The organism is Planctomycetota bacterium, assembly GCA_033763975.1.
Taxonomy (GTDB): Bacteria; Planctomycetota; Phycisphaerae; order Phycisphaerales; family UBA1924; genus RI-211.
In genome coordinates this window covers 57421-115091 of the sequence record JANRJM010000001.1, presented here as the reverse complement: position 1 = coordinate 115091, position 57671 = coordinate 57421, and the positions used below count along the sequence as shown (strand labels likewise).

Genomic DNA, 57671 nt, shown 5'->3' with positions numbered 1-57671 from the left:
CCGGCGGGTGCCCCCTCGTTCGCGTCGAGCGCCAGGTCGATCGGCCAGGGTGCGCTCGGCGGCGCGTAGGCGCCGGGCGGCTCGCCCTGCGCCCACGACAGACCGATGTCCCCGCGCCCCGTGTGTGCGGCGGTCGTGTTCATCATGGCACGATCTGCGAGAGGTGCGACACCACCAGGTCCGTACCCCCGCGTCGCTTGAGCTCCGGGATGAGCGCCGGCAGGCGGTTGCGGGGCACGGCCGCCTTCACCGCGAACCCCGCCTGCGCGTGCAGGGGCGAGATCGTGGGCTCACGCATGCACGGAAGCCCCTCGATGACGCGTCCCAGCGCCTCGGCCGACACGTTCACCTCGATCATCACACGCTGGCGGGCCTCGAGCACCGAGCGCAGCAGCATCACCAGGCGCTCGACCGCGCCGCGGCGCACCGGATCGGCCATCGCTCGCGGGCTCGCGTACACGCGCGTCGACGAGCGCATGAGTTCGTCGAACACCACCAGGTGCTGCGCCCGCAGCGTCTCGCCGGTCGCCGTGATGTCGACGATGCAGTCCGCGTCCTCGGGCGGGAAGACCTCCGTCGCGCCGTACGACAGCACGAACCGCGCCTCCAGCCCGTTGGACTCGATCCACCGGCGGGTGAGGCGCTCGTACTCCGACGCCACCACGAGCGGCGTGCGGGCGAGACGCCCGCCGACGAGCGCCCCCGCCGGCGCCGCCGCCACCATCCGCACCGCGTCGAGCCCCGTGTCGAGCACCTCGACGAGGTCCGCCCCCAGTTCTTCCACCCAGTCGGCGCCCGCGAAGCCGATGTCCCGCGACCCCGCGGCGAGCATCTCGACCACGTTCTGCGGCTTGAGGATCTTCGCGTCCACGCCCTCCAGCGACACCTGCGGGCGATACCCGCGCGCGCCCACGCGCACGTCGATCCCTGCGTCCGCAAGCAGGGCGAACACGCCCGGCTGCATCCGTCCTTTCGGGAGCGCCATGCGCAGCAGCGCGGGCGTTCCCGGTCCTTCGGTCGTGTTCGGCGGCATGGTCTGCTCCATGCCGGCATCAGCACCGGGGTCGTGCGCGCCCTACAACGCACAACGCCGGCACTTGGCCGGCGTTGATGGTCGCGTTCAGGTTGGCTTTCGCCTCAGCGCACCATCATCCGGCCACGCGGAACGCGTGATGATGATGGTGGGAATGCTGCGGCACGGGCGTCATTGCGGGCAACGATAGCCGCCGTCTGTTCCGTGTCAAGCAGTGGTCCCGCGGGCCGCCGCGCCGACCTATCGGCGCGTGTCGTCGGGCGATGGCGTGCCGTGCACCTGGCCGACGCTGCCCGTCGTGTCGGACGGCAGGTGCAGCGCCCCGGCGCGGTGCATCGCCGGAAAGGGCTCCTGCTGCCGGTCGACCTGCTTGGCGGCCATCCGGTCGGCCAGGCCCGGCATCACCTTGGCCATCGCGGTGTTGATCGACGCCATGGCCCCGACCTTTGCGTAGCGCGTCGGCTTCTGAGCCGCGTCGAGGATCGCCTCTGCGACGCGCTCCGGCCCGATCTGCGGCGTCGGCAGCTTGGGCTCGCGCGCCATGTAGTTCCGCGCGTGCACGGGGTACGGCGTGTTCACCGCCGTCGGCTGGATCAGCGTGATCGCCACCGGCGCCTCTTCCACCTCGCACACCTCGATCCGCAGCGTGTCGGTCAGCCCTTTCACGGCGTGCTTCGACGCTGCGTAGATGCCCTGCAACGGCAGCGCCGCCTCCGACACCTCGCTGCCGACGTTGATCAGCGCCCCGCCGGACCGCTTGAGGTGCGGGAGCGCCGCCAGACACCCGTTGAGCACGCCCCAGAAGTTGGTGTCGAACAGACGCCGCGCGTCCTCCTGGCTCACCTCTTCGATGCGCCCGAAGATCGAGACCCCGGCGTTGTTCACCCAGGTGTCGAATCGCCCGAAGGCGTTGATCGCCGCACGCGCCGCCGTCTCGACCTGCACGCGATCCGACACGTCGCACGGCACGGCGAGGGCCCGCCCCTTCGCCCCCCGGATGTCCTCGGCGATCGAGGTGATCGCCTGCGCGCTGCGCGCCAGGAGGACGACCGCGGCGCCCCGCTCCGCCGCGGCGTGCGCGGTCGCCAGGCCGATCCCGCTCGACGCCCCCGTGAGGACCATGACCTGCTGGTCCAGCGGCTTGAGAGTGACCTGCATGACGGTGCGCTCCGGGCGTGTAGCGGGTGCTACGGCGTGGTCGTGGAGCGAGAGAGGTCGCGGTCGCGCATCGCGTCGCGATCGCGCAACGCGTCGCGATCGCGCAGCCCGCGGTGCGGCACGCCCGCGTTCGCGCCCGCGACCGACGCCACGGCCCCGGCGAGCAGGCCGATGACCGCCCACCACGACGCCGTACGCACCGCGCGGCGGGCCTCTTCGGCGGTCACCGGCGTCGCCGTGTCGTCGCCCAGTGCGGCGGCCGAATCCATCGCGCCGGCGCGCGTGTCGACGTACCGATCCGCCCGCATGATCGCGAACGGGCTCTGGCTCACCATGCCCGTCCCCGACCAGATCACCATGAACCCGAACAGGCCCACGGTCGCCCACATCGCGATGCCCGCCAGGTGCAGCGGCATCCCGCGACGCATGTTCGCGACGTGCCCCATCACGAACCCGCCGAAGAACAGCGCGATGGTGCCCGTGATGAGCCACCACAGCGCGGCGGAGATCCCGAGCTCGCGCTCGTACGGATCGGTGCTCGCGCCGATCGCCACGCCCAGCACCGTGAAGACGAACTGCAGCCCGATGGACGCCACGACGCCCATCAGGATCGGGCCCCACGTGGATTCCCAGTAGCCGGCGCGGGCCACTCCATCCGTTCGAACGGGCACAACGGTCGTCTGCGTGGGAATGGTCGTCATGACGGAACTCCTCGGGGTGGGGGGTTTGGTCGTTGGGTCCGGCGCCGCCTCGCGGGCGCCGAACACCGGCGCTGCCACGCGAGCCGTCGCGTGATGCACCTGCAACCGTGCCCACCCGCTGTGAAGCGCCAGTGAGTTCCGCGTGATCATCGCCCGCCGGTGCGCCCCCCAGCGCGCCGCGGGCTCATGCATGTTTCAGGCGCTCCCGCATTACGCGGTCTCCCCATCCCCAGGAACACAACCATGAAGTTGGAATCCGAGCAGGACGTCTACCTCCACGCGATCCGCGACACGCTCAGCGCGGAACGCCAGCTCATCAAGGCGCTGCCCAAGCTGGCCGCCGCCGCCGGCGAATCGCTCAAGAGCGCGTTCGAATCGCACCTCGAAGAAACCCGCGAGCAGGTGACCCGCCTCGAGGCGATCCTCAAGTCGCTCGGGCAGGGCGCCGGGCGTGTGAAGTGCAAGGGCATGGAGGCCATCATCGCCGAGGGCGAAGAGACGCTGGGCAAGGAGCCCGCCGAGTCGATCCGCGACACCGTGCTCATCGCCGGCGCGCAGAAGGTCGAGCACTACGAGACGTCGGCGTACGAGTCGCTCATCCTGCTGGCGACCAAGCTCGGACGCACGGAAGACCTCGAGGCGCTCCGCGCCACGCTGGAGGAAGAACGCAACACCAGCCGCTCGCTCACGCGGCTCGCGGGCGGCACGCCCGAAGACGCGACCGGCTCGCAGGATGCATCGGACAGCACCGACACCACGGAATCCACGACATCGACACAGAACGCCCAACGCGCGGCAACGCCCGCGCGTCCCCGCGCGGCGAGCGCCGGCGGGACCAACACGCTCGCAGGCGGGGCGACTCCGGGCAGTCACGCACTCAACTCGGAAAGGAGCTCAGGCATGGGAAGGTACGACGAAGATCGCTACGACGACGACCGACGGAGCGGACGCTCGAGGTACGACGAGGACTACTCCGGCCGGCGCTCGTCACGCTCGTCCGATTACGACGATGATCGCGGCTCGTACGAAGGACGCAGCCGCGGCGGGTACAACTCCGCTCGCTCGCAGGAGCGCGACGAGTACGGGCAGTTCGCCGGCTCCTCCGGCGGCGGCGGACGGCGCTCCTCGCGCGACGATGACGACGACGACGACCGCGGCGGACGCTCCCGCTCTTCGTCGTCCTCGCGCGGCAGCAGCGGGCGGTCCTCGCGCAACGACGATGACGACGATCGGGGTGGGCGCTCCCGCTCCCGCTCGAACGGCGGCTCGTCGTCTCGCAGCAGCAGCAACAGCGGCGGCGGCGGCGGCGGCGGACGCGGGTACACCGACTCCGCCGGTCGCCACTATTCCCGTGAGTCCTGGGAGCGTGCCCAGCGCGGCCGCGCCCTCGGCGGACAGCATTCCCACGGCGGGCGCTAACCCGCCTTTGCGGCGCAGGAGGGAGCGGGGCCCGAAGTCGTCAGACTCCGGGCCCCCTTTCACGCGCTGACACCGGGCACACCACCGATGACCGATCCCGACCTCGACGTCGTCATCGTGGGTGCCGGTCCGGCCGGCCTCTCCGCCGCCCTCGTGCTCGCACGCTGCCGTCGCTCCGTCATGGTCATCGACGCCGGCGCCGGGCGCAACCACCACGCCACCTCGCTCCACAACTTCCTCACCCGCGACGGCATCGCGCCCGCCGACCTCCGCGCGCTCGGGCGTGACGAACTCGCCCGGCACGACGTCCACTTCCGCGAGGGCACGGCCATCGACGCGCACTCCACACCCCCCGGGTTCAGCGTCACCTATCGCCCGGTCCCGTCCGTCGAACCGCACGCCGAGATCAGCCTCACATGCCGCAAACTCCTGCTCGCGACCGGCGTCACAGACGTGCTCCCGCCCATCGAGGGCCTCCTGCCGCTGTACGGCCGCTCGATCCACCACTGCCCGTACTGCGACGGATGGGGCCATCGCGACCGGCGCCTCGCGGCGTACGGATCCGGCGACAAGGGCCTCGGGCTCGCCCTCGTGCTCCGCAACTGGAGCCGCGACGTGGTCGCCTGCACCGACGGCGAACTCCCCAGCGGCGACCTGCGCGAGCGGGCGGCCCGGGCGGGCGTCGTCGTGTGCGTCGAGCGCCTCGCCCGCGTGGAAGGCGTCGACGGGCGGCTCGAGCGGATCCTCTTTGCCGGTGGAGGCGCCATCGAACGCGACGCGATGTTCTTCAACACGGGCCAGGTCCAGCGCAGCACGCTCCCTTCGCTGCTCGGCTGCGCCACGACCGACGAGGGCGGAGTGGTGACCGGCGACAGGCAGCAGACCGGCGTGCCGGGGCTGTACGTCGCTGGGGATGCAGACCGAGACGTGCAGTTCGCGATTGTCGCCGCCGGTGAAGGCGCCACCGCGGGCGTCGCCATCAACAAGGCGCTCCAGGAAGACGGCATCTACGCCGCCTAGGCAGAAACTCGCCTTCGCCTCGCAGGCCGTTCATGGGCGGTTCAGCACGACTTCACGACGATCGCGCATGCGTGCCGGCGCGTGACGGTCTGCGCGGACCGAGCGACACCCGCAGGAGACCCCGATGCCCGCGACCCGACCCGACGAGCGTTTTTCCCACGACGACGACCGCCGCCCCCTCGGCCGCCACGCGCGCGTGCGGTACGCGGTCATCGGCCTGGGGCACATCGCCCAGGCCGCCGTGCTGCCGGCCTTCCGGCGGGCGCGGAACTCAGAGCTGGCGGCGCTGGTGTCGGGCGATCCTCGCAAGCTCGACGAACTGGGCGATCGGTACAAGGTCGACGCGCGGTACACCTACCGCGATCTCGAAGCGTGCCTCGCCGAGGAGGACATCGACGCCGTCTACATCGCGACGCCGAACACCGAACACGCCGAGTACGTGCACCGTGCGGCCCGCGCGGGCGTGCACGTCCTCTGCGAGAAGCCTCTGGGCATGACCGAGGGCGAATGCGTCGAGATGATCGACGCGTGTGAGCGCCACGAGGTGCTGCTCATGACCGCCTACCGCCTGCACTTCGAGCCCGCCAACCTCAAGGCGCTCGAGATCGTGCGCGAGGGCGAGATCGGCGAGCCCCGCCTGTTCCTGTCCGCCTTCTCCTACCAGATCGCCGACCCGCAGAACATCCGCCTCGACGCCGATCTCGGGGGCGGCCCGCTCTACGACATCGGCGTCTATTGCATCAACGCCGCACGCACGATCTTCGGCTGCGAGCCCGTCGAGGTCCAGGCGTGGACGCGCCGGTGCCCCGACGGCCGCTTCGACGAAGTCAGCGACACGATCACCGCGCACCTGCGCTTCCCGGGCGACCGCCTGGCGATGTTCGCGTGCAGCTTCGCCCTCGCCGAGGCCAGTTGGTACCAGGTCTACGGCACCCGGGGCGATGTCCGCGTCGAGCCCGCCTACGAGTACACCGAGGGGCTGGGCCTGCGCATCACGGTCGACGGCAAGACGCGCGAGCGCTCCTTCTCGCAGCGAGATCAGTTCGCCGCCGAGATACAGTACTTCTCCGACTGCCTCCGCTCGGGACGCGTGCCCGAGCCCTCCGGGGCCGAGGGCCTCGCGGATGTCCGCGTCGTCCGCGCACTGCAGCAGTCCATCGCGCGCGACGTCGCCCTGCGCCTGCCGCCCACGGCGCAGACGCGCCACCCCTCGCCCGACCAGCGCATCGAGCGCCCCGCGCAGCGGAAGGAGCCCGAGCTCGTCAACGCGCGCTCGGCCTCGTCGTGACCGGGCGCGAACGCCCGCGCACCACGCCCGCCGGCGTCCCGGGCTAGGTCGCGCGCGCCGGGTCCGGCGCGCTGCTGGGCGCGGGGATGATCGAGATCGCTCCGCCCCGCTCGAGCACCGCCTGCTCGATCTGCTCCATGCTGTGCAGGCCCTGCGAAGTCCGGGCCGCGTGCAGGATGTCATCGGTGTCGATGCGTTCCTGGCGCATGTTCTCCTCCAGCGGCGCGCCGCCCTGCACGAGCACGATCGGCTTGCCCTCCACGCGGGCTCGCGGACCCCGACGCACGCGCTCGCCGCACCGCGGGGAAGGACGGTTGGGGCAGCAGGCCCCCACAGTTTTCAGGGTTTACAGAACTCCCGCCGCTGTAGACTGGTCGCGTTCAACTCGGGAGGGGAGCGACAATGGACCTTCGAAGGGGCGCGTGGTAGGCGGGCGTTCGTGCGACAGTTTCCTGCGTGATGATGCTGGTGGCGCTGGCTCCGGCCGCGGCGCAGCGGTCCACGCCGCTGCAGGTGCTGCACCCGTCCGGCGCCGCGGCTGATCAGTTCGGCCAGGCCGTCGCGGTGGACGGCGACACGATGGTCGTCGGGGCGCCCAGCGACGATGTCGGCGGCAACTCCAACCAGGGGACGGCCCACGTGTATCGCTGGACCGGCTCGGGATGGACGCTCGAAGCCACACTGACGGCCGCGGACGGACTGACGAGCGATAACTTCGGCACTTCGGTCGCGGTCTCGGGCGACACCGTGATCGTCGGGGCGAGCGGCGACAACATCGGCGCCAACAGCGATCAGGGCTCGGCGTACATATTCACCCGCGCGGGCACCACGTGGACCCAGCAGGCCCGCATTACCGCCACGGGCGGCGCCACGTTCGACAACTTCGGCAACTCCGTCGCGATCTCGGGCGACACCGTGGTCGTCGCGGCCTTTGGCGACGACGTCGGGGCCAACCCCAATCAAGGCTCGGCGTACGTCTTCACCCGCGCGGGCACGACCTGGACCCAGCAGGCCCAGTTGACCGCCACGGGCGGAGCCGCGGACGATCAGTTCGGCATTTCCGTGGCGCTCTCGGGCGACACCGCGATCGTCGGGGCGTGGCTCGACGACGTCGGCACCAACCAAGATCAGGGCTCGGCCTATGTCTTCACCCGCTCGGGCACGTCCTGGACCCAGCAGGCGCAGCTCGTCGCGTCGGACGGCGGGGTGATCGACAGCTTTGGCATCTCCGTTGCGATCTCGGGCGACTCCGCGATCGTTGGGGCGTGGTTCGACGATGTCGGCGCCAACACCAACCAGGGCTCCGCCTATGTATTCACGCGCTCCGGGACGGCGTGGACCCAGCAGGCCCGGCTCGAGGCCTCGGATGGCGAGACCGTCGACAACTTCGGCATCTCCGTCGCGCTCTCCGGCGACACCGCGGTGATCGGCGCATATCTGGACCGTGTCGGCGCCAACAACAGCCAGGGATCGTCATATGTCTTTGCGCGCTCAGGCACGACGTGGACCCAGCAGGCACAGCTCGTCGCACCGGACGGTGCCGCGAGCGATAACTTCGGCATATCGGTAGCGGTCTCGGGCGACACCGCCGCCGTGGGGTCCTACGGCGACGACGTCGGCGGTGCCGTCAACCGAGGCTCGGCGTGGGTCTTCTCCCGCATCGGCTCTACCTGGCTCGGGCCCGATCTCACGCTGCTCAGCGCCGCCGCCGGGGCCGACACGTTCGGTGTGTCTATCGCCATCTCAGACAACACGGCGATCATCGGGGCGGCCCTTGACGATGTCGGCGCGAACATCAATCAGGGCTCGGCCTATGTCTTTACCCGCGCGGGCACCGCATGGACCCAGCAGGCCCAACTCACCGCTTCGGACGGCGCCGCGGACGACGAGTTCGGCACCTCCGTCACCATCTCGGGCGACACCGCGATCGTCGGCGCGTACCTCAAAAACGTCGGCGCCAATGTCGATCAGGGCGCGGCCTACGTCTTCACACGCTCGGGTACCGTCTGGACGCAGCAGGCATTGCTGACAGGCTCGGGCGGCGCTCACACCGACTACTTCGGCTACGCCGTCGCGCTCTCGGGTGATACCGCCATCGTGGGCGCCACCGGCGATGACGTCGGCGCCAACGTCGATCAGGGCTCGGCCTACATCTTCATCCGCTCGGGTGCGACCTGGACTCAGCAGACCCAGTTCGCGGCATCGGACGGCGCGGCGAGCGACTTCTTCGGGTTCTCTGTCGCGATCACCGGCGACACTGCCATCGTCGGGGCGTACCTCAACGATGTCGGCGCCAACATCAATCAGGGCTCGGCCTAAGTCTTCACGCGCGCGCCCGGGGGCACGGCCTGGAGCCAGCAGGCGCAGCTCACCGCTTCGGACGGCGCGAACAACGACGGCTTCGGATACTCAGTCTCGGTGTCGGGCGACACCGCGGTGGCCGGGGCGTACATCGACGATATCGGCTCGGCCACCGATCAGGGCTCGGCCTACGTCTTCTCGCGGTCGGGGAGCACCTGGACGCAGCAGGCCAAGCTCACGGCCAACGACGGTGCGGCGAGCGACTTCTTCGGCACCGCCGTGGCCCTCTCGGGCGACACCGTGATCGTCGGGGCCGACCGCGACGACATCGGCGCAAACTCCAATCAGGGATCGGCGTACGTGTTCACCCGCTCGGGCACGGCCTGGAGCCAGCAGGCCAAGCTCATCGCCTCGGACGGCAGCACGAGCGACAGGTTGGGGTCCGCGGTCGCTCTCGCGGGCGACATTGCCCTCGTGGGTGCGGCCAGCGACGACATCGGCGCCAACAGCGACCAGGGCTCGGTCCGGACCTTCGACGTCGCCGCCAACGACTTCCCGCTCGCCCACAACGACGTGACCGACATCTCCTTCACCTCGCTCGCCGCCGCCCTGCTGCCCGCAACCAGCGGCCAGCAGATCACCGCCACCGAGGCCGCCTGGCGCACCGCGGGCAACCTCGACACCGCAGGCCGCTCGCTCATCCTCCGGTCCTCCGGCGATCTTCGCACGTCCTCGACCTCAACGCTCACCCTCGGCGGATCGTCGTCCCTCAACACCGACAGCGGGAACGTCGTTGAGATCAACGGCCAGCTGCGGGCCCAGGACTTCGTGGATGTCTACGCCGCCGACTTCACCCTCGGCTCCCGCGGCATCCTCACCGCGCGCACCAACTCCTCGCTCACCATCAACGCGCCCGCCGCGAACCTCGACGGCCAGACCCGCGCCGAGCAGGGCGCCGCCCTCACGTTCGCCGGCTCGGCCTTGGCCATCGGCCCGACCACGCTCGCGTTCGGCTCAACGCTCACCGCCGGCGGCGTGTTCGAGAACATCGACGCGCTCTCCATCACCGACGCCACCGTCGCCGCGCCGCTGCTCTTCAACCGCTCGACGTTCAACGTCTTCGGCGGGTGCGCGATCTTCGGCTCGTTCACCAACAACGCCGGCGCCGTCACCACCATCCGGGGCGAGACGCTCTACGTCTTCGGCTCGCTCACCAACAACGGCACGATCATCGGCACCATCTGCTCGAACTGCCGCAACGGCGACCCCGACCTCGACGTCACCGGCACGCTCGCGCTTGGCCCCGCGGCCAGCCTGCTGCTGCCCTTCGATCAGTCCGTCGTCTCCGTCGGCGGCGACTTCGACTGCGCCATCAACAGCAACTCGCGGTATGACATGCACCTGGCAACCTTGCAACTCGAAGGCGCCGCCGCCGAGCAGACGCTCGAAGTGATGTCCGCCGACATCGGACCGGTCGCCGCCGGGCTCGACCGCACGCTCGCCGGGCACTACCCCGTCGGCACGCTGCGCATCGGCCCGGCGCCGTCCACGGCGCGGCTGGTCGACACGCACGACAACGACCTCGCCGGCCAGGGTTCGTGCGAGGCACTCTATGTTGATCACATCATCATCGACGCCGGCAGCCGCCTGATCAACACCACCTGCCGGGTCTATTACAACACGGCCAGCGTGCAGGGCACCGTCGACGTCCCCGCCAACCTGATCCAGATCGGCGTGCCGCCGACCTGCGACCCCGACTTCAACCAGGACGGCAACGTCGACCAGGACGACATCGAGTGCCTCGCGCAGGTCGTCGCGGGCGATCCCTCGTGCTCGCCCAACGATCCGGACTTCAACCGCGACGGCAACGTCGACCAGGACGACATCGACGTGCTGGCGCAGGTCGTCGCCGGCGCGCCGTGCCCGTAAGCCTGTCCGCGTCCGCGATCTTTCCTGAGCATGCCGCCTGCCGTCTCGCCCCGCCCCGATGGCGCGCCGCGCCCCGGTCACCGGCGGGCCGGCATGCCCCACCGCGCGCCGGGGCAGCGAGCGAGCCATGGCGCCGCCGTCAGTCTCGCTCCGCGGGCGTGCCGCCGGGGCCCGGGCGCGCACTTGCCACGCCGGATCCTGCTGCGATCGTTCGACGCGCAAGCCATACAAAACTCGAAAATGGGCGCGGAGGGATTCGAACCCCCGTAGGCTTTCGCCAACAGATTTACAGTCTGCCCCGTTTGGCCACTCCGGCACACGCCCAGGGTCTTCGCCCCCTCTCGGAGGCAAGGGCAAATGTAGAGCCCGAGTGAGGCATGGGCAACTGCCGCCGATTCCGGACGTTTTGGGGTTCACCCGCCCGGCCGCTCTCGTTGCCGGCCCCCGTCGCCTCAACAACCCTCACCCCGACCGCCCGGGCGTCCGATCTCCGCGGCCCGCGCGCGCCGGCACGACGGTCCCCATCACGGCCCCGGCCCGGCGCGTGCCTCGGCGTCCGGGCGCCACGCCGAACCGCGGCGTCACGCCCCGTGCCGCGAGAAACGCGAACAGACGCGGCGCATCCGCCGGAGATTCGCGCGCGAGCACGTGTGCGCCGCTCGCGAGCGCGTGGTCCGACACCAGCACGCCCGCCCCGCCGCACCTCGCCCGCTCCGCCACGCGCAGCGCCAGGTCTCGCTCGGCCCGTGTCAGCCCTTGCAGTCGCGCCAGTGCGCGGAACGCACGCTCCGGCGTGTCCCGCTCCAGGCGCAGCGCGATCCACCGATGCACGATTGCCACGAGCACGACCACGCACCCGGCCGCGATGACCCACTGCGGCCACTCGCTCGGAGGCGACGGCGCGGGCGGGTCCGACACGACCAGTTCCACCGCCCGCGGCGGCGGCACGATGCCCGGCACGATGCCCGTGACCGTCTTCATCACGAGGCTCCCACTGCTTCGTCTGCGGATGCGATGCGCACCGGGTTTGCCCGGTCGAACGGACGCCGCTCGCCGAGCAATCCCAGGCGGCACGCCGCCGCGTACGCCCGTGCGCGCACGCGCGCGTCCTCGTCGCCAGACGCAATCTCCACCAGGCGCGGCGCCAACTCGCGCCAGCGGCGGGCCGGGCGCACCTCGGGGCGCACCCGCCCCGCGGCCCACGCCCCCGCCAGCCGGTCGTGCGCGTGCGCGCTGCCCAGCAGGCCGCCCAGATCGATCATCGCGCTGTCCGCCGACCACGCACCCAGCCAATCGCACAGCGCCGCTCGGACAATCGTCGCGCGGACGCGGTGGTGCGGGTCGTGCTTCATCTCAACGAGCGCGTCCGGCTGGTCCACGCCCCGCCGGCACCGCCGCGCGAGCGCGTCCGATGCGTTGGCGCGCCGACGCGGATCGTCCGACGCCAACGCCTCTCGGAGCACCCGCCCCGAAGACTCGTCGTCCAGTTCGCCCAGCGCCATGAGCGCCGACGCCGAGCCCCGCGCCATCGCGCCGTTCCCCGCCAGTGCCCGCAGGGCGGGCGCACAGTCGTTCGCCAGTTCGAGCCAGCGCGCCATCTGCACGCCCTCGCACGCGGCGGCGTCGTCCGCGCCCGTCAGCGCCGCGAGCAGGCCGGCCATCAACCCCGCCGGGTCGCGCTGCAGCAGTCGCCGCGCGCACAGACGACCCCACGCCGACGCGGCCCCCGCGCCGCGTGATTCCCACGCGGGCTCCTCCGCCGCAAGCCGCCTCACCCGTGCGTGCGGAGAACGCGCGAACGACCCCGCGCGCCGGATCGTTCCCGCGTTCGCCCGGGGCGCATCGGCCCACCCGGTCGAAAGGCGAAGCACCGCGCCGCCCGCGACGCGTTCGTCGGGATCGAAGCAGAAATCAACGCCCAGCCGGCGCGGGGCCGCCAGCATCGCCCCGTGACGCACGCTCGGGTCCGGGTCTGCCAGAAGCGGCGCCAGGGCGCCGAGCACCGTGGGCGCGTCGGCGTCCACGCTCGCCAGCCATCGCACCAGCCCGCGCCGGGCCGGCGCCGCCATGTCACGCAGCGCCGCCACGGCGGGGAGGCGCGTGCGCGTCGGGAGTTGCACCCGTCCGCCCCGAACCCTGGCGCGCAGCGCGATCTTCTTCAGCCGTGCCGCACGCCGCGGATGCAGGGTGAGGTGCGCCGACGCCAGCAGCGCCTCGGTCTCGTGCGAAGGCCCCTCGCCCGCGAGCCGGCGCACGCACGCCGGCGCCAACGCGTCCACGGTCAGCCACTCCAGCGCCCGCAGCGCGCACACCGGCAGACGCGACGACGCCAGCATGGTGCGCAGGGCCGACGCGGTCTCGGCGTCCTGGCGGTTGAAGACCCCGGCCAAGGCAGCCCGGCCGTCGGTGAGCGTCCCGCGCTCATCGACCCCGAATCGCCACGCCCGCCGATCGAGCAGCGCCGCCAGCGCGAGCAGCACGCCGCGCCGACGATGCTCGGGAAACCGCGCCACGGCCTGCGCGACCGCGAGCTCGAGCCCTTCCACCGGCCCCGTGAACACCTCGCACGGGGTGACGCCCAAGAGTTCGCGTCGCGCTTCTGCCACTTCGTCACCGCGGCTCGACCGCATCGGCTCGAACAGTGCGCGCTCGACGTCCGGCCCCCCACGTACCCCCGCGGCCCGCAGCGCCAGCCCCAGCAGCCCGCGCTCCGCGGCCCGACGCACCTCGCTCGACGGGTCGGTCAGCAACTCGACGCACGCGGGCGCGAGCGTGGTGTCCGCGGCGTCGAGCACAAGCGAAGCGGCACCGAGGCGCGCGGTCGGATGTTGATGAGTTGTCGCTTCCGGCAAAACACCGGCCCACCGCCCCGAAGCCGCCGCCAGCGCGGCGATGCGGAGAAGTTCCGGCAAAGTTGCCCAGCTTTTCACCAGCACCGCCGACGCCAGGCTGGCCCGATGGTCGGGCGTGTCGAATCCGAGCCATCGCGCGAAGTTCTCAGCGTGTCGCCGAACCGCCGATACCCGGGCCGCGAAAGGACTTGCGGCGGCGACCTCAACGAGCCAAGGCCCAAGAGCCTCGGCCTCGGCAGGGGACGCGACGAGCAACGCCTCGCCGACCGCCGCCAGCCGAAGTCGGAAGCGAAGCCTGTCGAGAGCGTCTGCACGTTCCGAGAATGTGCTGTTCGGTCTTGACACGGGCCGGGCGCCTCTAGAAACTTCGGACCACTTTGGATGAGCGGCCGCTCATTCAAAATGCATGTTGACCTCAGAATAGCACAACCGGTAGTGGTGCGTGCTTCGCTGGGCGTCAACGAATAGAGAGATCGGATGGGGTGCTCCTTGTAGGAGAACTCTTCCGCGAGGGCCGAGTAAAAACCGGCCACTTCAGTGGTGCGAGGGAGATCGTGGGGTACGCGGCTCGACAACGACGTGCGGGGGGTGTCGGGAGAACATCCCGCCGGCACGGTCGGGCACGGCCCCGGAGAACCCGAGGATCCGCATGAACATCCCGCCAAAGTCGAACGTGCTCCAGGGCTATCAGGTGGTCCTGTACAGCCGCGCGCTTCACCCCGAGCTCTTCCAGTTGAAGGGACGCAAAGTTGTCCGCGACGAGGATTACGAGTTGGAGGCCTGGGTGCTCCCCGGGCAGCACGCCCTGCGATTCGAGCACCGCGCACTCTGCGTCAGCGAACTCGTGACCGATTCGGAGCGGGGCGTCCCGCAGCAGGGCATCGTCTCCGCGTTCCTGTGCGCGGGCGAACGCGACTTCGAGCACCAGTTCCCTCAGGACAAGGTCAACTACATGACCACCGTCCAGACCGAGTCGCTCTCCGAGAGCCTCTACTCGGCCACCTTCAACGAGATGCTCGACTACTCGCGTCAGCACCAGTCCCTCTCGCACCGCTGGCGCGACGAGGCCGGGGCCTGCCTGAGCGTCATCGACATCCAGCGGATGAGCCGCGAGGTGCACGTGCAGTCCTACCACCTCATCGCCTCGGCCGGGCTCGTGCTGCGGACGCAGACGATTTTCGAGGTCAAGTGATCCCTGGCGGGCGGGATGGGCACGCGCGACTGTTCGGCGGGCGGTGACGCACGCCCGTTCCTAAAGTGCGGCCCACCATGACGCAGCCCACGCCGCCACCCTCGACGCCCTCCGCTCCGCCCGCCGACGCCCCCCCGAAGGGCGACAAGAAGAAGTACCCCGTCAACCTGCCCCAGACGTCCTTCCCCATGAAGGCAAACCTGGTGCAGAACGAGCCCTCGTCGGTCAAGCGATGGCAGGCGACCCGGGTGTACGAGCGCCTGCGCGAGGCCCGCAAGGGCGCCGAGCGGTGGACCTTCCACGACGGCCCCCCGTACGCCAACGGCTCGATCCACCTCGGGCACCTGATGAACAAGTCGCTCAAGGACTTCGTCGTCCGGTCGAAGTCCATGCGCGGGTTCGACGTCCCGTACGTCCCCGGGTGGGACTGCCACGGGCTGCCCATCGAGCACAAGGTCGTGGTCGACCTCGTCGAGAGCGGGAAGTACGAGAAACTCAAGACGCTGGACGGCTGGACGCGCGCCAACGCCATCCGGCGCGAGTGCCAGAAGCACGCCGAGAAGTACATCAAGCTCCAGTCGGGCCAGTTGCAGCGCCTGCTGACGCTCGGCGACTACGCGGACCCCTACCTCACGATGAGCCGCGAGTACGAGGCCGCGACGCTCGAGGTGCTCGCCTCGCTGTGCGAGCGGGGCATCGTCTACCGCGCGCTCAAGCCCGTGCACTGGTCCATCGCGAACGAGACGGCCCTGGCCGACGCGGAACTCGAGTACCAGGACCGCGAGGACCTGTCGGTGTACGTGGACTTCGAGGCCGCCGACCGCGAGGCGGTGTACGACGCCTTCGGGGTGATGCAGAACGCCGATGAGGACGACGCCGAACCGGGTGAGGAAGTAGACGCGGGCGGAGCGGACGCGGAGCGCGCGGAAGAGGACGGTGCGTCGGCGGCGCCCAGGCCCGGCACGCGGCTGCACGTGACGCCCTCGTTCATGATCTGGACGACGACGCCCTGGACGCTGCCGGCGAATCTGGCGATCGCGGTGAACCCGAAGATCGAGTACGCGCTTGTCTGGGTAGACGGGAACGTGACGGTGATGGCGTCCGAGGCCGTAGCGCGCGTGACGCAGGCGGCCAAGGCCGAAGAGGTCGTCGTGCTCGCCACCGCAACGGGCGAGAAGTTGAAAGGCCTGCGGTACCGCCATCCGTTTATGGCGCACGGGCGGGACGGCCATGCGCCCCTCGCCGCCTCGCACGCGGAAAGCGTGTTCACCCTCGTCGACGCCGACTACGTCACGCTCGAGGACGGCACGGGGCTCGTCCACACCGCGCCCGGGCACGGCACCGAGGACTACCAGACCGGCCAGCGCGTCGGCCTGCCCATCTACTGCCCCGTGCAGGGCAACGGCACGTACGACGCGAGCGTTCCCGACTGGCTGCGGGGCCTCGACATCTGGAAGGCGAACGAACTCATCACCAAGCGCCTCCGCGACAGCGGGCACCTGTTTTACTCGCACCGCTTCACGCACAGCTACCCGCACGACTGGCGCAGCAAGACGCCCGTCATCTTCCGCTGCACCGAGCAGTGGTTCGTGAGCGTCGAGCGGTCCTTCGGCGTCGACGGCGACGAGCCCGGCGGCCTGCGCGATCGTTCGCTGCGCGTGACCGCCCCCGACGCCCCGGACAGCGCCCGCGTCCGCTTCGTCCCGGAATGGGGACGCAACCGCATGCGGGGCATGCTCGACAGCCGCCCGGACTGGTGCATCTCGCGCCAGCGCTCGTGGGGCATCCCGATCCCGGCGTTCGAACTGCCCGACGGCACGGTGTTCATGACCGCGGCGTCGTGCCGCGCGGTGGCGAAAGTGATCGCCGACAAGGGCGCCGACGCGTGGTTCACGCTTACGCCTGAGCAGTTGCTCGCGGGGTACGACGCGTCGGGCGATGCCGAGGCGCCGGAGGCGGTGCGCCGCACCCCGGCGCTGCTCGCGCAGGCGAAGAAAGGCGGCGACATCCTCGACGTGTGGTTCGAGTCGGGCTCGTCGTGGAACGCGGTGCTCCGCGCGCGAAACCTGGGCTTTCCGGCGGAGTTGTACCTCGAGGGCAGCGATCAGCACCGCGGGTGGTTCCAGGCGTCGCTGCTGGCGTCGCTGGGGATGACGGGCGGGCCGCCCTTCAAGGCGCTGCTGACGCACGGGTTCATGGTGGACCGCGACGGCAAGAAGCTGAGCAAGAGCCGCCCCGACGCGCATCGCTACGAGGTCGACAGCGTCTGCCAGGAGTTCGGCATCGACGTGATGCGCTGGTGGGTGTCGAGCCTGACGTACGAGAACGACGTGAAGGTGGACGTGGAGTTGTTCGGGCTGGCGGGCGAGGCGTACCGCAAGGTGCGCAACACGCTGCGCTTCATGCTGAGCAACCTGCACGATCTCGACGCGAACCTCGCGACAGGCCCAGCGCTGCCGGACGTGCCCCCCACCTCGATCGACGCGTGGCTGCTGGGCGAGTACAACCGCGTGGCCCGCGCCGTGCTCGAGGGGTACGACCGCTACGACTTCCAGACGGCGCACAAGGCGCTGTACGACTTCTGCAACGACACGCTCTCCGCGACGTACCTGGCGGCGGTCAAAGACCGGCTGTACTGCGATCGCCCGGACTCGCCCCGGCGCCGCCGCACGCAGGTCGTGCTGTGGCGCGTCACCGACGCCCTGTGCCGCCTGCTCGCGCCCGTGCTGTGCCACACGGCCGACGAGGCGTGGCGCGCGCTGCACCGCTGCACCGAAGGCGACGACCGCAGCGTGCACCTCGAGCGATTCGTGGAGACGCTGGGCACATCGGCCGACCCGCGCTGGCAGGCCGCCCACGCGGCCCTCGGGCAGGCGCGCGTCGCGCTGGAGGGCGCGAAGAAGTCGATGGGCGTCGAGAACCCGCTCGACGCGGGGGTGACGCTGCCAGACCCGCAGGGCGTGCTCGGCGCGTTCGACGTCGTCGACCTCGCCGACCTCCTCGGCGTGAGCTAGGTGCGCATCGACGCGGCGGCCAAGGACAACGGCGTGCACGACCTGCGCGAACGTCCCCGCTGCGAACGCTCGTGGAAGCGCGACGGCACCGTGAAGCAGCGCTCCGACGGCGGGTGGCTCAGCGACCGCGACGCCGCGGCGCTCGGGCTTGCGTAGCGAGCAGCGAGTAGCGAGTAGCGAGTAGCGAGTAGCGAGTAGCGATCAATACTCGCGTCAAGGCTCGACCGCGAGCACGTGCCCGGGGCCGACCTCGATGTACGCGGGCGGCGGGTGCGCGGCGTCCGCGAGGTCGTCGGGACGCCACCAGGGACGCCGCCCCTGCACGGGCGCAAACTCGGCGGCGTCGCGCAGCAGTTCGGCGCTGGTGCTGAGGGGCTGCTTGAAGGTGCGTTCGCCGGGCTGGCAGCGCAGCAGGCTGCGCGTGTACGGGTGCATGGGCGAGGCGAGCACGCGGGCCGCGGGGCCACGCTCGACGAGTCGCCCGCGGTACATCACGCCGACGTGGTGCGCGAACTGCCGCGCCAGGATCAGGTCGTGGGTGATGAGCAGCACGCCCAGCAAGCGCGCCGCCCGCGCGCGGTCGATGAGCGCGAGCACACGGGCGCGGACGTGCGCGTCGAGGGCGGTCGTGGGCTCGTCGGCGAGCAGCACGCGGGGCCCCGCCGCGAGCGCCATCGCGATGAGCACCCGCTGGCGCATGCCACCCGAGAACTCGTGCGGAAACTGGCGCAGGCGCGTGGCGGCGTCGGGGATGCCGACCTCGTCGAGCGCATCACCCGCCCGCGCCCACGCCTCGCGCGCGGGCACCCCCGCCCGACGCACGGCCTCCACCACCTGCTCGCCGATCGTCAGCACCGGGTTGAGGGCCGACATCGGCTCCTGGAAGATCATGGCGATGTCGCGCCCACGCAGCGCTCGCTGCGCCGGCGGCGGCGAGGCGAGCACGTCGACCGCCGGGCCCCCCGGCTCGCGCGGCGCGAGCAGCACGCGCCCGCCCTCTACGCGAGCCCCCGCGGGCGGGAGGCCGATCGCGCTGAACGCCGTGATGCTCTTCCCGCTCCCGGATTCTCCCACCAGCGCGGTGGTCTGTCCGGGGAAGAGATCCAGGCTGAGGTCATCCACCACGCGGCGCGCCGGCTGGCCGCGCTGCGCACCGAACGACACCGTGAGCCCGCGGATGGAAAGCACCGGCGCGTCGGCGGCGGGCGCGGGAGGGGTCGCCCGGGCGGTCGGCGGGAGGTTCGCGGGCGCGCCGGTCATCGGGCCGCCCCGCGCGGGTCGAGCGCGTCGCGCAGCGCGTCGCCCGCGATGTTGAGCGCGACGAGCACGCCCGCGAGCGCGGCGCACGGGAACGCGAGCAGCCACCAGTTGGACTCGTACGGGTTGAGCTCGCCCAGCCCCTCGGCCGCGAGGCTCCCCCAGCTCGGCAGGGGCGGTCGCACGCCGATGCCCAGGAAGCTCAGGAACGACTCCTGCAGAATCGCCTGCGGCACGGTGAGCGTCGCGTACACGATGATCGTCGGCGCGAGGTTCGGCAGCAGGTGCACGCGGAACATCCGCGCCGGCGGCACGCCGATCGTCCGGGCCGCGTCCATGAACGGACGCCCGCGCAGGCTCATGACCTCCGCGCGCACCACCCGCGCCATGGTGAGCCAGCTCGTGCCCCCGATGGCGATCAGCAGCACCGCCAGGTCGATCGCGGTGCGCACGCCCTCCGACAGCGTGCGGGGCGGATACTCGGCGAGCGCACGCGTCTCGAGCGTGTCGCGCAGCGCCGGGCGCGACTCGAGCAGTGCATCGACCTCGGCGGGCGAGGCGGGCTGTCCCTCGGCCCGGAGCAGCGCCCGCGCGGAATCACGGACGAACCCACGCCGCGGCCCCTCGCGCGAGACGTAGTCATCCACCAGCGCGCCGCCCGCGACGGCGAGCAGCACGACGATGAGCACGTACGGGAGCCCGTACAGCACGTCGACGACGCGCATCATCAGGGCGTCCAGGCGTCCGCCCGCGAACCCGGCGAGCGTGCCGTAGAGCGTGCCGACGACGACCGAGATCGCCGCGGCGGCGAGCCCGACGCCCAGCGAGATTGCCCCGCCCAGCAAGAGTCGCGCGAGCATGCTGCGTCCGAGCACGTCGGTGCCGAGCGCGTACGACGGTGCGAGGCGTCGCAGCGTCCGCAGTTCGTCCGGGTGGGGCGATTCGATCACGTCCGCGATCGACCGCCCGGGCCGGGGCACCGCCGCCGCGTCGTCCGCCGTGAGTTGTCGCGCCAGCCGCTCGCGCTGCGGACGCGACGCGGACACCCACGACGGGGGCAGGCGTCCCGCCGAGGCCGACCCCGCGTTGTACCGCGCAACGTCCCCCCCGCCCGGCTGCGCCACCGGGCGCAGCGTCCAGGGCAGCGTCGCGACGCAGGCGAACGCGACGAGCGCGAGCACCGCCGCGGCGATCAGCCCCGCCCGCCGCCCCGACAGCACACCCCGCCCGTCGGGGCGGGGCGCCGGCGCGCCGGGCGGCAGCGTGCGAACGGGCATGCGCGCCCCCCGGTGCCTACATCGCGGCGAGTTCGCCCACGAACGCCGCGTGAGCACGACACCCGAGCTCGAAGCACGCCAGCTCGAACTTCTCGTTCGGGCTGTGCACGCGGTCGTCGTCGAGCCCGAACCCCATGAAGATCGTGTCGATCTTCAGCACGTCCTTCAGCAGCCCCGCCACGGGGATCGACCCGCCAGACTTGATCAGCGACACCTTCCGCCCCGAGGCCAGCTTCAGCGCCCGCTGGGCGGCCTGCATCGCCGGGCTGTCGATGGGCGTCGTGACGCCGAACCCGCCGTGGTGGTCGTTCAGTTCCCAGCGACAACCGGGGGGCGTGTGGTCCTTGCACCACTTGAAGAACATCTTGGTGATCTTCCGCGGGTCCTGGTCGGCGACGAGCCGGAACGACACCTTCGCGCTCGCGTGCGCGGGGATGACCGTCTTCGCGCCCGGGCCGGTGTACCCGCCCCAGATGCCGTTGATCTCCGCCGTCGGCCTCCCCCACTCGCGTTCCATCGCGGTGTAGCCGGCCTCGCCGATATCGGCGTCCTTGCCCAGGCCGATCTTCTTGAGGGCCGCCACCGAGTTGAACTTCAGCGCCTTCCAGTTCGCGCGTTCGGCCTTGGTCAGCGGGACGACGTCCTTGTAGAACCCGGGGATCGTCACGCGCCGCTTGGCGTCGTGGAGCTGCGCCAGCACGCGCGCGAGCTCGGTGATGGGGTTCGGGCAGCGTCCGCCCCACAGCCCGCTGTGCAGGTCCTGGTTCGCCGCGTGGAGCGTGACCTCGGTGTACGCCAGCCCGCGCACGCCGTAGGTGATCGCGGGCTTGTCGCGCCCCAGCATGCCGGTGTCGGAGATAAGGCAGACGTCGCACTCGCGCAGCGTGGCGGCGTGGTCTTTCACGAACTTCGGGAGATTCACCGAGCCCGACTCTTCCTCGCCCTCGATGACGACCGTGTACGCCGCCCCGTTGGTCGCGTGCCCCGAGACCTGCTTGCACGCGCGGCAGGCCTCGAGGAACGTCATCACCTGGCCCTTGTCGTCGACCGCGCCGCGCGCGACGATCCGCCGCCCGCCCGTCTCGCCGGCCTTGGCGTCGCGCAGCACGGGCTGGAACGGGTCCGACTCCCACAGGTTCAGCGGGTCGACGGGCTGCACGTCGTAGTGCCCGTAGAACAGCACGTGCGGGCCCTTGTACCCCGCCTTGGGCTCGATGGTCGCGAGCACGATCGGGTGCCCGCCGCCGCGCCCGTCGGAGCCGATCTCGCCGGACTCGACGAGCCGCGCCGAGAACCCGAGCTCGCCGAGCTGGTCGCAGCACCACTGGGCCGCCCGGCGACAGTCGTCGCGGTACTTCGGGTCCGTGCTGATGCTGGGGATGCGGAGCCAGTCGATCCAGCGCTGGACCGACGCGGGCTGGTTGAGCATGAGCCTGTCGAACGCTTCTGGTGCCGGCATGCGTGCCTCCTCAGGCCGGGAGGGTAGCAGGCGGGCCGACATCCACGTCCGGCTTGTCGGTTCAGCGCCGCCGCCCGCGCGGGCAGGAGAGCACGCCCGCGAGCACGAGCACCGTCCACGGCGTCGGCACGGGCGTCGCCTCCAGGCGGAAGTTGTCGTACACCACGCGCGGGATGCCGTCGCTCCCGAACATGTGAACGCCCAGGTGCTTGCCCTGCCACTGTGCCGGCAGCGTCGCGGGGGTCGTGAACTCCAGCGTGTACGCGAGCATCGTGCCGAAACTCTCCCGGGGCGGCGCCAGCCCCTGCGTGATCGCCAGGCGCGACACGCCCGGCTCGTTCTCCAGCGGCAGCGTCGCGAGATCCGGCACCGCGATGAGCGAGACGCTCAGGATGTAGTCGCTGTCGATCCGCCCGATCCCGCCCAGGAAGTCCAGCCGGTACCGCGTGTTCGGCATCACGAGCGCGTCGAGCGTCTGGCCCATCTGCGCGATCTGGACCGCGACGACGTTCGTGCCGTCCTGCCCCGTGATGAACGGCTGCCCGCCCACGCTGGGCGGGTGCAGCACGCCCGCGTAGTTCGTGGCCGGATCGCCGAACGCACGCAGCCGCGTTCGCCAGCCGGGAACCTCGACCGGGTCGGTCCAGCTCACGCCGCTCGGCCCGCCGCCGAACGGGTACCGCGTGCCGACAGGCACGCCCACGCCCCCCGCGCCGTTGGTCTGCTCACCGACGGCCAACGGACGGCTCAGGACCTCGAACGACGGGTTGACGATGGGAATGACGTCGGCGCCCGCCGTGGTGGCGAGGGCCAGGACGAACCCGACAAATGCTTCGCGTACGGACATGCGGCGTCTCCGGTCTTGCCGCGCCTCTCCCCAGTGCCGCCGCAGCCTAGCCGATCCGTGCGAAAACGGAAGAGGAACATCGCGTCGCGCGCCATTTCCTCTCTTCGGGTGCGAAACAAAAGCCCCCGGCACGGGCCGGGGGCGGTGCGGGATCGTGATATCGGCACGAAGCGGGCCGGGAGGCCGCGGGTCGCGTGGCGGGCTTACTTCTTGCCCTTGGCGGCCTTTTCCTTCTCGCCCATCAACTGCTCCTGCACGTTGCGGGGCACCTGGCGGTACTCGAGGAACTCCATGGACGCGCTGGCGCGTCCCTGCGACATGCCGCGCAGCGAGGTGGTGTAGCCGAAGAGTTCGGCGAGCGGGATCTCGGCGTTGACCATCTTGACCGGGTCGCGGTCCTCGGTGTCGATGATCATGCCGCGCCGGGAGTTGACGTCGCCGGTGACGTTGCCCAGGTAGTCGTTGGGCACGGTGATGACGACCTTCATGATCGGCTCGAGCAGCACGGGGCCGGCGCGATCGACGGCCTCCTGCAGCGCGATGCGTCCGGCCTGCTCGAAGGCGATCTGGCTCGAGTCGACGTCGTGGTACGAGCCGTAGGTAAGCGTCGCCTTCGCGTTGATGAGCTGGTAGCCGAACTTGACGCCGGTGAGGGCGGTCTGGCGGATGCCGTACTCGACGCTGGGGATGAACTCCTTGGGGATCACGCCGCCGACGACGGCGTTCTCGAAGGCGAAGTTGTCGGTGAAGTCGAGTTCCTCGGCCTCGGCCTGGTCCTTGGTGAAGGGCTCGATGGTGATGACGCAGTCGCCGTACTGGCCTCGCCCGCCCGACTGCTTCTTGAAGAGCCCGCGGACGTCCTCGACCTTGCGGGTGATGGCCTCGCGGTACGACACCTTGGGCTTGCCGACCTCGACGCCGATCTTCATGTCGCGCTGGAGCTTGGTGCGGATGATGTCGAGGTGGAGCTCGCCCATGCCCGAGATGATGGTCTGGGCGGTCTCCTCGTCGTACGTGAAGCGGAACGAGGGGTCCTCGCGCCGGATGGTGAGCAGCGCCTCGGAGAGCTTGCGCTTGTCGTCCTGGGTCTTGGGCTCGATGGACATCGAGATGACCGGCTCGGGGAAGTGCATGCGCTCGAGCACGATCGGGTGGTCCATGTCGCAGAGGGTGTCGCCGGTGTAGCTGTCCTTGATGCCGACGACCGCGACGATGTTGCCCGCCGTCACTTCCTCCAGCGGGATGCGGTTCTGCGCGTGCATCTCGAAGATGCGCGAGCAGTTCTCCTTCTTGTTGTTCATCGGGTTGAGCAGGCGTGTGCCCTTGCCCAGCGTGCCCGAGTAGACGCGCATGTACGTCAGATCGCCGTGCGTGTCAGACACGACCTTGAAGACCAGGGCGGCGAACGGCGCGTCCTTGTCGTGCGGACGCGTGAGCTTCTTGTCCTTGTCCTGCGGGTCGCTGCCCTCGACGTCGGGCTTCTCGGTCGGGCTCGGGAGGAAGTCGATCACCGCGTCCAGCAGGGCCTGCACGCCCATGTTCCGCAGCGCCGCCCCGCACATGACCGGGAAGGCCTTGCGCGTGATCGTCGCTGTCCGCAGCGCCGCGATCATCTGCTCGACCGTCGGCTCCTTGCCCTCGAGGAACATCTCCATGAGCCCGTCGTCCAGCTCGCTGATCTTCTCGATCATCTCGCGGCGCCACTTCTGGGCCATCTCCTGCCAGTCGGCCGGGACGTCCTTGATCACCATCGTCTCGCCCTTGTCGCCCTCGAAGAAGAGCGCCTTCTCGCGGAGCAGGTCGATGATGCCGACAAAGTCGTGCCCGGTGCCGATGGGGTACTGGATCGGGATCCCGTTGGCGCCCAGGCGCGTCTTGATCGTGCCGAACGAGAAGTCGAAGCTCGCGCCGATCTTGTCCATCTTGTTGATGAAGCAGATGCGGGGCACGCGGTAGCGGTCGGCCTGGCGCCACACCGTCTCGCTCTGGGCCTCGACGCCTTCCTTGCCGTCGAACACCGCCACCGCGCCGTCGAGCACGCGCAGCGAACGCTCCACCTCGATCGTGAAGTCCACGTGCCCGGGCGTGTCGATCAGGTTGATCTTGTACTCGCGCCCCGCCTTCTCCCACGGGCACGTCGTCGCCGCCGACTGGATCGTGATCCCGCGCTCCTGCTCGTCCTGCAGGAAGTCCATCGTCGCGGTGCCCTCGTGCACCTCGCCGATCTTGTAGTTCTTGCCCGTGTAGTACAGGATGCGCTCCGACACGGTCGTTTTCCCCGCGTCGATGTGGGCGCAGATGCCGATGTTCCGGATGTGACTGAGGTCGGTAGCCATGACTCGATCAACCTTTCCGGCCCCGCCCGACGCTCTGGGCGCCGCGGGCCTGTCTGCTCTCGTCTCGTGCTGAGCCCGGGCGCGCCCCGGGCTTCCTGTGTTCGCTTGCAACTCTCGGTGCTGGCGGGCGCGACGTGCCACGCGACGACGGTGCCGCCACGGGCGGGGAACTCTCAGTTCACATCGTCGTCGTCATCCGCGTCCATCGCCGACCTCGGGCCTCGAACGTCGGCACGGACCGCACCAGCCCTCAAGCAAGGCCGCTCGCCGCACTGACACCGGGGAAGAGCCGGAATACTAACGGCCTACCCCCGTGAATCAAGACGCCTCCCGAGGCTCCCCAGACCCCGCCTCGACCAATGCCCGCAGTTCCGCTCGCTTCGCCTCCGACAGGCCCTGCGCCGGGTCCAGCCGCATCAGCCCATCCACTTCCAGGGCCTTTGCCGCCCAAATCCCCGCGAGCGCCCGCTGCCCCCGGGCCGCCGCACTTTGAGCGATCAGCATCGGGTACACCACCGCGTACGGAGACCGCACAGACGCCGAACTCCACGCCCGCTCCGCCTCGATCTGCAGCGCTTCGTCGCCCGCGATCTCGCCCGCCGCGCGGCACGCCGCCCCCGCATGGCCCCACGACGATGACGTGCCCGCCCGCTCGGCGAAGCGCAGCGCGTCGGACGCCGCCCGACGAGCCGCGTCGCTCGCGCCGGCCCGATCTCCGCCCGCCAGCAGCACGCTCGCCTGCGCCAATCGCAGCCGATCCACCGCGTGGCTCGTGTCCGGATGATCCGGCGCCGCCGCGAGCGCCCGCTCCAACGCCGCGAGCGCCGACTCGCCCCGCGCCCGGCGCAGCCGCAGCAGCGCGTTGCCGGGGTCTTCCCGCGCGGGGTCGGGCCCGGGCACCCCGCTCGCGGCACATTCCGCCGCAAGATCCGCCAGCCACGCCCGCCCCGCCTCGCGCGGCGCCCGCCCGTCGCGCAGGTCGGCCAGCCGGGCGCTGAGCATCGCCACCGGCTCGGCCAGCGCGTACGCCTCGCGGAGCGCGCCGTCCCATCGCCACGCCGCCCGCAGCGGCACGAGCACGCACACCATCAACACACCCGCGCCGACCGCCACGCCCGCCCACGCCCGGACCACGCTCCGAGGCGTCGCGCTCGCGCCCGCCGACGCCCGGGCCGTGCTCGGCTGCGCGCCCGCCCCCAGTCCGAGGAAGATCATGAGCACCGCCAGCGCACCGGGGATCGACGCGACGACGTCGAACTGCGCCACGCCCGCCAGGCACAGCCCCGCCACGCCCGCGGCACGCAGCCCTGAACCCGTGTGCCCCGCGCCCCTCGCGCGCAGCGCCATCAGCACCCCGGCCGCAACAACGCCCGCGCCCCCCAGCCCGAACAGACGCACCAGCGCCGCCTCAACCGTCGCGATCGATGACTCGATGCGCGACCCCACGACCACGGCGAGCGCGATGCACCCGACGATCGCCAGCACGTCGGTGCGGAGCGGCGCGTGCGACGCAGCACTCACGGGCGCCGCGGGGGCGTCCTCGCTCGCGCGCTCCGTGCCGAGCCCGCGCCCGGCCATCACGCACCACGCGAGCACGAGCGCCGCGAGCGCGACGCCGCCCACGCCCAGCGTCGCCGCCCAGTCGAGCGCCAGCGCGTGCGGGCTGGCGACGTCCTCGGGCGCGATGGGGACCTTGAGGCGTGCGTACACGTCCTTGAACCCGTCGGGCGAGGATCCCAGCAGCGGGAACTCGCCGAAGACGCGCACCGCCCCCACCGTGTAGAACCACCGGAACAGCACGCTGAGCTCGCCCAGGTGCTCGCCCAGCGCACCGCGCACCACGACCACCGCGGGCACACCCAGGAACGCCGCCACGCCCAGCCCCACGCCCGCCCCGCGCGCGGCCCGCGCCCGCAGCCGGCCGAACACCAGCGTCGACGCGCCAAGCGCGGCCCCGGCGACCAACGCCGCGTACCCGCCCTTCGACCCCGCGAGCACGACGCACGCCACACCCGCGACAAACGCCGTCACCACGCCCACGAGGGGAATCGCGCCCCGATCCGCGGCGGCATCCCGGGCCGCGCGGGCCGGCCCACTCGTGCCGGCCGGGCTCGCTCCGCCAGGCTCACGCCGGCTCACGAGCAGCAGCGCGAGCGACGCGCTCGCGACCGCCGCACCGACGCCCGCGAGCACGTTCGACATGCCGAACCACGCGCTCGCGTCGGCCTGGGCGATGCGTCGCTCGTACGCGCGGGCCATGGGCGAATCCAGGCTCCAGCCCTGACTCTCGAAGAACGCCTCGCGCGTGCGACGGAACGTCGCCAGCGTCTCGGGGTGCTCGATGAACACCTGCACCGCCGCACGCAGCGCCAGCAGCACGCCCACCCCCAGCACGCCCGCCAGCAGGACTTGCCTCGACCGCGCGTCCGCCGCCATCGAGCGGCACGCCAGCCCCGCCGCCACGCACGCGCCCCACGACGCACCCATCCACGCGCTGTCGAACCGATGGGGCCCGTTCGCGTACGCGTGCCACACGATCGGCACCAGCCCGGCGACGACCAGCCCGATCTCCCACCACGCCGGCGACCGCCCCGCCCGCGCGCCCCCGACGAGCGCCAGCAGCGCGCCCAGCAGCAGCGCCGCGTCGCACAGCATCGCCATGAGGGGCGTCAGCCCCACGATCGGCGACACGACCGCGAAGGGATCGCCCGACCACCCGGGGAACGGGTCGAACCCGACGGTGCACCGCAGCGCGAGCGCCGCGAGCATGACGAGGGCCCCGGCGAAGCGCGATGCGCCGCCGGTCGCGTCGGCCGCCACGTCGCGTCGCTGCGGCGCGTCGGCGGTCATCGCCCGTTCTCCGCTTTGCCCGCGCTCGCGTACTCCACCGCCGCGATGACGCCCACGAGCACGACGACCTGCACGCCGATGAGGACCGCCTCCCACGCCCCGGCGCGGGCGAGCAGCAGCCCGGAGACGCCCGACACCGCCGTCAGCGCCCAGATGACGTACACGGCGACGCGCTTGGAGAGCCCGCGCTTCACAAGGCGGTGCGAGAGATGCTGCAGGTCGCCCACGAACGGGCTGCGCCCCTGCGACAGGCGGATCAGCACGACGCTGGTGAAGTCGTACAGCGGGACGGCGAGCACGACCAGCGGCGTCAGCAGCGCATACCACGCGCCCGACCCGCGCAACGCCCTCGCCGCCGCATCGTCCGGCGCAAAGTACGTCGCCCGCACCGTGAGGAACGCGAGCAGGAACCCGAGCACCAGCGACCCACCGTCGCCCATGAAGATCTTCGCCCCGCCCCGGCGCGGTGCGTTGTACGCCAGGAACCCCAGGCACGCGCCCACCAGCAGCGCCAGGCACGCGCCGACGAACCACTGCTCGTTCCGCAGCGCGCCGACGAGCAGCAGCGAGCCCGCCACCGCCGCCACGCCCCCCGCCAGCCCGTCCATGTTGTCCAGGAAGTTCAGCGCGTTCGTCACGACCAGGAACCACACCGCCGTCAGCCCGATCGACAGCCACACCCCGCCCACGCGCCCGTCGAGCAGCGTGAGCAGGCGCGTGTCGTCGAGTTGCGGCGAGAGCGTGGTCAGCAGCGGGAGAGCGATCGCCGGGACCGCCATCACCACCAGCTTTGGCCACGCGCCCAGCGGGCGCCGGTCGTCGATCAGCCCCAGCACGTGCAGCCACAGGACGCACGCGCCCAGCAGCAGCGCCAGGGGCGTGCGCGCCTGGATGCCCGCGAGGTGCTCGTGCAGGTCCGCCGGCAGCAGCGTGAAGTCGTTGCGCCAATCCGCGTCCGGCGAGGCATCGATCCCGCGCAGTTTCAGAACCCCCGTCACCAGCGGCAGCAGGAACCCGAGGACGATCGCGACGCCCCCCGTGTTCGGCACGCGGCGCGGCGCTTCCTTCACCTGCCCCGCCACACCCCAGCCGTCGTACGCGTTCAGGGCGCGGCTCACGCGGATCACCGCCGCCGTGGCAATGAGCGAGACGAGCGCCGCGAGCGGCACCAGCGCCAGGCAGAGGTTGATCACCCGTTCCCCCCGGGGCCAGAGCGCGGCATCGGGGCTGCCGGCGACATCACCCGACGCCGTCGACGCACCCGCCACGCCAGCGTCATCACCCCGAACAGCCCGTGCACGATCAGCGCCATCCACACCAGTCGCAACGGCCAGGGCCCCAGCAGATCGATCGGCGTGGGATTCTCGGGCTTGCTCTGCCCCACGTACGCGTAGTTCCACCCCGTCGCCATGTTCAGCGGGATCAGCACCGCGACGTAGCCCATCGTCACCATCGACCCCGCGAGGAAGTCCTTCATGCGCGGGCGATACCCCAGCACCGCGATGTCGTACACCGCCGACCCGACGATCTGCAGGTGCGTGCCGAAGAACAGCCAGAAGCGCAGCGACGCCACGCCGAACTCGTCGCCCAACACGGGCGTGAAGAACGCCTGCGTCGAGAGCCCGATGCCCCAGAAGTACAGCAGCGTCCGCATGATCCGCCAGCGCGTCGCGAGCGCCGCAACCGCGATCCACCCCGCCAGGTCGCAGATGTGCAGGGGCAGGCTCTCGGCGGGCACCAGGTTCGGCGGCACCACGTAGTACACGGCGCTCGCGCCCTGCACCACCACCGACGCGCCGATCCACCCGGCCCGCACGCGGTCCTCGCGCCCCCGGCGCTGCGCCCACCGCCCCGCGACCACCAGCAGCACCATCACGCCCGCCGCCACCCCCGCCGCCAGCGCGTGCAGCGCCCCGAAGGGATGGAACTCCGTCAGCATCGAGCCCGTGGCGCCGGGCGCATCCTGCATGGACGGGAGCATACCGGGCTCACCCCGTCTTCGCCGCGTTCTCGTGGCGCAGCTGCCCGCACGCCGCCGCGATGTCGCGACCGCGGCTCGCGCGGATGTGCGCGTTCACCCCGCGCGCCCGCAGCACCCGCTGAAACTCGTGCACGTCCTCGGTCAGCGGCCTCTGGAACCCCAGCCCCGCCACCTCGTTGTACCGGATCAGGTTCACGTTCGCCCGCAGCGTCCGCGCGATCCCCGCCAGCGCCCCCGCCTGCTCCGCACAATCGTTCACGCCCCGCAGCAGCGTGTACTCCAGCGTGATCTCGCGCCCGGTCTTCTCGAACCACGCGCGGCACGCCTCCATCAGGTCCGCGATCGTCGTGTACTCCGCCCACGGGATCAGCCGTCGACGCGTCTCGTCGTCGGGCGCGTGCAGCGACAGCGCCAGCGTCACCGGCAGGTCCAACTGCCGCGCCAACTTCTCGATCGCCTGCGGCAGCCCCACCGTCGAGATCGTGATCTTCCGGGCCGAGATCCCCGTCGCCCACAGCGCGTTCAGCGTCTTGACCGCCGGCACCACCGCCCCCAGGTTCGCCAGGGGCTCGCCCATCCCCATGAACACCACGTTCGTGATCCGACGCACGCCCGCCAGCCGCCCCAGCCGCCACACCTGCTCCACGATCCGCCCCGCCGACAGATTGTGATCGAGCCCCGTCAGCCCCGACGCGCAGAAGCGACACCCGACCGGGCAGCCGACCTGCGACGAGATGCACGCCGTGAACCGAGGCAGGCCCGGCGCTTCGTCGAGATCCTCCGTCGCGTCGCCGTCATCGTCGCGCTTGGGCGCGCCCGCAGACGGGATCATCACGCACTCGGTCTGGCGCGACGGATCACCGATCGGCTGCGCCGCCTGCGTCAGCGACAGCGTCCGCCGCCCCCCGGTGGGCTCGTTCGCGGGGGTGGTGGGCGTGGTGCGCGGGGCGTTCGCGTCGGCGCTCCCCGCCCGGCCCGCAACGCAGTCGTCCCACTCGACGAGCAGCTTCTGCGTGCCGTCCGACGCCGACAGATGGCGCAGCACCTCGCCCGAGAGAAACGTCATGTCGCGCGCCAGCACCTCGCGGTCGAGCTTCGACAGGTTCGTCATCGCCGCAGGATCGGCCACGCCCTTCTCGTACACCCACTCCAGGACCTGCTTCCCGCGAAAGCGCGGCATGCGCCGCTGCTCGCACCAGGCGCCGAGCGTTTCGGGCGTGAACTCGAAGATGTGGTTTTCTGGGTGCTTCACCGTGCAAGCGTAGTGCCCGCCGCCCGTTCACCCGCGCGGGCGCGCCGGCTTTCCGCCGACCGTCACGCCCACCACGCCGCCCGCCGCCGCCCCCGCGCCGTACGCCTCCCGCGTGATCTCGGGCGATTGCACCCGGATCCGCCGGCTCTCCGGGTCGATCCCGCGCTGCATCATGATCTTCCGCAGCGCACCCGGCTGCGCGAACTCCACGTTCTCATCGAAGATGTCCCGACGCTCGATCACCCCGCCGAACCGCGCCAGCAGCGAGCGGCACAGGTCCGCCACCAGATCTTCCGGCGCCGAAGCGCCCGCCGTCACCAGCACCGTCTCGTTCCCGCTCGGGAACCACGACCAATCGATCTCCGTGACGTCGTCGAGCAGCCGCGCCGGCGTCCCGACGTTCGCCGAAATCTCCGTCAGCCGCACCGAGTTGCTCGAGTTCCGGCTCCCCACCACCAGCACGAGGTCGCACTCCGGCGCGATCTGCCGCACGGCCACCTGCCGATTGGTCGTCGCATAACAGATGTCCTCGCTCGGCGGGGCCTTGATCAGCGGGAACGCCCGCTTGAGCGCGTCGATGATCACCCCCGCGTCGTCGGTGCTCAGCGTCGTCTGCGTGAGGTACACCAGCCGCCCCGGGTCGCGGATGCGCAGCCCCGCAATGTCGGCCGGGCTCTCGACCACCTGCGTCGCGTCGGGCGCTTCGCCGCTGGTGCCCACCACTTCCTGATGGTCGCGGTGCCCGACGAGCAGGATCTGGTACCCCTGACGCGCGTACCGGATCGCCTCGGCGTGCACCTTCGTCACCAGCGGGCACGTGGCGTCGATGGCCTGCAGCCCCCGCGCCCGGGCCGCGCTCCGCACCGCCGGCGACACCCCGTGCGCTGAAAACACGACGATCGCCCCCTCGGGGATCGCCTCGATCTCGTCCACGAATACGACGCCGCGCGCCTGAAACCGCCCGACGACGTGCTTGTTGTGCACGATCTCGTGGTAGACGTACACCGTCTCCCCGGGGAAGAGGTCCAGCACCTGGTCGACCACGTCGATCGCCATGCGCACGCCCGCGCAGAAACCCCGTGGATTGGCGAGCAGCAAGCGCAGCGGCACGCCGGATGGTAGTGCCGGCGGGGCGCCAGGCCCCCCACGTCTGCCACCCCCCACCACGCCGCGCGCCGACGCGGCCGACCACGCGGCCCGCCTCGCCCACTCGCGGGCACGTCCGCCGCAGAAGGCTCCCCGGCCCGCGGACGGCTTGCAGGCCCCCCGCGCCCGCCCCGGAAAGCCCGCGAAACGCCGTCAGAACCCGGTGCTTCCATGGTTAGGAACAGGTCAAGACCCTGTCGGCTGCTTGAGAACCCCGCTCACCCCGGGTATAAAGACTCCCTCACTTCTCGGCCTCTCCAATCGCCTTTCTCGTGGGCAGACCTCCGGAGTACGCACATGAGCGGCATCAGGCCGTGGCAGATCGTGATCCTCGTTCTCGCGGTCGTTGCGCTGATCGCGTCGATCGCGTTTACCGCGAGCGGCGACGACAGCGTCGATTTCGCCGACTCGGTCTTGCTCGTCGACCTTGAAACCGGCGAACTGATCGACGCGCCGTACCCGTCTGGGAAGTCGATTTCGCTGCCGGCAATCAACCCTGCGACATCCAAGAGGAGCCTGTTCCCGGTCGAGAAGACCGACGGGCAGTGGCGGGTCGAGGCGCGGTATCTCTCTATGGTGAAAGAGTTTGTGCCCAAGCCGGAAGCGTTGACGGACCCGAAGGCCGGCACTGTGAAGGTCGCGAACGAATCTCCCAAGAGCGTGAAGGTGTTCTGAACGACCCGACAGGAGCGTTTCCATGCCCAGAGGATCCCGTCGCCGCGATCGTTGCCCCGCCTTTACGCTCATTGAACTGCTCGTGGTCATCGCGATCATCGCGTTGCTCATCAGCATCCTGCTCCCGTCGCTGAGCAAGGCGCGTGAGGCGGCCCGCGCGGTCGTCTGCACCGCCATGCTGCGCCAGTTGGGCCAGGCCCAGTCCTCGTACGCTGGCACCTGGAAGGACTACATCGCCGGCACCAACACGTCGGGCGCCGACGCGAACTATTACGGCGGCGCCAACATCGTCGGCGAGACGACCTCGACGACGCCCGTCTCGATCCACGATTGGTTCAGCCCGACGCTCGGCGATTCGGCGGGGCTCCCCGCGAATCGCGCCATGCGCACCCTGACGATCTTCAACAAGTACGCCTGCGCCTCGGCCCGCGCCGTCAACCAGCGCCTGTACCCCTTCGGCGCCGGCGGCGGCGCCGACCGCGCGGACTTCGACCGTGCCCAGGGCGAACTCGTCTACCGCCAGATCAGCTACCTCGCGCCCGAAGGGCTGCACTACATCAGTAATCAGCCCAACCGAAACCTGCTTCTCTATACGCCGCCCGGCACCAGCGGCCCGGCCCGCGCCCTCTGGCGATCCGGGTTCCCCACGCCCGTGCTCACGCCGCCCGACTACACCCCGCGCCTGGACAAGATCGGCACGCAGCTCTCGAGCAAGGTCCTCGCCGCCGACGGTACCCGCTACTTTGATAACGGCGTGCTCGACTTCGACGTCAGCCCCGTCGCCAACTACGGCTCGTTCGTCGACTCGGGCCCCATCTTCAACGAATCTACCGCGTACGGGAGAGCCTTCCGGCAGGCCCCGAACAACGTAAAGCTTACATTCCGCCACAACAAGTCCATCAACGCCGTGTTCCTCGACGGCAGCGCCCGCAACCTTTCCGCCGACACGGTCTACCGCCGCGTCGACTACTGGTACCCCAGCGGCAGCCGGTTTACCGGCGGACAGGCGACCGCCGAGGCGCTCGCCGAGTACTCGATCAACGACAAGATCCCCTGACCCCGCTCCGCACGCGCCTTGCTCCCCCGACCCCGCCCCGAGGCGGGGTCGGTTCGTTTCCGTCCGTCCCACCCCTACCCTCCGCCCATGCTCACCCTCGACTACGCGAACTGCCTGCGCGCCCGCGTCGGCTCGCACGGGCTCGACGAGGCCCGCCTCGACCCCGCCGGGCCCATCGCCGCCGCCGTCGCCGCCCACACACGCACGCTCGCCTCGCGTCGCGGCACGGGCTGGGAGCGCTGGCGCGATCTCGCCCGCAACCCCGCTCGTTCGACGCACGTCGCCGGCGTCCGCGCGATCGCCGAGCGATGCCGCGGCAAGTTCGACAACCTCGTGGTCCTGGGCATCGGGGGCTCGGCCCTGGGCAACATCGCGCTCCAGGCGGCCCTGAACCCGAGCACCTGGAACCTGCTGCCCGACGCCGCCCGACCCGGGCCGCGCCTCTTCGTGCTCGACAACGTCGACCCCGCGTCGTTCGCCGATGTCTTCGCCCACTGCGAGCGCACGGGCGGGCTGGCCCGCACGCTGTTCAACGTGATCTCCAAGAGCGGCGAGACCGCCGAGACCGCCGCGCAGTTCATGATCGTGCGCGACGCGCTCAAGAAGGCCTTGGGCCCCGGGTACGCGTCGAACATCGTCGCCATCACCGACCCGGCCAAGGGCACCATGCGACGCCTCTGCGACGCCGAGGGCTTCACCACCCTGCCCGTGCCCGACGGCGTCGGCGGGCGCTTCAGCGTGCTCTCGCCCGTCGGGCTCTTCTCCGCCGCCATGTGCGGCATCGACATCGACGCCCTCCTCGACGGCGCGAACGCCATGGACGAGCGCTGCTCGAACGAGCAGCTCGCCAAGAACCCGGCGGCCATGCTCGCGTCGCTGCTCGTCGAGCTCGGCACCACCCTCGGCAAGCCCAACCACGTCCTGATGCCCTACGCGAACAACCTCTACCTGCTCGCCGACTGGTACCGCCAGTTGTGGGCCGAGAGCCTCGGCAAAGAGAAGGACCTCTCCGGGCAGACGGTGTACGCGGGCTTCACGCCCATCAAGGCCCTGGGCGCGACTGACCAGCACAGCCAGATTCAGTTGTACCGCGAGGGCCCCAACGACAAGGTCATCGGGCTGGTCGAGGTCGCGCATTTCACGCCGCCCGCGTCCGGCGTCACGCGCGACGGCGACGTGCCCATCCCCGCCGGGCTCGGCGTCGAGGCGCTTCGGTACTTGGAGGGCGCCTCGCTCGGACGCCTCCTGAACGCCGAGAAACGCGCCACCGAGTACGCGCTCGTCGAGAGCCAGCGCCCCAACTACACCATCCGCATGCCAAAGGTCGACGCGTACCACGTCGGCGAGTTCGTCATGCTCTGGCAGATCGCCACGGCGTACGCCGGGCTGCTCTTGGGCGTCGACGCGTACGACCAGCCCGCCGTCGAGACCGGCAAGGTCGCGACGTTCGGGCTCATGGGGCGCGACGGGTACGCCGAGCACCAGGCACGCGTCCGCGACACGCTCACGCCCACCGGCTGGGTGGTCTGAGGCTGGGCGTCCCTCGAAAGCCGCGGCCCGCCGCGCGGGCGCAGCCCCCGGCGCGCCGGCTGTGGGCAGAAGGCCCCGCAAAAAAGGAAGAGCCGGCCGGGGAGCCAGCCCTTCCTGAGAATGGGGGAAGAAAACACCGTGCTTGCTGCGCGCCGGTCCTTGCGGGCGCGAAGCGGAGGAATCGCTGGACGGCGAAGGGACCCGCCGACGAGCTGCTCGAGGGCCGCGCTGCCGCTCTGATCCGGTGACGTCGCCGTGAAAGCCGGCGCTCAGACGCGCGGTAGGGTCTTCAACGTAGCAACTACGGAGGCAGAAATCCAGCGTGTTTGCACAAACACACTCAGAAATGTTGCGACTCGGAGGCGCTGGTGCTATTATGGCTTGCTCTGGGGAGACACCATGGACGGACACCCCCGAACGTCTACCGGTCTGGTCGAGGAAGGTCGCCGTTCGCTCCAGGAGGTCAGGCGGTCGCTGATCGAGCTCTACGCGTCGGTCGGGGTAGATCCAGGCCAGCCGCAGGCTGTGGCCAAGCGCCTCGGGCTGAACCGAAACCTGACGTGGAAGCTGTCGCGGGTGATTAGCGCGAACGATCCGTTCGCGTCGCTGAACCACCTTCCCGGCCAGCAGGGTCTTGAACTGGCGGCTCGTGCGTTCCGGGACGCCGGCGCTCCGGCCGAGGCGTTGACCGGGGTCGAGAACGCGGTGCGCGAGTTCATGGACACGGTGGCCGAGCACGCCGACGACCGCGAGCAGTTCGAACTGACCCTGGAAAGCATGGGCCTGTTCGAGCGCGAACTTGGGATGGAGAGCGGGCGGGAACTCGCCTGGCGCGGCACCAGCATGATCTGGGGCGTGCAGGCCCGCACGCGCCTGACGCTGACCGTGGTGGGGCCCAGCGCGCTCGGGCCCGATAAGGTGGACTTCGTGCAGGCGGCGGGGCTGATCGGCTTTCGCCGCCTGCGCGAGCAGGCGCGATGGCGGCTGCTGCGCCTGCGGACGAACGACGACCGCGGGGGAGACCTGATCCCGGGAACACCCGAGCCGCTCGGCGACGCCGGCGACAGCGAGGTGTCGTGGATCATCCGCGACCTGTGCTCGCCGAACATGCCGCGGCTTGAGGTGGAGCATTCACCGTTCGGGCGCGAGGTCATTTTGCCCGGGGGCCCGGTCGGCAACCAGTCGACGTTCGACACTTACTTCGGGCACGTCGTGCGGGGGCTTTCTCGCTACCGGACACCGGACAACGAGCACGGCTCGACCGCGTCGTCGCTCACCATTCCGCTCGAGATGCTGGTGATGGACCTGCTCGTGCACCGCTCGGTCCCGATCACGCGCACGCCCGAGTTTGCGGTGTACGGCTTCCCGCACGGCGGGCCGGAAGACCCGAGCGCGCAGACGACACGCAACCTGCTGCCGATGGCGGCCGCTCCGGTGGAGCTCGCCGGCATGCCCCCCGCGGTGGCGACGGCCCGGGTTTCGAAGTACGGCGCGCTGCTGGCGAAGGTGTGGGCGAAGACCGGGTGGGATCCTTCGGACTTCTGGGGCGTGCGAGTGACGCTGCCCTTCCCGCCGATGTCGGCGCTGGCCGTGCTGCGCTGGCCGTTGCCCGAGGCACGCTGAGGACCGGCGCCCCCGGCGCGCGGGGCACATTCGGCTTGGCATGACGTTCGCGTATCCGCCCGTGCGATGTCGTACGGGCTGCAGATCTCGGCTTCGGGCGTGTTCACGGCGTTGTACCGCCAGGACGTGTTCGCGAACAACCTCGCGAACATGGACACTCCGGGCTTCAAGGTGGACATCCCGTCGACTCGTCCCCGCGACGCGGTGCGCGAGGAAGACGGGGTGTGGCACCTGCCGTCGGACCGCCTGCTGGAGCGGCTCGGGGCCGGCGCGATGCTCAATCCCAACCGCGTGTCGTTCGCGCAGGGGCGCCTGCGGACGACGGGCAACGCGCTCGACCTCGGCATCGAGGGCGAGGGGTTCTTCGTGGTGCGCGACCAGAGCGCGGGAGATGCGCAGCGCCTGACGCGGGACGGGCGGATGACGCGCAACGCGCAGGGATTGCTCGTGCTGGCGTCGAGCGGGCAGGCGGTGCTGGGCGAGGATGGATCGCCGATCGCGTTGCCGGCGGGCACGCTGACGGTGGGCGCCGACGGCTCGCTGCGTGTGAACGGCGCGACGTTCGCAAAGCTCAAGCTGGTGGAGATCGAGCGGACGGGCGAGCTGCGCAAGCTCGGGCAGGGCCTGTTCGAAGTCGAGCCGCGGGAACTCGCGGCGGCGAAGCCGGCGGGCGGCACCGTCCGCCAGCACGCGTACGAGGAATCGGGCGTGGACGAGGTGACGACGCTGCTGGCGATGACGAGCGCGTCGCGCGAGGTCGAGACGAACACGTGGATGATGCGCGAGCACGACCGGATGCTGGACCGGGCAATCAACGGGCTGGGACGCGTGGCGTGACGAGGAAGTTCCGGAGCTCCGAAGCTCCGAAGTTCCGGAGTGACGGAGTGACGGAGTTCCGAAGTGAAGAAGTGGCGGGGTGGCGGGGTGGCGGGGTGACGGGGTGGCGGGATGAAGAAGTGACGGATTGAGGAAGGGGCGCGGGAGATGGCGATCAACGCACTGCAATCGGCCGCGTCCGGGCTGTCGGCGCTGAACACGGCGCTGGACGTCACGGCGAACAACCTGGCGAACGTGAACACGCCGGGGTACAAGGCGAGCCGCGCGAACTTCCAGGACCTGCTGTACATCGAGCGGGCGCAGCCGGGCGCGCTGAACCAGATCGAGGACCAGCGTCCGATCGGGCTGTACGTGGGGCTGGGGGTGCGGGTGAGCGGAACGCAACTGGACTTCACGCAGGGCGCGCCGCAGGCGACCGGCAGGCCCCTGGATGTGACGATCAACGGCGCGGGCTTCTTCCGCGTGACGGTCGAGGAATCGCTCGGGAACGGTGGGTTCGCGTACACGCGCGCGGGGAACTTCACGCTGAACGCGGACGGGGAGCTGGTGCTCGCGAACGACCAGGGGCGCCGGCTGGACCCGAACATCCAGATCCCCGACAACGCGTCGAGCATCACGATCGCGAGCGACGGGCGGGTGCTGGTGACGGTCTCGGGGCAGACCGAGCCGGAGGAACTGGGCCCGATCGAACTGGCGACGTTCATCAACCCCGCGGGCCTCAAGCAGGTGGGCGAGAACCTGTTCATCGACACCGCGGCGAGCGGGCCCCCCACCACCGGCATCCCCGGCACCGAGGGCCGGGGCACGCTGCAGTCGACCTTTCTCGAGTCGTCGAACGTCGATCCCACGCGCGAGCTGATCGAACTGATCCGCACGCAGCGCGCGTTCGAGATGAACAGCCAGTCGATCCGGGCGGCGGACGAATCGCTGCGGTCGGTGGCGCAGTTGCGCCGGTAAGGTGAGGCCCGCACCGGGCAGGAGGCGTCGTGAGCCGCATGACCGCAGACGCGTCTGGCGTGTTCGCTTCGAATCGGGGCGTGGCGGGGCGCGGGCCCGCGGTCGGCCCGGCGTGCGGCGGCGTGCGCGGGGTGGGACTGCCGCGTGTGGGCCTGCCCCGGTTCAGCCTGCCGAGTGCCCGCCGGGTGGCGGCGCTGGTGGTGCTCGTGCTGCTCGTCGTGGGCGGGGTGCTCTTCACGCCCGAGGCGCACGGGCAGGACATCGTGCGCGTTCGGGCGACCGTGGCGGCGAGGGACGGCTCGCTCGCGCTGCGCGACATCGCGGACCTCTCGGGCGAGCGGGCGATCGCGCTGGGCGACGTGGCGATGGGCGAGGCGACGCCGGGACGGGTGATCCGCATCGACGAGGTGCGGGCGAAGATCGAGGCGTCGGGCCTGGTGAGCCTGGGTTTGCTTCGCGTGCAGGGCGCGACGTGCGAGGTGCTCGGCGCAGCGCCGGCGAGCGTGCGGGCCCCCGGGGCGCGGGCGACGCCGGCCGCGCCGCCGGAGATCCGGCCCGGCACGGTGGGCGCGGCGATCCCGGTGCGCCTGGCCGAGTTGCTCGGCGTGCGCGAGGACGACCTGCGGATCACGTTCGAGGCGTCGGACGCGGCGCTCCTGGAGACACCCGTGCCCCGCGGGGGCGTGCTGTCGCTGACGCCGCACGGCGAGGGCGAGCGCGTGTCGTTCGCGGTGCGCCTGTACGCGGGCGACCGGTTGGCGGCGTCGGGGTCGGTGCGGGCGGGCGTGGGGGTGCGTCGGACGGTGCTCGTGGCGCGCCGGGCGTTGGCGCGCGGGGGCGTGCTGGGCGCGGAGGACGTGGCCGAGGAGGCCCGGTTCGTGCCGATGGACGCGGCCCCTGCTACCCGCGGGGCGATTGGGATGGAGGTCCGGTCGCGCGTCGGCGCGGGCGAGGTGGTGCTGGAGCGCGACGTGGCGGCCCCGGTCGTGGTGAAGCGTGGTGACCTGATCGGCGTGGACTGCGTGTCGGGCGGGTTCATCGTGCGGACCACGGCCCGGGCGATGGAGGCGGGGCGCGAGGGCGATGTCATCAGCCTGCAGGCGCTGAACTCCAAGCACTCGTTCCGGGCGCGGGTGGCCAAGCCCGGGCTGGCGGTGGTCGTGGTGGGCGAGACGAAGTAACGAAACTACGGCGAAAGCGAGGCGGACATGCGGCGGGCGATATCGGCGGGCGTGCTGGGCGCGGGGATCGCGGCGACGGGCGCGGACGCGGGCGCGCAGAGCCTGTTCCGGCAGCCCCCCCCGCCGCCGGTCGTCGATGAGCGGGGCGAGGTCGACGAGCAGGCGGCGGTGCGCGGGGCGTCGCTGTACCTGGTGGAGCGGCCCAAGCCGCGGACGATCCAGGTGCACGACAAGGTGATGATCATCATCTCCGAGACGAGCAAGAGCACGAGCGAGCAGACGCTGGACACGAAGAAGAACGTGACGCTGAGCGCGGCGCTCGAGAAGTTCCCGAACCTGGCGAAGTTCCTGGAGGCCGAGCTGACGACGGGCAACAGCTCGCCGATCGTCGAGGCCGAGGCGAGCGCGAACCAGACGTTCAAGGGCGACGGGTCGTACGAGCGGTCGGACAGGTTCACGGACCGCGTGACGGCGACGGTGATCGACGTCAAGCCCAACGGGGTGGTGGTGCTGGAGGCGCGCCGGACGATCCAGAAGGACAAGGAAGTGCAGACGCTGGTGCTCGCGGGCGAGTGCCGTCGCGAGGACATCACCGACAACAACAGCGTGCTCTCGAGTCAGCTTGCGGACCTGACGGTGCGGGTGCACAACGAGGGGCAGGTGAAGGACGCGGCGAGCAAGGGGCTGTTTACGCGCCTGTTCGAGGCGATCTTCAACTTCTGACCGCGGCGCGGGCGGGCCCGGGGGCTGGCACGCGGGTTGCGATGCGGTGTGCGGCGGGAGTGCGCCACGGAGGGCGACGGTCCGATGCAACGAATGCTCGCGGCGATCCTGGGGCTGGTGATGCTCGCGGCCGGTGCGGAGGCCGGGACGGTGCGCGACCTGGTCCGCTTCAAGGGGCAGGGCGAGTCGGTGCTTCGGGGGTTCGGGCTCGTGGTCGGCCTGCCCCAGACGGGCGACAGCGGGAAGGACCTGGCGCTGGCGAGGCCCCTGGCGAAGCTGCTGGAGAGCAACGGCGCCGGCATCGGCGACGTGAAGGACCTCGAGAAGAGCAAGACGGTGGCGCTGGTGATGGTGACGTGCACGGTGCCGGCGTCGGGCGCGCGGGCGGACGACACGCTGGACGTGTGGGTGTCGGCGGTCGGGAACGCGTCGAGCCTGGACGGCGGGCAGTTGTTCCTGGCGCCGCTGCGCGGGCCGTATGTCGGCAGCCCGGTGTACGCGATGAGCGAGGGAACGGTGGAGATCGAGGGGGGCGTGCGGACGCGGGGGCGTGTGCGGGGCGGGGCGCGGATGATCCAGGACGTGCTGATGCCCGAGATCGGCGACTCGTTCGACCTCATCATCGACCGCCCGTTCGCGGACTGGTCGACGGCGATGCAGGTGGCGCTGGCGATCAACGCGAAGGCGATGCCCACGGGTCCCGCGGTAGCGCGGGCGATCGACGACCGGACGGTGCGCGTGTCGATCCCCGAGGCGGAGCGTCGGGACCGGGCGGGGTTCATCGCGGACGTGCTGTCGGCGGACATCTCGCTGGCGCAGATCGACCTCCCGGCGACGATCGTGTACAACGCGAAGCGCGGGGCGATTCTGGTGGACGGCGACGTGACCATCGGCGCGGTGGCGATCACGCACAGCAACCTGCAGATCACGACGACCACGCCGCCCCCGCAGGCGACGCCCCAGAACCCGATCGTCGAGGTCGAGCGCTGGGCCGGGCTCGCGCCGGGGGCCAAGCCCAGCGAGCAGGCGCGCCTATCGGACCTGCTGGCGGCGTTCAAGCAACTGGACATCCCCACCACCGAGCAGATCGCGGTGCTCGAGATGCTCCACAAGATGGGCAAGCTGCAGGCGAAGATCGTGATCGACTGACTCCCACGGAGGCACGCATGGATCTCGTCGGTCTTCAGCCCCGCACCGACCTCGCGACGCGCCCCGAGACGCTCGGCGCGGACCCCGCGCGGAGCGAGCGATCGATGTTCGCCGGGCTGCTCGCGCGGGCGAAGACCGAGCTCGGCACGCCCGAGGCCCGCGCCCGCGAGGGCGCCGAGCAGCTCGTCGCCACAGCGCTCGTGCTGCCGGTGCTCAAAGGCCTGCGCGAATCGAACGGGGCGGCGGCGCCGTTCGCGCCCAGCAGCGGCGAGAAGTCGTTCCGCGCGATCGCCGACGGCGCGCTCGCCGAGCGGCTCGTGCGGCGCTCCGACTGGGCGCTGGTCGATCGCATCGCGGACACGATGCTGCGACGCGGGGCGGCGGGCACCGGCATCGCGCCGGGCGCGGGCGGCGCGGGCGTCGCAACGGGAGGTGCGGCGTGAGCGAGGCCATCCCGACCCTGCGCGAGATGCGCGACGAACTCGGCGCCCTGCTCGCCCTGTACGAGGACGCATACACGCGCTGGCTGGCCATCGCGGAAGCGCAGGGCGAGGCGCTCCGACGCGCGGACGGGCGGGGCGTGGAACGGCACGCGACGGCCTTGCGCGGCGTGATGGAAGATGTGTCGCGCCTGGAGCCCCGGCGCGGGGCGCTGGTGAACGCCGCGGCGGCGGCGCTCGGGCTCGCGAAGGGCTCGCGCCCGGTCACGCTGCGCGACGTGGCGCGGGCGCTGCCGGTGCCCGATGCGGGGGCGCTCGCGGCCCGGGCCGCGTCGGTGCGCGAGCTGGCCGGGCGGGCCCACGAGCGGACCAGTTCGCTGGCGGGCGCCACGCGCGGGCTGCTCTGGCATGTCGAGGGCCTGGTGCGCCACGCGGCGCGGCACCTCAGCCACGCGGGGACGTACTCGGCGCGGGGGCGGGTAGAGGTCGGCGGCACGGTCGTGTCGTCGCTGGACGTGCGCTCATGAGCCTCACCACCGCGTTCAACATCGGGCGGTCCGCGCTGCAGGCGAGCCAGCTGGGCATCCAGGTGGCCTCGAACAACATGGCCAACGCGGGCACGATCGGCTACTCGCGCCAGATCGGGCGCTTGCAGTCGCTCCGGGGCGACCGGTCGATCCCGGGCATCATGGTCGGCGGGGGCGTGATCATGCGCTCCGTGCTGCGCCAGGTGGACGACGGCATCGAGGCGCGCCTGCGCGGGGCGACGGCGGACCAGGCCTTCGCGGGCGTGCGCTCGCAGATCTCCTCGCAGATCGAGGACGCGCTGGGCGAACTCGGCGAGAACGACCTGTCGAGCCAGTTGTCGTCGTTCTTCCGGGCGTGGTCCGAGCGCGCGAACCAGTCGCGCACCGGCGCCTCGGTGGTGCAGCAGGGCGAGCAGCTCGCGACGTTCATCCGGCGTCTGCGGAGCGACCTGTCGGACCAGTCGCGCCAGGTGGCCTCGCAGGTCGGCGCGGGCGTGGACCGCGCGAACCAGTTGCTGGAGGTCATCGCCGGGCTGAACAGCGAGATCAGCCAGGCCGAGGTGGCCGGGACGATCGCGAACACGCTGCGCGACCAGCGCGACCAGTCGGTGCGCGAGCTGTCGGAGATCATGGACGTGACGGTCGTGGCGCGCGGGCAGCAGGGCATCGACGTGCTGGCGGGCTCGATCCCGGTGATCCTCGGCTCGCAGGCGCGCCCGCTGAGCGTGCGGCGCGAGGCGGACGGCGCGGTCTCGGTGGTGTCGGGCGAGAACGAGTCGCGCCTCGACGTGCGCTCGGGCACGCTGGGGGCGCTGCTCGAGGGCCAGGGCGACGCGGTGGACGCGACGATCGACCGGCTCGACTCGCTCGCCTCGCAGGTGATCTTCCAGGTGAACCGACTGCACAGCACGGGCGCGCGGAGCGAGGGGCTGCGGTCGGCGTCGGGCACGCTGCGCCTGACGAGCGCGGAGCGCGGGCTGGCGCTCAACGACCCCTCGAACACGGCGCTGGCCTCGCTGCCCTTCGCGCCGACCAACGGCGGGTTCATGGTGCACGTGCGCCAGCAGGGGACGGGGGCGACCCAGGCCGTGCGGATCAATGTGGATCTCGACGGCCTCACCAGCGCGGGCACGCCGGGCACGGCGGACGACACGAGCGCCGAGGACATCCGGGCGCAGCTCGCGGCGATCCCCGGGCTGGCGGCGACGTTCACGTCGGACGGGCGGCTGGACATCCGGGCGGCGGACGGGTTCGACTTCTCGTTCTCCGACGACACGTCGGGCGCGCTGGCGGTGCTGGGCGTCAACTCGTACTTCACCGGGACGGACGGGGCGAGCATCGCGGTGCGTTCGGACCTCTCGCAGGACGCGTCGCTGCTGATGGGCGGGCGGATCGTGGACGGGCAGTTCGTCGAGAACGGCACGGCGCTCGAGGTGGCGGGGCTGCAGTCGCGCTCGATCGACGCCCTGGCGGGGCGGTCGATCCTCGACCACTGGCGCGACGGGGTGCAGTTGGTGGGGTCGATGGCGGCGTCCGCGCGGTCGAACGCCGAGGCCGCCGCGGTGGTGCGCGAGGGCCTCGAGGCGCAGCGGTCGTCGGTGAGCGGGGTGTCGATCGACGAGGAAGCCCTGAACCTGCTGGACTTTCAGCGGCAGTACCAGGCGGCGGCGCGGATCGTGAGCGTCGCCGAGCAGTTGACGCAGACGTTGCTGGAGCTTGTCTGACGGGCGCCGGGCGGGGGAGTTTCGCTCGGCACGGGGTTTGCGAGGCGGACGGTTGAACGCATGTCCACGATTCCCTCCAACCTGACCCGCGTGCCGAACCTGCTGCGGTCGTCGATCGCGTCGGGGACGATCGGGCGGACGAACCTCGACCTGCTGCGGGTGCAGCAGCAGATTGTGTCGGGGGTGGAGATCGGGCGTCCCAGCGACAACATCGTGCGGTCGGCGCTGATCTCGGTGCTCGACGAGCGCCTGGAGCGGAGCGCGCAGCTCGAACGGAACTTCTCGCACGCCGACGCGGCGCTGGGCGTGCTCGACTCGATCTTCGCCGAGGCGCACACGCTGGGGCTGAACGCCAAGTCGATCGCGTCGGAGCAGATGAGCGCGTCCTCGAACGCCGAGGAGCGGGCCGCCCAGGCGAACATCCTTGATCAGATGATCCAGTCGCTGTACAACACGGCGAACCGCCAGTCCGTCGCGGGCTACGCGCTCGCCGGCACGCGGACTGGCTCGCCCCCGGTCGTCGAGCTGTACGGCGGGTACCGGTTCGTCGGGGGCATCGGCGGGCTGACGACCGACCTCGACCTTCCCGTGGGCGTGCCGGTGACGCTGGGCGGCGGCAACGCCATCACGGGCCTCGCGGCGCGGACGCGGGGCGATGTAGACCTGGACCCGAACCTGACGCTCGACACGCGCCTGGCCGACCTGGGCGGGGCGCGCGGGCTGGGCGTGGGCACCGGCACGCTGCGGTTCTCGTTCAACGCCGGCGCGAGCGTGGACGTCGACCTGGCTGGCGCCGACACGGTGGGCGACGTCGTGACGCGCCTGACGAGCGCGATCCGCCAGGCCGAGACGGACCAGGGCGTGACGATTCTGGGGCCCGGCGGGGTGAGCGTGACCGGGGAGGGCGTGTCGATCGACGTCGCGTCGGGGGGCTCGCTGCAGTTCTCTGACATCGGCACCGCGACGGTGGCGGGCGACCTCGGGCTGACGGGCGACCCGGCGTTCGCCTTCACGCCGACGAGCGCGGCCGGGCTGGACCTCGGTCCCCGGCTGACGTGGCGGACGCCGGTGTCGGCGCTGGCGGGCGTGACGGGGGGCCTGGGGCGGATCTCGCTGAGCAACGCGTCGCGGACCGTGACGGTGGACCTGTCGAACGCGCAGACGCTGGGCGATGTCCGCAACGCCATCGAGGGCGCCGGGCTGGGCGTGCGGGTGCTCATCGGCCTGGACGGCGCGACGCTGGACGTGCTGAGCGAAACGGCGGCGGGTTCGGCCGGGGCGATGTCCATCACGGACGTGGTGGGACAGAACTCGACGGCGACGCGCCTGGGCATCCGGACGATGACGGGCGCGACGCGGATCGCGGACTTCAACTTCGGGCGCGGCGTCACGATCGTGGACGGGCGGATCGACCCGCTGACTGACACGCCGACGCGCACGGTGAACGCGGACATGCGCGTCGTGCTGGGCGACGCGTCGGGCACCCCGATCGAGATCGACCTTCGCCCCCAGGACATGGCGACGGTGCAGACGGTGCTCGACCGGATGAACGCGGAGATCCAGTCGGAACTGGCCGCGGCGGGGCTGCCCTCGACGGCGCTGGTGGCGGAACTGGCGGAGGGGTCGAACTCGATCGTGCTGCGTCAGGACGCGGGGTTCACCCAGCCCCTGCGGGTGGAGGCGAGGAACAACTCGGCGGCGGCGGAGCAACTGGGGCTGCTGCACGGCACGTACGACGCGACGAGCGCAGGACTGGTGGGCGAGGATCGCGCAAAGGTGCGCGTGGACGGGCTGTTCTCCGACCTGATCGACCTGCGCGACGCCCTGCGGGCGAACGACACGCGTGGCATGGCCCTTGCTGGGCTCTCGCTCGACGCGTCCATCGACTCGCTCACGGACACCCGGGGCCTGGTCGGCGGATACGCCCAGCGAGTGGAGGCGGCCTTGGTGCGCGAGACGGATCGGGCGACATCGGACGAGGCGGTTCGCAGCGAGCTGCGCGACACGGACTTCGCAAAGGCCGCGTCGCGCCTGTCGCTGCTGGAGACGCAGTTGCAGGCGGCGTTGCGGGTGGCGGGGTCGACGCAGCAGCTGAGCATTCTGAACTACCTGGCCTAGCGGCCCGGGAGGATCATTGCGGAAGAGGCGTGTCGCCGGCTCGGCCCCGGCGCACGCGTCACACCGGGGCCGACGCAGCGGAGCATGCGCCATGGAAGTTCGGACGACGCGGTTCGGGGTTCTGGACATCCCGGAAGACCGGGTGCTCGAGTTCCCGAAGGGGTTGCTGGGGTTCTCGCAGTACACCCGGTACTGCCTGCTCGAGCCCGGGGAGGACGCGTGCTTCTTCTGGCTGCAGTGCCTGGAGGAGCCGAGCCTGGCGTTCGTGGTGACGGACCCCAGCCTGTTCGTGCCGGAGTTCTCGGTGCCGGTGCGTCCGGAGCAGATGGTGGAGCTGAAGCTGAACCGCCTGGAGGAGGCGCAGGTGTTCGTGATCGTGAACAAGGTGGAGCAGATGCTGACGGGCAACCTCCAGGGCCCGCTGGTCGTGAACACGCTCACCCGCACGGGGGAGCAGCTGGTGCTGGCGGAGAAGCGTTGGACGACGCGTCACCCGCTGGTGCAGGTCGGGGACGGCGCGACGCGCCGGGCCGTGTCGGCGTAGCGAACGTGGCGAACACCCTTTTCAACCTCTCCTCCCGCGCACCGGCCAGGTCGGTCGCGCGCGCCTCGGGGCACGGACGCCCCGGCAAGGAGTTCATGCATGCTGGTTCTATCCCGTCAGCGCGACGAGACCATCATGATCGGAGACGAGATCGAGATCACCGTGGTGGACATCCGCGGGGACAAGGTCCGTCTGGGGATCTCGGCGCCCACACGGATCGCCGTGCACCGCAAGGAGGTGTACGAATCGATCAAGCGCGAGAACGAACAGGCGGCGCGCCTGCCGGGCGCGGACGCCATGGCGCTGGGCGCGATCTCGCCGGGGCCGGCGCGGTCGGCCGCGCGGGGCGCGGCGTCGCGTCTGGCCTCTCCGGCGCCCCGGCCGGGCCCGTCGCCCGCGCCGCTCTCGATCACCACCGCCGCGGTCAAGCGGGCCTGAGGCCCGTCGCCCGCGCCCACCCGGTAAACCTCGCAGGGCGGACCGCCCTGCCTTACGCACGGAAGCGCTGAGCCTCAATCACGGAGGATTGCCATGGCCAGAATCAACACGAACGTCCCGAGCGTCATCGCCCAGGCGAACCTGGGACGGACCACGTCGGAGCTGAACCTCCGCCTGGAACGACTGTCGACGGGGCTTCGCATCAACCGGGGCAAGGACGACCCGGCCGGGCTCATCATCTCCGAGCGGATCCGCTCGGACCTGCAGGGCGTGGACCAGGGGATCAAGAACTCCTCGCGGGCCAGCGCCATGATCTCGACCACCGAGGGCGCCCTCGCCTAGATCAACGACCTGCTGAACTCCATCCGGTCGCTCATCGTCCAGTCCGCGAACACCGGCGCCTCATCGCAGGCGGAGCGCGACGCGAACCAGCTCCAGATCGACTCGGCGATCGACTCGATCACCCGCATCTCCAACACCGCGACCTTCGGCGGGCTCAAGCTGCTCAACGGCACGCTCGACTACACCCTCTCGGGGGTGGACGCGGCGGCGATCACCAAGGTGCAGGTCAACACCGCGAGCTTCCTGAACGCCGCGAGCCTGCAGGTCGAGGTCGATGTCGTCGCCTCCGCGCAGACCGGCGGGCTGTACTACAACGGCTCGACCACCCCGCCCGGGCTGACGCTGTCGGCCCTCACCCTGGAGGTCGCCGGCCCGTTCGGGGTCGAGACGCTCACGATCCAGTCGGGCCAGCCCCTGAGCAAGATCGTGCAGGGCGTGAACAACGTGACCTCGCTGACGGGCGTGCGCGCCTCGCTCATCAACAACGACGCGAACTCGGGCATCGTCTTCACCTCGACCGACTACGGGTCGAACTCGTTCGTCTCGGTGAAGCGCCTGGGCGCGCCGGCGACGGGCAACTCGTGGCAGACGTACCGGTTCCAGGACGACCTGCCGGTGGAGGCCAACACGCCCTTCGGCTGGTCGTCGCTCATCGGCGCCGGCACCATCACCACCGCCGACCGCGACCAGGGGCGCGATGTCGCGGCGCTCGTCAACGGGAACCTCGCGACGGGCAACGGGCTGCGCATCAAGGTCAACTCGGCGAGCCTGGGGCTGGACCTCACGCTCAAGGCGGCGGTCGCCACCACGCCCTCGGGCACCCCCACGACCTTCACCATCACCGGCGGGGGCGCGCTGTACCAGCTCGGGCCGGACGTGACGGCGTTGCAGCAGTCGAACGTGGGCATCCAGTCGGTCGCCGCTTCGAAGCTCGGCGCCACGCTGGTCAACGGGACGGTGGAGTACCTCAGCTCGCTCAAGGACGGGCAGGCGAACAGCGTCGCCGCGTCGGTGCAGCGGGGGAACTTCAAGACGGCGAGCGACATCCTCGGCGCCGCGATCGACGAGGTCACGGTGCTGCGCGGGCGCCTGGGCGCGTTCGAGCGGAACGTGCTCGACACCAACACGCGATCGCTGCAGTCACAGTTCGAGAACCTCACGGCGAGCAACTCGGTCCTGCGCGACGCGGATTTCGCGGAAGAGACCAGCCGCCTGACCAGGGCCCAGATCCTCTCGAGCGCGGGCACGTCGGTGCTCACGCTCGCGAACCAGCAGAGCCAGCAGGTGCTGCAGCTGCTCGGCTAGAGCATCCCCGAGCTTTGACGACCGTACCGCCCGCCGGGCTCCCGTGAGCCCGGCGGCGGCGTCATTTTGGGACCCGTACTTCCCCCGACCGAGGCGTGCGGCCGAAGATTCGTGGCGGAATCTGATCATGTCCGGCTCAACTGGTGCTTCCGCGTACCCGATGCGAATCCGGTCCTGCCGGGCTTGTTCCGGCAGGCGGGAATGGGGGCGGGACGGAACCCGACCTCCGCGAGCCCTGGGCCTCGTCGGCCACGGGCTCCGCCGATGAGGCCGGCGTACGGAGCCTCAACGGGTCACGGAGCCCTCCGCCGCAAGGGGAGGCTCGCGAGCAGCACGGAGGTTCACGATGGGTCGCATCAACACGAATGTCCAGTCTCTGATCGCGCAGCGCGTCCTCGGGCAGAACAACCAGAGCCTGGGTGTCGCCCTCGAGCGCCTGAGCACGGGTCTCAAGATCAACCGCGGCAAGGACGATCCCGCCGGGCTGATCGCCAGCGAGAACCTTCGCTCGGAGCAGAAGGCGCTGAACCAGGCGATCTCGAACGCGGATCGCGCCGACCAGGTCGCGAACATCGCCGAGGGTGGCCTGCAGGAAGTGTCGGGTCTGCTGACCGAACTGCAGGGCCTGCTGACGAGCACGGCGTCCAAGGCCGGTCTCTCGCTCGAAGAGAAGCAGGCGAACCAGCTGCAGATCGACTCGATCCTCCAGACGATCGACCGCGTCGCCGCCTCGACGAACTTCCAGGGCATCAAGCTCCTGAACGGCAACTTCGACTTCCGCGTCTCGGGCGTGGCGACGGGCGTCTCGGACTACCGCGTGAACGCGGCGAAGTTCTCCGGCGCGTCGCTGAACGTCGACATCCAGGTGACGACGTCGGCCCAGCAGGCCGGTCTGTTCCTGTCGGCGGGCGGGTCGAACGTCAACCTGAACACGAACTCGGCGCTCGTGCTGGAGATCGCGGGCAGCAAGGGCTCGCGTGAGCTGTCGTTCTCCTCGGGCACCACGCTCGCCAAGATCACCGACGCGATCAACTCGTTCTCCGACGTCACGGGCGTCGAGGCGGTGGTGTCGGGCACGGGCATCCTGATCCGCAGCGAGGACTTCGGCTCGTCGGAGTTCGTGTCGGTGAAGGTCGTGAACGCGGCCGGCATCAACAGCACGAGCAACGGCGACGCCAGCACCCCGGTGCGCGGCATCTACAACCGCCAGTCCGCCGCCTTCAACTCGAACAACACGACGATCGCCTCGACCTTCTCCAACGCCACCAACGCGGTGCGCGACGTCGGTCAGAACGTCCGCGCCACGGTGAACGGGCTCGCGGCGGTCTCGAACGGCAAGGTCCTCCGCGTCAACAGCGACTTCCTCGACGTCGAGGTCTCGCTCAGCACCGCCAAGTCGCAGGCGCTGGGCAACGTCGGCTCGGGCAGCAACCCGGCGTTCTCGATCACCGGCGGCGGCGCCGACTTCCAGCTCGCGGGTCGCGTGGACATCGCCGGCAAGGTCTCGATCGGCATCCAGGACGTGGCGGCCCGCAAGCTGGGCAACTCGTCCCTGGGCTACCTCGACAGCCTCGGCTCGGGCAAGACCAACAACGTGGTTGACGGGGCCGACCTCGGCAACGCCCAGAAGATCGTGTCCGAGGCGATCAAGCAGACCTCGGGCCTGCGAGGCCGCCTGGGCGCCTTCCAGAAGAACACCGTCGGTGCGACCATCCGCAGCCTGGGCATCGCGGTCGAGAACACCGCCGCCGCCCAGAGCGTCGTCCGCGACAGCGACTTCGCCACCGAGACCGCCCAGCTGACCCGCTCGCAGATCCTCGTCAACGCCTCGACGAACGTCCTGGCCCTGGCGAATCAGCAGCCCCAGTCGGCCCTCTCGCTGCTCGGCTAAGCCTGACGACGACATCACCTGACCTCGCACGCCCCGGCCCGCGCCGGGGCGTTTTTCGTTGCGCGGGCCGCCCCGGCCCGATACTCCCGCTCGCATGGGCGCGCGCATCGCCAGACATCACGACGTCCCCTCGCCGCGGCCCGAGGACCTCCCGCCCGCCCTGCGGAAGGTCCGCGACCGCTTCCTGGCCTACCTCCGCGTGGAGTGCGGGCTGCTCCCCAACTCGCTCGCCGCGTACGGGTGGGACGTGCTGCTGCTCCTGGGCGACCTCGGTGCCCACGGGGGCACCTCGCTGGACGCCGCGACGCCCCGCGCGGTCGCGCAGCACCTCGCGGGCCTCAAGACCCGGCGGCTCATGGGGGGCGCCTCCGTCACGCGCCACCTGGCGTCCATCCGCGTCTTCTTCCGCTGGTGCGTCGCGACCGGCGCCCTGGACCGCGACCCCACCGAGCCCCTCGAGCGCCCCCACCGCTGGAAGCGCCTGCCCGATGTGCTCTCGCCCGCGCAGGTCCGCAAGCTCCTCCACGCGTGCGCGCCCGGAGACGACGACGACGACGCCCCGGCCCTCTGGCAGCGCGACCGCGTGCTGCTCGAACTCTTGTACAGCAGCGGGCTGCGCGCCAGCGAAGCGGCCGGCGCGATGGACGCCGACGTGCTCGACACGCTCGGCGTGCTGCGCGTGACGGGCAAGGGCAACAAGCAGCGCCTGGTGCCCTTCGGCCAGCCGGCACGCGACGCGATCGACGCGTACCGACGCGACTGCCGCCCGCGACTGCTTCGCCCCGACGGGCGCGATCGCGGGCGTCTCCTGCTCTCGGCGACCGGGCGACCCCTGGAACGCGTCGCGGTCTGGCAGATCGTGCGGCGTGCCGCGGTGCGGGCGGGGCTGCGCGACGTCCACCCCCACACGCTGCGCCACAGTTTCGCGACGCACCTGCTCATCGGCGGGGCGGACCTGCGCGTCGTGCAGGAACTGCTCGGGCACGCCGACATCGGCACCACGCAGATCTACACGCACGTCGACCGCTCGCGGCTGAAGAGCGTGCACGCGAAACACCACCCGCGGGCGTGAGACCGGCGTCCTCAGCGCTGGGCGCACGCGTCGCGCCACATGCCGCGCATCGCGGCCTCGAACCGCCGGGCATACCCGGCGGCGTCGAGCAGCGTCGAGCCGGGCAGCCCGGCTCGCAGGCGCGCGCGGGTCTGGGCGAGGCGGGCGCGATCTGTGCCCAGCGAGGCCGCGAGGTCGACGTACGCGTCGTCGTCCGCGGCCACGAGGTCGGGCATCCCCGCGGCGGAGAGCAGCGAGGCGCCGACGCGCGCACGGTGCACGCTTCCCGCGAGCGTGATGACCGGCACGCCCATGGCGAGCGCCTCGCAGGTGGTCGTCGTGCCGTTGTAGGGCACGCAATCGAGCGCGACGTCGAGATCGCGGTACAGCGCCATGTGGTCGGCGTGCGCGGCGGCGTAGGGCGAGAAGACGATGCGCCCGGGATCAACGCCGTCCGACGCGATTCGCCGGGCGATGTCGCGGTTGAGCGCCTCGGACTGCACGCGGCTCTTGAGCATGAGGCGCGACCCCGGCACGCGGGCCAGGATGCGCGACCACAGGGCCACGGTGCGGGCGCTGATCTTCGCCGCCCGGTTGAACGACCCGAACGTGACGCTCCCGCTGGCCTCGCACGGCGCGCGGTCGGCGGGCGCGGGGTCGCCCTCGTGGGGCATGTAGCACAGAAAGCACCCGTCGAGGCGCGCGAGGCGCTCGGTGCAGTGCGCCTCGGCACCCGGCGGGTCGGTCGCCGCATCGACGAGGCGCCAGCCGATCCCGGGCATGCCGGTGGTGTTCGGGTAGCCCAGGTACGTCGCCTGCACCGGCGCCGCTCCCGCCGCGAGGTGCGCCAGGCGCATGCCTGTCGTCCAACCGTTGCACTCGACCAGCACGTCGATGCGGTCGTGCGCGCACTGCGCACGCAGGGCGGCGGCGTCCAAGGCCCCCACGTCGCGCCAGGCGGCCCGCTCGCGGAACCACGCGCTCCAGGCGTCGGGCTGGTCGACCACGGCGTACAGGTATAGCTCGATGCCCGCGCCCGACGCGTGCGCGACGAGCGGCCTCAGGAAGGTGCCGCACACGTGGTCGCGCAGGTCTGACGACAGGATCGCCACGCGCAGCGCACGCTGCGGGTCGGGGTTGTCGACCGGCACGCGCGGCCCGGCACCGGCGGGCGCATCGAACGACGCGAGGCGACGGTGCAGCTCGCGGTGCATGTTCGGATCGGTCTCGACGAAGTTGAGATAGCACGCGGCGAACATCACCAGGTCGCGGTTGTTCGGGCAGGCGCGCAGCCCGCGGTGCAGCACCGCCGCGGCGTCGTCGGGGCGGGCGACCTCGCACAACGTCCACGCGAGCGATGAGTAGAGCGCGGGGGTGTGGGGCTCGACGGCGATGGCACGCTCGAAGGCCGCGGCGGCCGCGTCGGACTCGCCGATCGTCATCCGGCATTTGCAGTACACGTCGAGGGCCTGCGCGTGCGCGGGGGCCTGGTCGAGCGCGCGTCCGAGCACGGCGGCGGCCTCGGCGTGCCGGCGCAGCAGGTACAGCACGTTCCCGTGCATGAACAGCGTGTCGGGATCGGGGCTGGCGGCGGCGGCGCGGCTGATGTAGAAGAGCGCCCGCTCGTCCTCGCCGCGCGAGCCGTGGATCATCGCGAGCAGCGTGTTCGCGTTCGGCTCGGCCGGGGACTTCTGGAGGATGGAGCGCAGCAGACGCTCCGCCTGCTCCACGCGCCCGGCGTTCGCGTGCTCGAGCGCTGCGGCAAAGGCCTGGTCGGGTCGCATCCGGGCGGATTGTGGACGGCGGATCGCCTCGGGGCAATGGGCGCTTGGGCGGACAAGTGGAATCGGCGACGGAAGAATGATATCCTTCGAAGGTTTCAGTAGGTATTGAAAACCGGCCTCCGGGCCGGGTTGGGAGAGCCCGATGCCCGTCTACACCCCGCCCCCCGAGAGCCCGAACGCCGACGTGCGCGACGAGGGCTTTTTGAGCGCGGTGGTGGAAGGGGCGGCCCGGCTGACGCCCGCGCAGGGCGTGGAGATGCTGACTCGCACGCCGCTGGCGGAGCTGGGGCGGCTGGCGGACGCAAGATGCCGCGTGGTGCACGGCGAGACGGTGCGGACGTATGTTATCGACCGCAACATCAACTACACGAACGTGTGCACGGCGAAGTGCACGTTCTGTGCGTTCCGGCGCGACCACGACGACGCCGACGCGTACACGTTGACGGCCGATGCGATCCTCGGGAAGATCGCGGAACTGGAGCGGATCGGCGGCACGCAGATTCTGATGCAGGGCGGGATGAACGACCGCCTGCCGCTGGAGTGGTACCTCGACCTGCTGCGCGCGATCAAGGCGAGGTTTCCGAGGATCCATGTGCACGCGTTCAGCCCGCCCGAGATGGTCGAGTTCGTGCACTTCTTCAACCCGCCGGGCGAGACGTTCGAGGCGAAGGTGCGCTGGGTGCTGACGCGCCTGCGCGACGCGGGGCTGGACAGCCTGCCGGGGGGCGGGGGCGAGATCTTCGCGGACCCGGTGCGTCGGAAGATCGGGCTGGGCAAGTGCGACGCGGAGAGCTGGCTGACGGTGATGTACGTGGCGCACACGCTGGGGATGTTCACGAGCGCGACGATGATGTTCGGGCACATCGAGGGGCACGCCGACCGCGTGCACCACATGCACCTGGTGCGGGCGTGGCAGGACCGGGCGCTGCGCGAGGCCGGCGGAGCGCGGGGCGGGGTCGGGCACTACACGGCGTTCATCTCGTGGCCCTTCCAGCGGGAGAACACGCCGCTGGGCAGAGTGCGCGACTGGGGGCGGGGCGAGGGCGAGTTCGAGCGTGAGTTCCCCGGCGACGTGGTGGCGCGGGCGTTCGCGTGGGGCGCAGAGCCCGACGTGGACTATCGCGCGCTGGGCCCGGAGGCGGCGGAGTTCGGGCGACGCGTTCGGATGGCGGGGGCGAGCGAGTACCTGCGGACGCAGGCGCTCAGCCGCCTGTACCTCGACAACGTGTACTCGATCGGCGCGTCGTGGGTAACGATGGGCCCGCACGTGGGGCAGGTGGCGCTGCGGTACGGCGCGAACGACATGGGCAGCGTGATGATGGAAGAGAACGTGGTGAGCAGCGCGGGGACGACGTACTGCCTGGACGAGGCGGTGCTGTGCCGCCTGATCCGCGAGGCGGGCTTTGTGCCCGCGCAGCGGAACAACACGTACGACGTGCTGCGCGTGCACGACGGCGCGGAGTCGCCGGACCGGCGCGTTACGGATTGGTCGGCGCACCGCACGCGCCGCCTGCACATCGAGGCGCCCAAGCAGGGCGCCGCGAGCGCGCCGACGCAGGTGACCGTGAGCGCGAAGGGCTGAACCGGGCGGCGTAAACGGGGGCGTGAACCGGGGGCCGATGCCGAGGCCCGCGCCGGTCGCCGCGTGCGACGAGCCTCACCGACTACTTCGGCGGGGCGGCGGGCTCGGGCTGCAGTTCGTCGTAGATCGCCTGCAGCGCCATCGGCCTGAACCGCGCGTTGGCGTACTCCGCGAACGCGCCGGGGTCGGATTCGCCGATCTCCTTGCGCGACCTGCCCTGCGCGATGAGGCGCTCGACGTGCGCGATCAACGTTTCGAAGTACTCGCGCTGCGAGAGCAGGCCGGCCTTGTTCGTGACCTCGCCGTGCCCGGGCACGACCACCGTCGCGTCGTCGCAGCGTTCGGCGATCTTGCCGATGACGCCGATCCACGAGCGGACGCCGGCGCCCGACGCGCGGTCGATGAACGGGTGCGACCGGTAGAAGAGCAGGTCGCCGGTGTGCACGATGTTGAGCGCGGGGAGCCGCACGACGAGGTCGTTGTCGGTGTGCCCGGGGCCGAAGTGCTCGAGTTCCACCGTCACGCCGGCGATGGTGCGCGTGTGCCGGTCGCCGACGCCGGTGCGCGGCGCGAACTGGGCGGCCTTGAGGTCGTTGGCGCGCAGGTACAGCGCCTTGGCCTCCTCGCGCAGGCGGTCGGCGGCGGGGCCGGTGCGTCCTTCGAGCTGCGTGGCGACTTCCTTCAGCTGCGAGATGTAGCGGTTGAGCTGCCCGAGGACTCGCGGCGTGCACTTCTCGTGCGCGATCGTCTCGATGTCGGCGGTGAAGGCGTGGTTGCCGCCGGTGTGGTCGGCGTGGTGGTGCGTGTTGATGACGCCCGCGAGGGGCCCGGCGAAGTCGGTGGCCTCGCGCCGCAGGGTCTCGGCGTAGGGCGCGTTCTTGCAGTCGATGAGCAGCCCGGCGCCCTCGCCCCGGACGACGAGGGAGTTGCCGCCGCTGCCGATGGCGACGCGCGCGGCCGGCGCGATGGGCTTCCACTCGAAGAACGTGGCGGGCGATGCGCCGCCGGTGGGCCTGTCGGGCTGGCGCTGCGGGAGCACCGGCGTCATGGGGACGCCCGGCTGGCGGGCGAACGCGGCGCCGGCGCCCACGCCGATGGCGCCGGCGACAAAGGTCCTTCGTGAGAGCATGAATGGTCTCCGGTGTGTGCTAGGCGCCGGCGGGCGTGCCCGCGGGAGCCTTGGGCGCGTCGTCCTTCTTGCCCCTGCTGAGTTCGTCGAACACCCCGCCCCAGAGGAACGGCTGCGCGAACTTCAGCAGATAGGCGTCGCGGTCGGGCAGGGTCATCTTGACGACGTCCTCGCGCGGCGTGCCGTCGGCGATGGCCTTGGCGACCGTGCGGTGCACGGCGTTGAGGTACGCGATCTGCGTGTCGATGATGGCGGGGCCGCCGACATCGCCGTGCCCGGGCACCACGACGGTCTTGTCGTTGCACAGCGTGCGCATGCGCTTCAGCGCGCCCAGCCAGCCCGTGATGGTCGCGCCGCCCTCGACGTCGAAGTACGGGTGCAGCCCGTTGAAGACCAGGTCGCCGGTGACGAGCAGGTTCTCCGACGGCACGTGGACGACCAGGTCGTTGTCGGTGTGCCCCGGGCCATAGTGCAGCAGCGTGACCGGCGTCCCGCCGACGGCGAGCTTGGTCTGCGGCGTCCAGGGCTCCTTGGGCGTGAGCGCGTCGCCCGGGAGGTTCGCGAGGTTGTCGCGGAACGACTTGGCGTCGGCGGCGGCGGCCTGCGCGCCCTCGACCTTGCTGACCTCCAGCGCGCCGATCTTCTGATCGAGCTGCGCCAGGAACGCCTCGCGCGATGCCCCGATGCGCTCCGCGGCCTTCGGGTGCGCCATGAGCGGCGCGTCGGCGTGGAACGACCCGTTCCCGCCGGCG

At 71.1% G+C, this 57671-nt stretch carries 47 protein-coding genes, 1 tRNA gene and 2 pseudogenes (2 of these 50 only partly in view); 29 read left to right on the top strand and 21 right to left on the bottom strand.

The annotated features are described in order from the left end of the window. The 4 genes from SFY69_00495 to SFY69_00480 all read right to left on the bottom strand — a co-directional run. Window positions 1-143: the beginning of an aminotransferase class I/II-fold pyridoxal phosphate-dependent enzyme gene (locus SFY69_00495; GenBank protein MDX2130513.1), read on the bottom strand. The gene continues 1270 nt to the left of window position 1, outside the view; the window shows 143 of its 1413 coding nt (coding positions 1-143); the start codon lies at window positions 141-143; the stop codon falls past the left edge of the window. Next, window positions 143-1045, bottom strand: a complete 903-nt coding sequence (hisG, locus tag SFY69_00490; GenBank protein MDX2130512.1) for an ATP phosphoribosyltransferase — start codon at window positions 1043-1045, stop codon at window positions 143-145. Before hisG ends, SFY69_00495 begins: the two co-directional genes overlap by 1 nt. A gap of 228 nt (window positions 1046-1273) precedes the next feature. Further along, window positions 1274-2191 carry an SDR family oxidoreductase gene (locus tag SFY69_00485; GenBank protein ID MDX2130511.1) on the bottom strand — a complete coding sequence of 306 codons (918 nt, stop codon included), beginning with the start codon at window positions 2189-2191 and terminating at the stop codon, window positions 1274-1276. A gap of 29 nt (window positions 2192-2220) precedes the next feature. Further along, window positions 2221-2892 (bottom strand): hypothetical protein, encoded by a 672-nt coding sequence (locus SFY69_00480; GenBank protein ID MDX2130510.1) that lies wholly within the window; start codon window positions 2890-2892, stop codon window positions 2221-2223. A 243-nt stretch (window positions 2893-3135) separates the two neighbouring features. Between SFY69_00480 and SFY69_00475 the strand changes: the two genes are divergently transcribed. The 3 genes from SFY69_00475 (at window position 3136) to SFY69_00465 (ending at window position 6619) form a co-directional block, all read left to right on the top strand. Beyond that, complete coding sequence (locus SFY69_00475) at window positions 3136-4311, top strand: DUF892 family protein (GenBank protein ID MDX2130509.1); 1176 nt, start codon at window positions 3136-3138, stop codon at window positions 4309-4311. Window positions 4312-4398: 87 nt separating this feature from the next. Next, window positions 4399-5331, top strand: a complete 933-nt coding sequence (locus SFY69_00470; GenBank protein MDX2130508.1) for an NAD(P)/FAD-dependent oxidoreductase — start codon at window positions 4399-4401, stop codon at window positions 5329-5331. A gap of 124 nt (window positions 5332-5455) precedes the next feature. Next, window positions 5456-6619: a Gfo/Idh/MocA family oxidoreductase gene (locus tag SFY69_00465; GenBank protein MDX2130507.1), complete on the top strand. Its 1164-nt coding sequence runs from the start codon at window positions 5456-5458 to the stop codon at window positions 6617-6619. 43 nt (window positions 6620-6662) lie between these two features. Here SFY69_00465 and SFY69_00460 read toward each other — a convergent pair whose 3' ends face one another. After that, window positions 6663-6881, bottom strand: a complete 219-nt coding sequence (locus SFY69_00460) for a DUF421 domain-containing protein (protein ID MDX2130506.1) — start codon at window positions 6879-6881, stop codon at window positions 6663-6665. Window positions 6882-7078: 197 nt separating this feature from the next. On the opposite strand from SFY69_00460, the gene SFY69_00455 reads away from it, so the two are divergent. The 3 genes and pseudogenes from SFY69_00455 to SFY69_00445 all read left to right on the top strand — a co-directional run bounded on the left by SFY69_00455 (window position 7079) and on the right by SFY69_00445 (window position 10849). Then, window positions 7079-8938: an FG-GAP repeat protein gene (locus SFY69_00455; GenBank protein ID MDX2130505.1), complete on the top strand. Its 1860-nt coding sequence runs from the start codon at window positions 7079-7081 to the stop codon at window positions 8936-8938. Window positions 8939-8980: 42 nt separating this feature from the next. Next, window positions 8981-9274, top strand: a pseudogene (locus SFY69_00450) (FG-GAP repeat protein). Window positions 9275-9280: 6 nt separating this feature from the next. After that, entirely contained in the window at window positions 9281-10849 is a 1569-nt protein-coding gene (locus tag SFY69_00445; protein MDX2130504.1) for a hypothetical protein, read from the top strand. Window positions 10850-11090: 241 nt separating this feature from the next. On the opposite strand, the gene SFY69_00440 is transcribed toward SFY69_00445, so the two are convergent. The 3 genes from SFY69_00440 to SFY69_00430 all read right to left on the bottom strand — a co-directional run bounded on the left by SFY69_00440 (window position 11091) and on the right by SFY69_00430 (window position 13644). After that, window positions 11091-11173 (bottom strand) — tRNA-Tyr (locus tag SFY69_00440). A gap of 138 nt (window positions 11174-11311) precedes the next feature. After that, a complete protein-coding gene (locus tag SFY69_00435) occupies window positions 11312-11830 on the bottom strand; it encodes a hypothetical protein (GenBank protein MDX2130503.1) in 519 nt (172 codons plus the stop codon). Further along, window positions 11830-13644 (bottom strand): hypothetical protein, encoded by a 1815-nt coding sequence (locus SFY69_00430; GenBank protein MDX2130502.1) that lies wholly within the window; start codon window positions 13642-13644, stop codon window positions 11830-11832. The genes SFY69_00435 and SFY69_00430 overlap by 1 nt, the downstream gene beginning before the upstream one ends. A gap of 706 nt (window positions 13645-14350) precedes the next feature. Here SFY69_00430 and SFY69_00425 point away from each other — a divergent pair. The 3 genes from SFY69_00425 (at window position 14351) to SFY69_00415 (ending at window position 18063) form a co-directional block, all read left to right on the top strand. Beyond that, entirely contained in the window at window positions 14351-14893 is a 543-nt protein-coding gene (locus tag SFY69_00425; GenBank protein MDX2130501.1) for a DUF2617 family protein, read from the top strand. A 77-nt stretch (window positions 14894-14970) separates the two neighbouring features. Next, the gene (ileS, locus tag SFY69_00420) at window positions 14971-17907 is read left to right on the top strand and encodes an isoleucine--tRNA ligase (protein MDX2130500.1); all 2937 of its coding nucleotides are present in this window, start codon (window positions 14971-14973) and stop codon (window positions 17905-17907) included. Continuing rightward, window positions 17908-18063, top strand: a complete 156-nt coding sequence (locus tag SFY69_00415) for a hypothetical protein (protein MDX2130499.1) — start codon at window positions 17908-17910, stop codon at window positions 18061-18063. A 57-nt stretch (window positions 18064-18120) separates the two neighbouring features. On the opposite strand, the gene SFY69_00410 is transcribed toward SFY69_00415, so the two are convergent. From SFY69_00410 to ispH, 10 genes are all read right to left on the bottom strand, one after another. After that, window positions 18121-19167: an ABC transporter ATP-binding protein gene (locus SFY69_00410; GenBank protein MDX2130498.1), complete on the bottom strand. Its 1047-nt coding sequence runs from the start codon at window positions 19165-19167 to the stop codon at window positions 18121-18123. Next, window positions 19164-20441: an ABC transporter permease gene (locus SFY69_00405; GenBank protein ID MDX2130497.1), complete on the bottom strand. Its 1278-nt coding sequence runs from the start codon at window positions 20439-20441 to the stop codon at window positions 19164-19166. The genes SFY69_00410 and SFY69_00405 overlap by 4 nt, the downstream gene beginning before the upstream one ends. Window positions 20442-20457: 16 nt before the next feature. Then, window positions 20458-21900, bottom strand: coding sequence for a M20/M25/M40 family metallo-hydrolase (locus SFY69_00400; protein MDX2130496.1), 1443 nt, complete (start codon window positions 21898-21900; stop codon window positions 20458-20460). 61 nt (window positions 21901-21961) lie between these two features. Then, window positions 21962-22747, bottom strand: coding sequence for a hypothetical protein (locus tag SFY69_00395; protein ID MDX2130495.1), 786 nt, complete (start codon window positions 22745-22747; stop codon window positions 21962-21964). Window positions 22748-22950: 203 nt separating this feature from the next. Continuing rightward, complete coding sequence (gene fusA / locus SFY69_00390) at window positions 22951-25083, bottom strand: elongation factor G (protein MDX2130494.1); 2133 nt, start codon at window positions 25081-25083, stop codon at window positions 22951-22953. A 318-nt stretch (window positions 25084-25401) separates the two neighbouring features. Then, entirely contained in the window at window positions 25402-27933 is a 2532-nt protein-coding gene (locus tag SFY69_00385; GenBank protein ID MDX2130493.1) for a hypothetical protein, read from the bottom strand. Further along, on the bottom strand, window positions 27930-29126 hold the full coding sequence (locus SFY69_00380; protein ID MDX2130492.1) for an MraY family glycosyltransferase: 1197 nt from the start codon (window positions 29124-29126) through the stop codon (window positions 27930-27932). The genes SFY69_00385 and SFY69_00380 overlap by 4 nt, the downstream gene beginning before the upstream one ends. Then, window positions 29123-29902 carry a TIGR02206 family membrane protein gene (locus SFY69_00375; GenBank protein MDX2130491.1) on the bottom strand — a complete coding sequence of 260 codons (780 nt, stop codon included), beginning with the start codon at window positions 29900-29902 and terminating at the stop codon, window positions 29123-29125. Before SFY69_00375 ends, SFY69_00380 begins: the two co-directional genes overlap by 4 nt. A gap of 19 nt (window positions 29903-29921) precedes the next feature. Beyond that, a complete protein-coding gene (gene rlmN, locus SFY69_00370; GenBank protein MDX2130490.1) occupies window positions 29922-31166 on the bottom strand; it encodes a 23S rRNA (adenine(2503)-C(2))-methyltransferase RlmN in 1245 nt (414 codons plus the stop codon). A 27-nt stretch (window positions 31167-31193) separates the two neighbouring features. Then, window positions 31194-32276 carry a 4-hydroxy-3-methylbut-2-enyl diphosphate reductase gene (ispH, locus tag SFY69_00365; GenBank protein MDX2130489.1) on the bottom strand — a complete coding sequence of 361 codons (1083 nt, stop codon included), beginning with the start codon at window positions 32274-32276 and terminating at the stop codon, window positions 31194-31196. Between the two features lie 333 nt (window positions 32277-32609). On the opposite strand from ispH, the gene SFY69_00360 reads away from it, so the two are divergent. The 19 genes and pseudogenes from SFY69_00360 to SFY69_00270 all read left to right on the top strand — a co-directional run bounded on the left by SFY69_00360 (window position 32610) and on the right by SFY69_00270 (window position 52445). Then, window positions 32610-32987 (top strand): hypothetical protein, encoded by a 378-nt coding sequence (locus SFY69_00360; protein MDX2130488.1) that lies wholly within the window; start codon window positions 32610-32612, stop codon window positions 32985-32987. Between the two features lie 22 nt (window positions 32988-33009). Then, complete coding sequence (locus SFY69_00355; protein ID MDX2130487.1) at window positions 33010-34044, top strand: prepilin-type N-terminal cleavage/methylation domain-containing protein; 1035 nt, start codon at window positions 33010-33012, stop codon at window positions 34042-34044. An 87-nt stretch (window positions 34045-34131) separates the two neighbouring features. Further along, window positions 34132-35574 (top strand): glucose-6-phosphate isomerase, encoded by a 1443-nt coding sequence (locus SFY69_00350; protein ID MDX2130486.1) that lies wholly within the window; start codon window positions 34132-34134, stop codon window positions 35572-35574. Window positions 35575-35973: 399 nt separating this feature from the next. Then, on the top strand, window positions 35974-37197 hold the full coding sequence (locus tag SFY69_00345) for a hypothetical protein (protein ID MDX2130485.1): 1224 nt from the start codon (window positions 35974-35976) through the stop codon (window positions 37195-37197). A gap of 66 nt (window positions 37198-37263) precedes the next feature. Continuing rightward, window positions 37264-38034, top strand: a complete 771-nt coding sequence (locus tag SFY69_00340; protein MDX2130484.1) for a flagellar hook basal-body protein — start codon at window positions 37264-37266, stop codon at window positions 38032-38034. 147 nt (window positions 38035-38181) lie between these two features. Further along, window positions 38182-38991, top strand: coding sequence for a flagellar basal-body rod protein FlgG (gene flgG, locus SFY69_00335; protein MDX2130483.1), 810 nt, complete (start codon window positions 38182-38184; stop codon window positions 38989-38991). 38 nt (window positions 38992-39029) lie between these two features. Next, window positions 39030-40172: a flagellar basal body P-ring formation chaperone FlgA gene (gene flgA, locus SFY69_00330; protein MDX2130482.1), complete on the top strand. Its 1143-nt coding sequence runs from the start codon at window positions 39030-39032 to the stop codon at window positions 40170-40172. A gap of 27 nt (window positions 40173-40199) precedes the next feature. Beyond that, window positions 40200-40895 carry a flagellar basal body L-ring protein FlgH gene (locus SFY69_00325; GenBank protein MDX2130481.1) on the top strand — a complete coding sequence of 232 codons (696 nt, stop codon included), beginning with the start codon at window positions 40200-40202 and terminating at the stop codon, window positions 40893-40895. Window positions 40896-40979: 84 nt separating this feature from the next. After that, window positions 40980-42044 (top strand): flagellar basal body P-ring protein FlgI, encoded by a 1065-nt coding sequence (locus tag SFY69_00320; protein ID MDX2130480.1) that lies wholly within the window; start codon window positions 40980-40982, stop codon window positions 42042-42044. 17 nt (window positions 42045-42061) lie between these two features. Then, the gene (locus SFY69_00315) at window positions 42062-42487 is read left to right on the top strand and encodes a hypothetical protein (GenBank protein MDX2130479.1); all 426 of its coding nucleotides are present in this window, start codon (window positions 42062-42064) and stop codon (window positions 42485-42487) included. Further along, a complete protein-coding gene (flgN, locus tag SFY69_00310) occupies window positions 42484-43011 on the top strand; it encodes a flagellar export chaperone FlgN (GenBank protein ID MDX2130478.1) in 528 nt (175 codons plus the stop codon). Before SFY69_00315 ends, flgN begins: the two co-directional genes overlap by 4 nt. Further along, window positions 43008-44735: a flagellar hook-associated protein FlgK gene (flgK, locus tag SFY69_00305; protein ID MDX2130477.1), complete on the top strand. Its 1728-nt coding sequence runs from the start codon at window positions 43008-43010 to the stop codon at window positions 44733-44735. The genes flgN and flgK overlap by 4 nt, the downstream gene beginning before the upstream one ends. A 60-nt stretch (window positions 44736-44795) precedes the next feature. Then, window positions 44796-46853, top strand: a complete 2058-nt coding sequence (locus SFY69_00300) for a flagellin (GenBank protein ID MDX2130476.1) — start codon at window positions 44796-44798, stop codon at window positions 46851-46853. Between the two features lie 91 nt (window positions 46854-46944). Beyond that, window positions 46945-47397, top strand: a complete 453-nt coding sequence (gene fliW, locus SFY69_00295) for a flagellar assembly protein FliW (GenBank protein ID MDX2130475.1) — start codon at window positions 46945-46947, stop codon at window positions 47395-47397. A 99-nt stretch (window positions 47398-47496) separates the two neighbouring features. Further along, the gene (csrA, locus tag SFY69_00290) at window positions 47497-47835 is read left to right on the top strand and encodes a carbon storage regulator CsrA (protein MDX2130474.1); all 339 of its coding nucleotides are present in this window, start codon (window positions 47497-47499) and stop codon (window positions 47833-47835) included. Window positions 47836-47928: 93 nt separating this feature from the next. Next, window positions 47929-48291 (top strand): annotated as a pseudogene (locus SFY69_00285) (flagellin). A gap of 81 nt (window positions 48292-48372) precedes the next feature. Continuing rightward, window positions 48373-49482 (top strand): flagellin, encoded by a 1110-nt coding sequence (locus tag SFY69_00280; protein MDX2130473.1) that lies wholly within the window; start codon window positions 48373-48375, stop codon window positions 49480-49482. 346 nt (window positions 49483-49828) lie between these two features. Next, window positions 49829-51373, top strand: a complete 1545-nt coding sequence (locus SFY69_00275) for a flagellin (GenBank protein MDX2130472.1) — start codon at window positions 49829-49831, stop codon at window positions 51371-51373. A gap of 94 nt (window positions 51374-51467) precedes the next feature. Then, the gene (locus SFY69_00270; protein MDX2130471.1) at window positions 51468-52445 is read left to right on the top strand and encodes a tyrosine recombinase; all 978 of its coding nucleotides are present in this window, start codon (window positions 51468-51470) and stop codon (window positions 52443-52445) included. An 11-nt stretch (window positions 52446-52456) separates the two neighbouring features. On the opposite strand, the gene SFY69_00265 is transcribed toward SFY69_00270, so the two are convergent. Continuing rightward, window positions 52457-54208 (bottom strand): tetratricopeptide repeat protein, encoded by a 1752-nt coding sequence (locus SFY69_00265; protein ID MDX2130470.1) that lies wholly within the window; start codon window positions 54206-54208, stop codon window positions 52457-52459. 142 nt (window positions 54209-54350) lie between these two features. Here SFY69_00265 and SFY69_00260 point away from each other — a divergent pair, with 142 nt between their 5' ends. Then, window positions 54351-55790: a radical SAM protein gene (locus SFY69_00260; protein ID MDX2130469.1), complete on the top strand. Its 1440-nt coding sequence runs from the start codon at window positions 54351-54353 to the stop codon at window positions 55788-55790. A gap of 82 nt (window positions 55791-55872) precedes the next feature. On the opposite strand, the gene SFY69_00255 is transcribed toward SFY69_00260, so the two are convergent. Both SFY69_00255 and SFY69_00250 read right to left on the bottom strand, forming a co-directional pair. After that, the gene (locus SFY69_00255; protein ID MDX2130468.1) at window positions 55873-56919 is read right to left on the bottom strand and encodes an MBL fold metallo-hydrolase; all 1047 of its coding nucleotides are present in this window, start codon (window positions 56917-56919) and stop codon (window positions 55873-55875) included. Window positions 56920-56938: 19 nt separating this feature from the next. After that, window positions 56939-57671, bottom strand: partial view of an MBL fold metallo-hydrolase gene (locus SFY69_00250; protein MDX2130467.1) — the 3' portion only. 332 nt of this gene lie beyond the right edge of the window; 733 of the gene's 1065 nt are visible here — the last part of the coding sequence; its start codon lies beyond the right edge, outside the window; the stop codon is at window positions 56939-56941.

Bases quoted from the DNA above. Each gene is read 5' to 3' on its own strand.
- SFY69_00375 (MDX2130491.1), bottom strand. From the start codon at position 29,902: ATGCAGGATGCGCCCGGCGCCACGGGCTCGATGCTGACGGAGTTCCAT.
- ileS (MDX2130500.1), top strand. From the start codon at position 14,971: ATGACGCAGCCCACGCCGCCACCCTCGACGCCCTCCGCTCCGCCCGCC.
- SFY69_00425 (MDX2130501.1), top strand. From the start codon at position 14,351: ATGAACATCCCGCCAAAGTCGAACGTGCTCCAGGGCTATCAGGTGGTC.
- SFY69_00400 (MDX2130496.1), bottom strand. From the start codon at position 21,900: ATGCCGGCACCAGAAGCGTTCGACAGGCTCATGCTCAACCAGCCCGCG.
- SFY69_00410 (MDX2130498.1), bottom strand. From the start codon at position 19,167: ATGACCGGCGCGCCCGCGAACCTCCCGCCGACCGCCCGGGCGACCCCT.
- SFY69_00325 (MDX2130481.1), top strand. From the start codon at position 40,200: ATGCGGCGGGCGATATCGGCGGGCGTGCTGGGCGCGGGGATCGCGGCG.
- SFY69_00480 (MDX2130510.1), bottom strand. From the start codon at position 2,892: ATGACGACCATTCCCACGCAGACGACCGTTGTGCCCGTTCGAACGGAT.
- SFY69_00485 (MDX2130511.1), bottom strand. From the start codon at position 2,191: ATGCAGGTCACTCTCAAGCCGCTGGACCAGCAGGTCATGGTCCTCACG.
- SFY69_00360 (MDX2130488.1), top strand. From the start codon at position 32,610: ATGAGCGGCATCAGGCCGTGGCAGATCGTGATCCTCGTTCTCGCGGTC.
- SFY69_00300 (MDX2130476.1), top strand. From the start codon at position 44,796: ATGTCCACGATTCCCTCCAACCTGACCCGCGTGCCGAACCTGCTGCGG.
- SFY69_00270 (MDX2130471.1), top strand. From the start codon at position 51,468: ATGGGCGCGCGCATCGCCAGACATCACGACGTCCCCTCGCCGCGGCCC.
- SFY69_00340 (MDX2130484.1), top strand. From the start codon at position 37,264: ATGTCGTACGGGCTGCAGATCTCGGCTTCGGGCGTGTTCACGGCGTTG.
- SFY69_00265 (MDX2130470.1), bottom strand. From the start codon at position 54,208: ATGCGACCCGACCAGGCCTTTGCCGCAGCGCTCGAGCACGCGAACGCC.
- SFY69_00455 (MDX2130505.1), top strand. From the start codon at position 7,079: ATGATGCTGGTGGCGCTGGCTCCGGCCGCGGCGCAGCGGTCCACGCCG.
- SFY69_00260 (MDX2130469.1), top strand. From the start codon at position 54,351: ATGCCCGTCTACACCCCGCCCCCCGAGAGCCCGAACGCCGACGTGCGC.
- hisG (MDX2130512.1), bottom strand. From the start codon at position 1,045: ATGGAGCAGACCATGCCGCCGAACACGACCGAAGGACCGGGAACGCCC.
- SFY69_00465 (MDX2130507.1), top strand. From the start codon at position 5,456: ATGCCCGCGACCCGACCCGACGAGCGTTTTTCCCACGACGACGACCGC.
- fusA (MDX2130494.1), bottom strand. From the start codon at position 25,083: ATGGCTACCGACCTCAGTCACATCCGGAACATCGGCATCTGCGCCCAC.
- SFY69_00255 (MDX2130468.1), bottom strand. From the start codon at position 56,919: ATGCTCTCACGAAGGACCTTTGTCGCCGGCGCCATCGGCGTGGGCGCC.
- flgG (MDX2130483.1), top strand. From the start codon at position 38,182: ATGGCGATCAACGCACTGCAATCGGCCGCGTCCGGGCTGTCGGCGCTG.
- SFY69_00355 (MDX2130487.1), top strand. From the start codon at position 33,010: ATGCCCAGAGGATCCCGTCGCCGCGATCGTTGCCCCGCCTTTACGCTC.
- SFY69_00320 (MDX2130480.1), top strand. From the start codon at position 40,980: ATGCAACGAATGCTCGCGGCGATCCTGGGGCTGGTGATGCTCGCGGCC.
- SFY69_00470 (MDX2130508.1), top strand. From the start codon at position 4,399: ATGACCGATCCCGACCTCGACGTCGTCATCGTGGGTGCCGGTCCGGCC.
- SFY69_00395 (MDX2130495.1), bottom strand. From the start codon at position 22,747: ATGTCCGTACGCGAAGCATTTGTCGGGTTCGTCCTGGCCCTCGCCACC.
- SFY69_00315 (MDX2130479.1), top strand. From the start codon at position 42,062: ATGGATCTCGTCGGTCTTCAGCCCCGCACCGACCTCGCGACGCGCCCC.
- SFY69_00475 (MDX2130509.1), top strand. From the start codon at position 3,136: ATGAAGTTGGAATCCGAGCAGGACGTCTACCTCCACGCGATCCGCGAC.
- SFY69_00385 (MDX2130493.1), bottom strand. From the start codon at position 27,933: ATGACCGCCGACGCGCCGCAGCGACGCGACGTGGCGGCCGACGCGACC.
- csrA (MDX2130474.1), top strand. From the start codon at position 47,497: ATGCTGGTTCTATCCCGTCAGCGCGACGAGACCATCATGATCGGAGAC.
- flgK (MDX2130477.1), top strand. From the start codon at position 43,008: ATGAGCCTCACCACCGCGTTCAACATCGGGCGGTCCGCGCTGCAGGCG.
- fliW (MDX2130475.1), top strand. From the start codon at position 46,945: ATGGAAGTTCGGACGACGCGGTTCGGGGTTCTGGACATCCCGGAAGAC.
- SFY69_00345 (MDX2130485.1), top strand. From the start codon at position 35,974: ATGGACGGACACCCCCGAACGTCTACCGGTCTGGTCGAGGAAGGTCGC.
- SFY69_00350 (MDX2130486.1), top strand. From the start codon at position 34,132: ATGCTCACCCTCGACTACGCGAACTGCCTGCGCGCCCGCGTCGGCTCG.
- flgA (MDX2130482.1), top strand. From the start codon at position 39,030: ATGACCGCAGACGCGTCTGGCGTGTTCGCTTCGAATCGGGGCGTGGCG.
- SFY69_00275 (MDX2130472.1), top strand. From the start codon at position 49,829: ATGGGTCGCATCAACACGAATGTCCAGTCTCTGATCGCGCAGCGCGTC.
- SFY69_00405 (MDX2130497.1), bottom strand. From the start codon at position 20,441: ATGCCCGTTCGCACGCTGCCGCCCGGCGCGCCGGCGCCCCGCCCCGAC.
- SFY69_00435 (MDX2130503.1), bottom strand. From the start codon at position 11,830: ATGAAGACGGTCACGGGCATCGTGCCGGGCATCGTGCCGCCGCCGCGG.